56 protein-coding genes and 1 pseudogene (2 of these 57 cut by a window edge) are annotated in these 55,565 nt (G+C 64.9%); 30 read left to right on the top strand and 27 right to left on the bottom strand.

Features of this window, described 5'->3' with window-relative positions:
• Window positions 1-241, bottom strand: the 5' end (the start) of a protein-coding gene (locus AB7245_RS03215) for a J domain-containing protein (RefSeq protein ID WP_014490400.1). 392 nt of this gene lie to the left of the window's left edge; 241 of the gene's 633 nt are visible here — the first part of the coding sequence; it begins with the start codon at window positions 239-241; the stop codon falls past the left edge of the window.
• A 158-nt stretch (window positions 242-399) separates the two neighbouring features.
• On the opposite strand from AB7245_RS03215, the gene AB7245_RS03210 reads away from it, so the two are divergent.
• Window positions 400-669: a BolA family protein gene (locus tag AB7245_RS03210; protein ID WP_063986023.1), complete on the top strand. Its 270-nt coding sequence runs from the start codon at window positions 400-402 to the stop codon at window positions 667-669.
• 173 nt (window positions 670-842) lie between these two features.
• On the opposite strand, the gene AB7245_RS03205 is transcribed toward AB7245_RS03210, so the two are convergent.
• From AB7245_RS03205 to AB7245_RS03195, 3 genes are read right to left on the bottom strand one after another with little or no spacing between them, the layout of a single operon-like run.
• Window positions 843-2,147 carry an HlyC/CorC family transporter gene (locus tag AB7245_RS03205; protein WP_063980627.1) on the bottom strand — a complete coding sequence of 435 codons (1,305 nt, stop codon included), beginning with the start codon at window positions 2,145-2,147 and terminating at the stop codon, window positions 843-845.
• Between the two features lie 29 nt (window positions 2,148-2,176).
• Entirely contained in the window at window positions 2,177-3,325 is a 1,149-nt protein-coding gene (aroB, locus tag AB7245_RS03200) for a 3-dehydroquinate synthase (protein ID WP_063980626.1), read from the bottom strand.
• A complete protein-coding gene (locus AB7245_RS03195) occupies window positions 3,322-3,948 on the bottom strand; it encodes a shikimate kinase (protein WP_063980625.1) in 627 nt (208 codons plus the stop codon). The genes aroB and AB7245_RS03195 overlap by 4 nt, the downstream gene beginning before the upstream one ends.
• A gap of 170 nt (window positions 3,949-4,118) precedes the next feature.
• Between AB7245_RS03195 and AB7245_RS03190 the strand changes: the two genes are divergently transcribed.
• The 4 genes from AB7245_RS03190 (at window position 4,119) to AB7245_RS03175 (ending at window position 8,487) form a co-directional block, all read left to right on the top strand.
• The gene (locus AB7245_RS03190) at window positions 4,119-4,265 is read left to right on the top strand and encodes a hypothetical protein (RefSeq protein WP_035730492.1); all 147 of its coding nucleotides are present in this window, start codon (window positions 4,119-4,121) and stop codon (window positions 4,263-4,265) included.
• Window positions 4,266-4,282: 17 nt separating this feature from the next.
• On the top strand, window positions 4,283-5,239 hold the full coding sequence (gene xerD, locus AB7245_RS03185) for a site-specific tyrosine recombinase XerD (RefSeq protein WP_063980624.1): 957 nt from the start codon (window positions 4,283-4,285) through the stop codon (window positions 5,237-5,239).
• A 273-nt stretch (window positions 5,240-5,512) separates the two neighbouring features.
• Window positions 5,513-6,475 carry an acetyl-CoA carboxylase carboxyltransferase subunit alpha gene (locus AB7245_RS03180; protein WP_063986022.1) on the top strand — a complete coding sequence of 321 codons (963 nt, stop codon included), beginning with the start codon at window positions 5,513-5,515 and terminating at the stop codon, window positions 6,473-6,475.
• Between the two features lie 452 nt (window positions 6,476-6,927).
• On the top strand, window positions 6,928-8,487 hold the full coding sequence (locus tag AB7245_RS03175) for a L,D-transpeptidase family protein (protein WP_225048569.1): 1,560 nt from the start codon (window positions 6,928-6,930) through the stop codon (window positions 8,485-8,487).
• Window positions 8,488-8,596: 109 nt separating this feature from the next.
• Here the strand turns inward: AB7245_RS03175 and AB7245_RS03170 are convergent, their stop codons facing one another.
• From AB7245_RS03170 to AB7245_RS03140, 7 genes are all read right to left on the bottom strand, one after another.
• On the bottom strand, window positions 8,597-9,292 hold the full coding sequence (locus AB7245_RS03170; RefSeq protein WP_063980622.1) for a branched-chain amino acid ABC transporter ATP-binding protein: 696 nt from the start codon (window positions 9,290-9,292) through the stop codon (window positions 8,597-8,599).
• Entirely contained in the window at window positions 9,285-10,019 is a 735-nt protein-coding gene (locus tag AB7245_RS03165; RefSeq protein ID WP_063980621.1) for an ABC transporter ATP-binding protein, read from the bottom strand. The genes AB7245_RS03170 and AB7245_RS03165 overlap by 8 nt, the downstream gene beginning before the upstream one ends.
• A complete protein-coding gene (locus AB7245_RS03160) occupies window positions 10,006-11,139 on the bottom strand; it encodes a branched-chain amino acid ABC transporter permease (RefSeq protein WP_063980620.1) in 1,134 nt (377 codons plus the stop codon). The genes AB7245_RS03165 and AB7245_RS03160 overlap by 14 nt, the downstream gene beginning before the upstream one ends.
• A gap of 6 nt (window positions 11,140-11,145) precedes the next feature.
• Window positions 11,146-12,363 (bottom strand): substrate-binding protein, encoded by a 1,218-nt coding sequence (locus tag AB7245_RS03155; RefSeq protein WP_063980619.1) that lies wholly within the window; start codon window positions 12,361-12,363, stop codon window positions 11,146-11,148.
• Window positions 12,364-12,365: 2 nt separating this feature from the next.
• Window positions 12,366-13,223: a branched-chain amino acid ABC transporter permease gene (locus tag AB7245_RS03150; RefSeq protein WP_063980618.1), complete on the bottom strand. Its 858-nt coding sequence runs from the start codon at window positions 13,221-13,223 to the stop codon at window positions 12,366-12,368.
• A 96-nt stretch (window positions 13,224-13,319) separates the two neighbouring features.
• The gene (locus AB7245_RS03145; RefSeq protein ID WP_063980617.1) at window positions 13,320-14,834 is read right to left on the bottom strand and encodes an amidase; all 1,515 of its coding nucleotides are present in this window, start codon (window positions 14,832-14,834) and stop codon (window positions 13,320-13,322) included.
• A gap of 151 nt (window positions 14,835-14,985) precedes the next feature.
• Window positions 14,986-16,170, bottom strand: a complete 1,185-nt coding sequence (locus AB7245_RS03140; RefSeq protein ID WP_014490414.1) for a substrate-binding domain-containing protein — start codon at window positions 16,168-16,170, stop codon at window positions 14,986-14,988.
• A 179-nt stretch (window positions 16,171-16,349) separates the two neighbouring features.
• Between AB7245_RS03140 and AB7245_RS03135 the strand changes: the two genes are divergently transcribed.
• On the top strand, window positions 16,350-16,784 hold the full coding sequence (locus tag AB7245_RS03135) for a MarR family winged helix-turn-helix transcriptional regulator (RefSeq protein WP_014490415.1): 435 nt from the start codon (window positions 16,350-16,352) through the stop codon (window positions 16,782-16,784).
• 245 nt (window positions 16,785-17,029) lie between these two features.
• Here the strand turns inward: AB7245_RS03135 and secA are convergent, their stop codons facing one another.
• Window positions 17,030-19,870: a preprotein translocase subunit SecA gene (gene secA, locus AB7245_RS03130; RefSeq protein WP_231143790.1), complete on the bottom strand. Its 2,841-nt coding sequence runs from the start codon at window positions 19,868-19,870 to the stop codon at window positions 17,030-17,032.
• Window positions 19,871-20,224: 354 nt separating this feature from the next.
• On the opposite strand from secA, the gene AB7245_RS03125 reads away from it, so the two are divergent.
• From AB7245_RS03125 to AB7245_RS03115, 3 genes are all read left to right on the top strand, one after another.
• Window positions 20,225-21,145: a peptidylprolyl isomerase gene (locus AB7245_RS03125; protein WP_063980581.1), complete on the top strand. Its 921-nt coding sequence runs from the start codon at window positions 20,225-20,227 to the stop codon at window positions 21,143-21,145.
• Window positions 21,146-21,245: 100 nt separating this feature from the next.
• Complete coding sequence (gene argJ, locus AB7245_RS03120) at window positions 21,246-22,487, top strand: bifunctional glutamate N-acetyltransferase/amino-acid acetyltransferase ArgJ (protein ID WP_063980580.1); 1,242 nt, start codon at window positions 21,246-21,248, stop codon at window positions 22,485-22,487.
• 10 nt (window positions 22,488-22,497) lie between these two features.
• On the top strand, window positions 22,498-22,908 hold the full coding sequence (locus tag AB7245_RS03115; RefSeq protein ID WP_439033886.1) for a (deoxy)nucleoside triphosphate pyrophosphohydrolase: 411 nt from the start codon (window positions 22,498-22,500) through the stop codon (window positions 22,906-22,908).
• Window positions 22,909-23,047: 139 nt separating this feature from the next.
• Here AB7245_RS03115 and AB7245_RS03110 read toward each other — a convergent pair whose 3' ends face one another.
• Complete coding sequence (locus AB7245_RS03110) at window positions 23,048-23,914, bottom strand: methyltransferase domain-containing protein (RefSeq protein ID WP_063980579.1); 867 nt, start codon at window positions 23,912-23,914, stop codon at window positions 23,048-23,050.
• A gap of 137 nt (window positions 23,915-24,051) precedes the next feature.
• On the opposite strand from AB7245_RS03110, the gene AB7245_RS03105 reads away from it, so the two are divergent.
• From AB7245_RS03105 to AB7245_RS03090, 4 genes are read left to right on the top strand one after another with little or no spacing between them, the layout of a single operon-like run.
• On the top strand, window positions 24,052-24,861 hold the full coding sequence (locus tag AB7245_RS03105; protein WP_354131656.1) for a ComF family protein: 810 nt from the start codon (window positions 24,052-24,054) through the stop codon (window positions 24,859-24,861).
• A gap of 35 nt (window positions 24,862-24,896) precedes the next feature.
• A complete protein-coding gene (grxC, locus tag AB7245_RS03100) occupies window positions 24,897-25,172 on the top strand; it encodes a glutaredoxin 3 (protein ID WP_063980577.1) in 276 nt (91 codons plus the stop codon).
• Window positions 25,169-26,047, top strand: a complete 879-nt coding sequence (locus AB7245_RS03095; protein ID WP_354246735.1) for a carbon-nitrogen hydrolase family protein — start codon at window positions 25,169-25,171, stop codon at window positions 26,045-26,047. The genes grxC and AB7245_RS03095 overlap by 4 nt, the downstream gene beginning before the upstream one ends.
• A complete protein-coding gene (locus AB7245_RS03090; RefSeq protein WP_439033885.1) occupies window positions 26,044-26,526 on the top strand; it encodes a DUF1178 family protein in 483 nt (160 codons plus the stop codon). The genes AB7245_RS03095 and AB7245_RS03090 overlap by 4 nt, the downstream gene beginning before the upstream one ends.
• Window positions 26,527-26,570: 44 nt before the next feature.
• Here AB7245_RS03090 and AB7245_RS03085 read toward each other — a convergent pair whose 3' ends face one another.
• The 3 genes from AB7245_RS03085 to AB7245_RS03075 all read right to left on the bottom strand — a co-directional run bounded on the left by AB7245_RS03085 (window position 26,571) and on the right by AB7245_RS03075 (window position 28,832).
• Window positions 26,571-27,470 (bottom strand): EamA family transporter, encoded by a 900-nt coding sequence (locus AB7245_RS03085; protein ID WP_439033884.1) that lies wholly within the window; start codon window positions 27,468-27,470, stop codon window positions 26,571-26,573.
• Window positions 27,471-27,576: 106 nt separating this feature from the next.
• The gene (gene ubiG, locus AB7245_RS03080) at window positions 27,577-28,350 is read right to left on the bottom strand and encodes a bifunctional 2-polyprenyl-6-hydroxyphenol methylase/3-demethylubiquinol 3-O-methyltransferase UbiG (protein WP_354118577.1); all 774 of its coding nucleotides are present in this window, start codon (window positions 28,348-28,350) and stop codon (window positions 27,577-27,579) included.
• Between the two features lie 14 nt (window positions 28,351-28,364).
• Window positions 28,365-28,832 (bottom strand): PH domain-containing protein, encoded by a 468-nt coding sequence (locus tag AB7245_RS03075; protein WP_071908493.1) that lies wholly within the window; start codon window positions 28,830-28,832, stop codon window positions 28,365-28,367.
• Window positions 28,833-29,006: 174 nt separating this feature from the next.
• On the opposite strand from AB7245_RS03075, the gene AB7245_RS03070 reads away from it, so the two are divergent.
• The 3 genes from AB7245_RS03070 (at window position 29,007) to prfA (ending at window position 33,959) form a co-directional block, all read left to right on the top strand.
• Window positions 29,007-30,263, top strand: coding sequence for an aspartate kinase (locus AB7245_RS03070; RefSeq protein ID WP_063980571.1), 1,257 nt, complete (start codon window positions 29,007-29,009; stop codon window positions 30,261-30,263).
• A gap of 288 nt (window positions 30,264-30,551) precedes the next feature.
• Window positions 30,552-32,819, top strand: a complete 2,268-nt coding sequence (gene ptsP / locus AB7245_RS03065; protein WP_063980570.1) for a phosphoenolpyruvate--protein phosphotransferase — start codon at window positions 30,552-30,554, stop codon at window positions 32,817-32,819.
• Window positions 32,820-32,873: 54 nt separating this feature from the next.
• Window positions 32,874-33,959 carry a peptide chain release factor 1 gene (gene prfA, locus AB7245_RS03060; protein WP_063980569.1) on the top strand — a complete coding sequence of 362 codons (1,086 nt, stop codon included), beginning with the start codon at window positions 32,874-32,876 and terminating at the stop codon, window positions 33,957-33,959.
• 8 nt (window positions 33,960-33,967) lie between these two features.
• Here the strand turns inward: prfA and AB7245_RS03055 are convergent, their stop codons facing one another.
• The gene (locus tag AB7245_RS03055) at window positions 33,968-34,438 is read right to left on the bottom strand and encodes a MarR family winged helix-turn-helix transcriptional regulator (protein ID WP_063980568.1); all 471 of its coding nucleotides are present in this window, start codon (window positions 34,436-34,438) and stop codon (window positions 33,968-33,970) included.
• Window positions 34,439-34,550: 112 nt separating this feature from the next.
• A complete protein-coding gene (locus AB7245_RS03050; RefSeq protein ID WP_187387884.1) occupies window positions 34,551-35,180 on the bottom strand; it encodes a hypothetical protein in 630 nt (209 codons plus the stop codon).
• Between the two features lie 251 nt (window positions 35,181-35,431).
• Between AB7245_RS03050 and AB7245_RS03045 the strand changes: the two genes are divergently transcribed.
• The 5 genes from AB7245_RS03045 to AB7245_RS03025 all read left to right on the top strand — a co-directional run bounded on the left by AB7245_RS03045 (window position 35,432) and on the right by AB7245_RS03025 (window position 41,389).
• Entirely contained in the window at window positions 35,432-36,766 is a 1,335-nt protein-coding gene (locus AB7245_RS03045; RefSeq protein WP_063980567.1) for a substrate-binding protein, read from the top strand.
• A 99-nt stretch (window positions 36,767-36,865) separates the two neighbouring features.
• Window positions 36,866-37,741: a branched-chain amino acid ABC transporter permease gene (locus AB7245_RS03040; RefSeq protein WP_014490434.1), complete on the top strand. Its 876-nt coding sequence runs from the start codon at window positions 36,866-36,868 to the stop codon at window positions 37,739-37,741.
• Between the two features lie 11 nt (window positions 37,742-37,752).
• Window positions 37,753-39,597, top strand: a complete 1,845-nt coding sequence (locus AB7245_RS03035; RefSeq protein WP_063980566.1) for a branched-chain amino acid ABC transporter ATP-binding protein/permease — start codon at window positions 37,753-37,755, stop codon at window positions 39,595-39,597.
• The gene (locus AB7245_RS03030; RefSeq protein WP_063980565.1) at window positions 39,594-40,292 is read left to right on the top strand and encodes an ABC transporter ATP-binding protein; all 699 of its coding nucleotides are present in this window, start codon (window positions 39,594-39,596) and stop codon (window positions 40,290-40,292) included. The genes AB7245_RS03035 and AB7245_RS03030 overlap by 4 nt, the downstream gene beginning before the upstream one ends.
• Window positions 40,293-40,447: 155 nt before the next feature.
• Window positions 40,448-41,389: a DUF5996 family protein gene (locus AB7245_RS03025; RefSeq protein WP_063980564.1), complete on the top strand. Its 942-nt coding sequence runs from the start codon at window positions 40,448-40,450 to the stop codon at window positions 41,387-41,389.
• A gap of 135 nt (window positions 41,390-41,524) precedes the next feature.
• Here AB7245_RS03025 and AB7245_RS03020 read toward each other — a convergent pair.
• Window positions 41,525-41,949: pseudogene (locus tag AB7245_RS03020) on the bottom strand (HIT family protein).
• Between the two features lie 90 nt (window positions 41,950-42,039).
• On the opposite strand from AB7245_RS03020, the gene prmC reads away from it, so the two are divergent.
• Together prmC and AB7245_RS03010 are read left to right on the top strand one after the other, a co-directional pair.
• Entirely contained in the window at window positions 42,040-42,936 is an 897-nt protein-coding gene (gene prmC, locus AB7245_RS03015; RefSeq protein ID WP_187387883.1) for a peptide chain release factor N(5)-glutamine methyltransferase, read from the top strand.
• A gap of 464 nt (window positions 42,937-43,400) precedes the next feature.
• A complete protein-coding gene (locus tag AB7245_RS03010; RefSeq protein WP_063980561.1) occupies window positions 43,401-44,195 on the top strand; it encodes a DUF4167 domain-containing protein in 795 nt (264 codons plus the stop codon).
• 50 nt (window positions 44,196-44,245) lie between these two features.
• Here AB7245_RS03010 and AB7245_RS03005 read toward each other — a convergent pair whose 3' ends face one another.
• Window positions 44,246-44,986, bottom strand: coding sequence for a class I SAM-dependent methyltransferase (locus AB7245_RS03005; protein ID WP_014490441.1), 741 nt, complete (start codon window positions 44,984-44,986; stop codon window positions 44,246-44,248).
• 107 nt (window positions 44,987-45,093) lie between these two features.
• Between AB7245_RS03005 and gloB the strand changes: the two genes are divergently transcribed.
• Window positions 45,094-45,861, top strand: a complete 768-nt coding sequence (gene gloB / locus AB7245_RS03000) for a hydroxyacylglutathione hydrolase (RefSeq protein WP_063980560.1) — start codon at window positions 45,094-45,096, stop codon at window positions 45,859-45,861.
• A gap of 23 nt (window positions 45,862-45,884) precedes the next feature.
• Window positions 45,885-46,307, top strand: coding sequence for a cupin domain-containing protein (locus AB7245_RS02995; RefSeq protein WP_063980559.1), 423 nt, complete (start codon window positions 45,885-45,887; stop codon window positions 46,305-46,307).
• Between the two features lie 51 nt (window positions 46,308-46,358).
• Here AB7245_RS02995 and yddG read toward each other — a convergent pair whose 3' ends face one another.
• The 3 genes from yddG to AB7245_RS02980 form a co-directional block, all read right to left on the bottom strand.
• Entirely contained in the window at window positions 46,359-47,228 is an 870-nt protein-coding gene (gene yddG / locus AB7245_RS02990) for an aromatic amino acid exporter YddG (RefSeq protein WP_063986018.1), read from the bottom strand.
• Window positions 47,229-47,328: 100 nt separating this feature from the next.
• Complete coding sequence (gene phbB, locus AB7245_RS02985; RefSeq protein ID WP_028149509.1) at window positions 47,329-48,054, bottom strand: acetoacetyl-CoA reductase; 726 nt, start codon at window positions 48,052-48,054, stop codon at window positions 47,329-47,331.
• Between the two features lie 246 nt (window positions 48,055-48,300).
• The gene (locus tag AB7245_RS02980) at window positions 48,301-49,479 is read right to left on the bottom strand and encodes an acetyl-CoA C-acetyltransferase (RefSeq protein WP_063986017.1); all 1,179 of its coding nucleotides are present in this window, start codon (window positions 49,477-49,479) and stop codon (window positions 48,301-48,303) included.
• A 304-nt stretch (window positions 49,480-49,783) separates the two neighbouring features.
• Here AB7245_RS02980 and phaR point away from each other — a divergent pair, with 304 nt between their 5' ends.
• On the top strand, window positions 49,784-50,383 hold the full coding sequence (gene phaR, locus AB7245_RS02975; RefSeq protein WP_063980558.1) for a polyhydroxyalkanoate synthesis repressor PhaR: 600 nt from the start codon (window positions 49,784-49,786) through the stop codon (window positions 50,381-50,383).
• Window positions 50,384-50,486: 103 nt separating this feature from the next.
• Window positions 50,487-51,104: a class I SAM-dependent methyltransferase gene (locus tag AB7245_RS02970; protein WP_063980557.1), complete on the top strand. Its 618-nt coding sequence runs from the start codon at window positions 50,487-50,489 to the stop codon at window positions 51,102-51,104.
• A gap of 21 nt (window positions 51,105-51,125) precedes the next feature.
• Here the strand turns inward: AB7245_RS02970 and AB7245_RS02965 are convergent, their stop codons facing one another.
• Window positions 51,126-52,013 carry a branched-chain amino acid aminotransferase gene (locus AB7245_RS02965; protein WP_063980556.1) on the bottom strand — a complete coding sequence of 296 codons (888 nt, stop codon included), beginning with the start codon at window positions 52,011-52,013 and terminating at the stop codon, window positions 51,126-51,128.
• Between the two features lie 104 nt (window positions 52,014-52,117).
• On the opposite strand from AB7245_RS02965, the gene AB7245_RS02960 reads away from it, so the two are divergent.
• The gene (locus AB7245_RS02960) at window positions 52,118-53,053 is read left to right on the top strand and encodes an alpha/beta hydrolase (RefSeq protein ID WP_439033883.1); all 936 of its coding nucleotides are present in this window, start codon (window positions 52,118-52,120) and stop codon (window positions 53,051-53,053) included.
• 98 nt (window positions 53,054-53,151) lie between these two features.
• Here AB7245_RS02960 and AB7245_RS02955 read toward each other — a convergent pair whose 3' ends face one another.
• Window positions 53,152-53,400 carry a hypothetical protein gene (locus tag AB7245_RS02955; RefSeq protein ID WP_028149515.1) on the bottom strand — a complete coding sequence of 83 codons (249 nt, stop codon included), beginning with the start codon at window positions 53,398-53,400 and terminating at the stop codon, window positions 53,152-53,154.
• Window positions 53,401-53,581: 181 nt separating this feature from the next.
• Here AB7245_RS02955 and AB7245_RS02950 point away from each other — a divergent pair, with 181 nt between their 5' ends.
• Window positions 53,582-53,878: a hypothetical protein gene (locus AB7245_RS02950; RefSeq protein ID WP_247314694.1), complete on the top strand. Its 297-nt coding sequence runs from the start codon at window positions 53,582-53,584 to the stop codon at window positions 53,876-53,878.
• Complete coding sequence (locus tag AB7245_RS02945; protein WP_439033882.1) at window positions 53,875-54,078, top strand: diguanylate cyclase domain-containing protein; 204 nt, start codon at window positions 53,875-53,877, stop codon at window positions 54,076-54,078. The genes AB7245_RS02950 and AB7245_RS02945 overlap by 4 nt, the downstream gene beginning before the upstream one ends.
• Window positions 54,079-54,093: 15 nt before the next feature.
• Here the strand turns inward: AB7245_RS02945 and AB7245_RS02940 are convergent, their stop codons facing one another.
• The gene (locus AB7245_RS02940; protein WP_028149518.1) at window positions 54,094-54,654 is read right to left on the bottom strand and encodes a carboxymuconolactone decarboxylase family protein; all 561 of its coding nucleotides are present in this window, start codon (window positions 54,652-54,654) and stop codon (window positions 54,094-54,096) included.
• Between the two features lie 109 nt (window positions 54,655-54,763).
• Window positions 54,764-55,565 carry the 3' portion of a PLP-dependent cysteine synthase family protein gene (locus tag AB7245_RS02935; RefSeq protein ID WP_439033881.1) on the bottom strand. 362 nt of this gene lie beyond the right edge of the window, so the window shows 802 of its 1,164 coding nt (coding positions 363-1,164); its start codon lies off the right edge, out of view; it ends in the stop codon at window positions 54,764-54,766.

Genomic DNA, 55,565 nt, shown 5'->3' with positions numbered 1-55,565 from the left:
CGGCATCGGCATTCATGCCGGAGAAGAAATTGTAGTTCTGGTTGTACTCGCGCACGTGGTTCAAGCAGAAGTGCCAGTACTCGCGCTGGTTCTCGCGGCCCTTCGGCGCACGGTGCGCGCCCTTGTTCTGACACCCGGCCCATTCGCAATTGACCACGGCGTCGCGCGGCTTCACTTCCGGCTGCTTGCCTTTCGGCTTGACCCGGATGGAGTCGAAGAACTTTGATGAATCGATCGGCATGACTGACTTTGACTACGCAATGCAAAAACCTTCAAGTCTTGACATTGCAATTAGCTGGGAACCCGCAGCCGAAGTTTCACTCCGGCGTCTTCGAGGTACGGCCGCCGCAGGCGGCCTATGCAATTGACGGAGTGCGGCTGCGCGCTTTAATGGCACTCATGGTTATGAAAGACACTATCAGCAACAAGTTGAAGGAAGCTTTCACGCCGGAAAGCCTGCAGGTCGTCGACGAGTCACATTTGCATGAGGGCCACGCCGGCCATCGGCCGAGCGGCGAAACACATTTTCGCGTTTATATTGTGTCTCAGGCCTTCAAAGGGAAGAGCCGGGTCGATCGCCACCGCATGATAAATTCGGCGCTGGCCGCGGAACTTGCCGGCAGCGTGCACGCGCTCGCGATCCACGCGCAGGCACCGGGGGAAGGTTGATCTTCGCTTACCCTCCCCTGGAGGGGGAGGGTCGGCTCATATTGAGCGCAGCGAAATTTGAGACGGGGTGGGGTGATCTCTCCACACGCGACACTGCCCGAGTGGAGAGATCACCCCACCCCGCTCGCGCTGCGCGCGATCGACCCTCCCCCTCCAGGGGAGGGTAAGAGAAATCAAAACGACGTTCCCGCCCGCCTGGGCTTGGCCTCTTCCATCTCCGCGTCACGCGGCACCGGTGAAATACGGAGCGCGGTGATGCGGTTGCGTTCGCGGCGGAGGACGCGGAAACGGAAGCCGTGGAACGTGAAACTCTGGCCGCGGTCGGGGATCGAGCGCGCCTCGTGAATGACGAGACCGGCGACTGTCGTTGCCTCCTCATCGGGCAGGTGCCAGTCCATGGCGCGGTTGAGATCGCGGATCGGCACCGAGCCGTCGACCACGACCGAGCCGTCCGGCTGGGCGCGCACGCCGGCGACCACGACGTCGTGCTCGTCGGAGATGTCGCCGACGATTTCTTCCAAAATGTCTTCCAACGTCACGAGACCTTCAACCTCGCCGTACTCGTCGACGACGAGCGCGAAATGGGTTTTTCGGCGCCGGAACGCCTTGAGCTGCTCGGAGACCGGGCGCATTTCCGGCACGAACCAGGGCGGCAGCGCGATGGTGGAGACGTCGATGCGCGAGGTATCGCCGTCGGATGCGCGGATTGCGCGCAACAAATCCTTGGCGTGAAGCACGCCGATGATGTTTTCCGGCTTCTCGCGCCACAGCGGAATGCGGGTGTACTCGGTCGCCAGCACCTCGCGCACCAGTTCCTCCGGCGGCAGGTCGGCATTGATCATCATCATCTCGGTGCGATGGATCATGACGTCGGAGACCTGGAGCTCGCGCAGATCGAGCAGGCCGCCGAGCATGTCGCGGTCCTGCTTCTCGACCTTGCCCTCGTGGTGCAACAGGTCGACCGCGCCGCGCAGGCGCTCGGTCGGCGACAGGATCGCCTGGTGCTCGCCGGCCAGACCAAACAAGCGCATCAGCAGACGGACGATGACCTCGACGATCCGCAGCAACGGTCCCAGCACATACATCGTCAGCCGCATCGGGCGGGCGACCGCAAGGGCCATGCGGTCGGGCGCGTTGATCGCGATGGTCTTCGGCAGCACCTCCGCGAAGATCACGACCAGCGCCGTCATCACGCCGGTGGCATAGAGCACGCCGACATCGCCGAACCAGGCCGTGAAGATGCTGGTGGCGAGCGCGGACGCGCTGATATTGGCGATATTGTTGCCGAGCAGCAGCGCGCCGATCAGGCGCTCGCGCATGTCGAGCAGCTGCGAGACGACATCGGCGTCGTGGTTACCCTGCTTGGAGAGCCGCAGCATGCTGGCGCGCGAGGCGCCGGTCAGCGCGGTCTCGCTCGCGGCGAAGAAGCCCGAGACGAGCAGGCAGAGAATGACGATGGTGAATCCGAGCCAGTCCATGCACCACTCAAAAACCGGTTAGCCGCGCATCAAGCCTTTTGCGCGAGCTTCTCTTTGAGGAAATCGCGCACCGGCGCCGGCTCGACGTCCTTCGCGATCACGGCACGCCCGACCGCCTCCAGCAGGATGAAGGTGAGCTTGCCGCGCTTGACCTTCTTGTCCTGCGCCATCAACGCCATCAGCGCGTCGGCGTCGGCGAGCCCTTCCTGCGCGAAACCGGCGATGTCCTGCAGGCGCGTCGGCAGGCCAGCCTCGATGAGGTGACGCTCGACGCGCGCGGCATCGGCCTCGCCGATCATGCCAAGCTTCGCCGAGAACTGCGCCGCCAGCGTCATGCCGATCGAAACACCCTCGCCATGGAAGAGGCGATCGGAGAAACCGGTCGCGGCCTCCAGCGCGTGACCAAAGGTATGGCCGAGATTGAGCAGCGCGCGCTCGCCGGTCTCGCGCTCATCGCGCGAGACGACGCCGGCCTTGGCGCGGCAGGAGGTCGCGATCGCGTGCTCGCGCGCCGAGCCGCCTTTGAAGATATCGGAATGGTTCTTCTCCAGCCAGGTGAAGAAGGCTTCGTCGCCGAGCACGCCGTATTTGGCGACTTCGGCATAGCCGGCGCGGAATTGCCGCGGCGACAGCGTGTCGAGCACGGCGGTGTCGGCAATCACCAGCACGGGCTGGTGGAAGGCGCCGAGCAGATTCTTGCCCTGCGGCGAATTGATGCCGGTCTTGCCGCCGACGGAGGAATCGACCTGCGCCAGCAGCGAGGTCGGCACCTGCACGAAATCGACGCCGCGGCGCAGGATCGCGGCCGCAAAGCCGGCGAGATCGCCGACCACGCCGCCGCCGAGCGCGATGACGAGATCGTTGCGCTCGATCTTCGCGGCGATCAGGGCCTCGCTGACCTTTTCGAGGCCGGCATAGGTTTTGGAGATCTCGCCTTCCTCGACCACGATGCGCGAGGTCGGAATGCCGGCAGAAGCGAGCGACGCTTCGGTCGGCTCGAGCCAGTATTTTGCGACGGTGCGATCGGTGATGATTGCCGTACGCACGCCGGGCCGCAAGCGCGCGACACGTTCGCCGAGCGAGGCCAGCACGCCGCGGCCGATGACGATGTCATAGGCGCGATCGCCGAGCGCGACGTCGACGTTGACAGGATCTGAATGTTTCAACGGCGCAGTCATCGTACGGCACTCGCAACGTCGGCAGGTGATTGGGCGGCTTGTTCGCCGCGGAAATGGGCGCGCAGCGTCTCGATGCATTCCTCGACGATCTTGTCGTGCGGCACGTCGCGCGAGGCGATGGTGAGGTCGGCATGGCGATAGATCGGCTCGCGCTCGGTGAGGAGGCGCGTCACGGTTCCTTCGGGATCGGCGGTCTGGAGCAGCGGGCGGTCGGCGCGGCGGCGCACCCGGCGCATGATGACGTCAGGGTCGGCTTTGAGCCAGATCGAGACCGCCTTGGCCGCAATGCGGTTGCGCGTCTCCTCGCGCATGAAGGCACCGCCGCCGGTCGCCAGCACGATCGGTTCGCCGTCGAGCAGGCGCGCGATCACCCGCGCCTCGCCATCCCGGAAATACGGCTCGCCATGGCGCTCGAAAATCTCCGGTATGGTCATGCCGGCATGAGCGACCTCGATCTCGGTGTCGGCGTCAACGAAGGGCAGCTTGAGCCGGGCCGCCATGCGGCGGCCGATGGTGGATTTGCCCACCCCCATCATGCCGACGAGCACGATCGAGCGCGTCCCGAGCGCCGACAGGATGTCGGCCTCAGGGGCAGCTTGTATCGGCAACGCGGCGTCGGGCATAAATCTCGCTCTGGGTCTCGCTCGATCTGCCGCCGGAGGCGGCATGCTTTGGCCACCTATACGACCCCCTCGGGGCCCTCGCCAGAGGACTCTTGCCACGAAACGGCGAACATGTTGGATGATTCAATTGGTTAATTTGGACGCCTGAGACCCTCCCGAGACCTTGCCCGATGCCCAGCCTGTTCCGCTTCCTGACGGTCGTCGCCGTGCTCGCCGGCATCGTCTATGGCGTGGTCTTCGCGCTGGCGAACTTTGTGAGCCCGAAGTCGCGAGAAATGACGGTGACGATCCCGCCGGATAAGTTTCTCAAGAAATAGGAGCTAGCCTCCAGGGCATGCGCGTACAGCCCTCAGACAGCAAGCTCACCGGCCTGTTCCTCGACATGCTCGCGGCGGAACAGGGCGCCGGCCCCAATACGCTCGACGCCTACCGCCGCGACCTCACCGATTTCTCGGAATTTTTGGGCCGCGTCGGGCACAGCTTTGCCGACGCCGAGACGCAGATCCTGCGCGATTATCTCGCCGATCTCGACAGCCGCGGCTTCAAGTCCACCAGCGTCGCGCGGCGGCTGTCGGCGATGCGGCATCTCTACCGCTTTCTCCTGAACGAGCGCATCCGCACCGAGGATCCCGCGGCGATCCTGTCCGGCCCCAAGCGCGGCCGCGGCCTGCCGAAGGTGCTGTCGATCGCGCATGTCGACCGCATGCTCAGCCGCGCCAAGGAATTGAGCGAGGCGGAGGACGCTTCTCCCTCGAAACGGCTGCGCGCGTTGCGGCTCTATTGCCTGCTCGAGGTGCTCTACGCCACCGGCCTGCGCGTCTCCGAGCTGGTGGCGCTGCCGCGCTCCGCGGCAAAACGCGACGCCCGCATGATCGTGGTGCGCGGCAAGGGCAACAAGGAACGCCTGGTGCCGCTCAACGAGGCCTCGCGGCAGGCGATGGCCGACTATCTCGCGGCGACGGAAGCGGCAAAAGCCGACAAGAAGAACAGCGTGGCCGCCTCGAAATGGCTATTCCCATCGTTCGGCGAGAGCGGGCATCTGACGCGGCAGCATTTCGCCCGCGACCTGAAAGAGCTTGCTGTCGCCTCGGGGCTGCAGGCCCGGCTGGTCTCCCCGCACGTGTTGCGCCACGCCTTTGCCAGCCACCTCCTGCACAACGGCGCGGATTTGCGCATCGTGCAGACCCTGCTCGGCCACACCGATATCTCCACGACCCAGATCTACACCCATGTGGTCGAGGAGCGCCTGAAGAGCCTGGTGCGCGACCTGCACCCGCTGGCGGAGAAATAGTTCTCTTGTAGCCCGGATGGAGCGCAGCGAAATCCGGGGCCGCCCGCCTCGCGGAAAGACCCTCCCGGATTGCGCTTCGCTCCATCCGGGCTACAGGCAACCCATGAAACCGCCTTGACTTCGGCCACATCTCCGCAGAAAGAGCCGTGGCCTCACGCATGATTTGGCGGGCTGCTTTAGAGCGCACAAGCCAACTCATTGAAGAAGCTACATTTCTTTCCGCCGGTCCAAACCTGCTTCGACGCCCCGCCCCGTCCTCGCTATATTGAGTTGATGCCAGATCACATGCGCAGCTATCTCGACTTCGAAAAGCCGGTCGCCGAGCTCGACTCCAAGGTCGACGAGCTGCGGACGCTTGCGGCCTCGGGCACCGATATCTCCGAGGAGATCGGGAAGATCGAGGACAAGGCGGCGCAGGCGCTGGCCGACCTCTATCTGAACCTGACGCCGTGGCAGAAGACGCTGGTCGCGCGGCATCCGCAGCGGCCGCATTTCAACGACTTCATCAAGGGCCTGATCACCGAATTCACCCCGCTCGCGGGCGACCGCAAGTTCGGCGAGGACGAGGCGCTGGTTGCCGGCTTCGGCCGCTTCCGCGGTGAGGCCATCTGCGTGATGGGCCAGGAAAAGGGCGATTCCACCGAGAGTCGCATCCGGCACAATTTCGGCATGGCGCGGCCCGAGGGCTATCGCAAATGCGTGCGGCTGATGGAGATGGCCGAGCGGTTCGGCCTGCCCGTGCTGTCGCTCGCCGATTCCGCCGGCGCCTATCCCGGCATCGGCGCCGAGGAGCGCGGCCAGGCCGAGGCGATCGCGCGCTCGACCGATGCCTGCATGGCGCTGACCGTGCCCAACGTCGCCATCATCACCGGCGAGGGCATGTCGGGCGGCGCCATCGCCATCACCACCGCCAACAGGGTCCTGATGCTGGAGCACGCGATCTACAGCGTGATCTCGCCCGAGGCCGCCTCCTCGATCCTGTGGCGCGACGGCTCCAAGGCGCAGGAAGCCGCCAACAACATGAAGATCACCGCGCAGGACATGCTGCGCTTCGGGGTGATCGACAGCATCTTGAAGGAGCCGGTCGGCGGCGCCCACCGCGACCCCACCGCCATGATCGCCACCACGGGCGATGCCATCGCCAAGGCTTTTGACGAGCTCCGCGGCCTGGACGGCGACACCATCCGCAAGCAGCGGCGGCAGAAATTCCTCGATATCGGCCGGAAGCTGGGCTGATTCGGCCGTTTTCGGTGCCGTATAGTGGGCAAAGCGAAGCGTGCCCACCATTCCAAACAGTATGGGGAGCGAGATGGTGGGCACGGCGCTTTGCGCCTTTGCCCACCCTACAAGACCTTTCGGGCGGCCCCCGACGCCCCGGTAACTCCCCGTTAACCCTTTTTTTGCCCAAATCAGCGATCTCTGTGCGGATTGGGCCGGAAGGCCCAAGTACGGCCCAAAGTCGCGTCCATTTAGTCTTCGTTGACCATGCCACTGGGCCAACGGGCTCGTGATCCCAGCTCGGGTTGCGACCACATGACCCAGAGGTTAGAATTTTAATCAATGGCTTCAGGGCACAAGCGCTGGAGCGTGGTTCGAAAACGCCCGTCACGACGGGTCCGGATCTCCGGTCGGATCATGCTTCGAGATTGGGGTTCGCGCTCTCTGCCCGGCACGGTGTGGGGTCCATCTTGATTTCTCGTTCGCTTGCTCGCGCGCTTTTGGCTTCGGTTGCGCTGCTGACAGCCAGTGTTCTGCTGGCCGGCTGCGACACCGACCAGGTCTCGCTCGCGACCAACGCCAAGGCCAACCAGCCGGTGCCGCCAAAGCTTCTCGCCGCGATGGTCGAGAAGGACATGGACCTGCAATCGCCGATCCTGGTCCGCCTGTTCAAGCAGGAGGCCGAGCTCGAGGTCTGGAAGCAGGCCCGCAACGGCCAGTTCGCGCTGCTCAAGACCTATCCGATCTGCCGCTGGTCGGGCGATCTCGGTCCGAAGGTGCGCGAAGGCGACCGCCAGGCGCCGGAAGGATTCTACTCGATCAATCCGGGCCAGATGAATCCGCAGTCGGCCTACTATCTCTCGTTCAACACGGGCTATCCGAACGCGTTCGACAAGGCTCTGGGGCGCACCGGCTCGCAGCTGATGGTGCATGGCGATTGTTCGTCGCGCGGCTGCTACGCGATGACGGACGAGCAGATCGCGGAGATTTATTCGCTTGGCCGCGAGTCGTTCTTCGGCGGCCAGAAGGCGTTCCAGCTGCAGGCCTATCCGTTCAAGATGACGCCGGTGAACATGGCCAAGCACCGGAACAACCCGAACATGCCGTTCTGGAAGATGATCAAGGAAGGCTATGATCATTTCGAGGTGACGCGGCAGGAGCCGAAGGTCGATTTCTGCGAGCGCAAATACGTGTTCGACGCAACGAAGACGCCTGACGCGAAGCGCGATCCGGTGTTCGACGCGTCCGCGAAGTGCCCGGCCTATGTGATCCCCGAGAACATCGCCAGCGCGGTGCGCGACAAGGATGCGCGCGACCAGGTCGAATACAACAAGCTCGTCGCCAAGGGCACGCCGATCGCGCGCATGAACACCGGCATCGACGGCGGCATGAACAAGATTTTTGCCTCGAAGATTCCGGAGGGATCGACCGGACTCTCGGAGAACGCCGAAGGCTCGACCCTGGAGATGCTGGCGATGGCGAAGGCGCCGGGCACGATCCCCGGACACGTCAATCCGCCCAAGCCCAATCTCGATGCGGTCGCCGCCGCTCCCGTGAACCAGGAGCCGGTCGTCGCCGTCAGCGCGCCCGCCGCCACCACCCGCGTCGCCGCGGCCGCGCCGGCCAGCGAGAAATCCCAAGAGAAATCGTCAGGCGGCTTCTTCTCCAACCTCGGCCGCAAGATGGGCCTCGGCACCGCCGACACGACGGCGACCACGCCTCCCCCGCAAGCGACCGCGTCCGTGGCCCCTGCCGCTGCGCCCGCAACGCCACCCACCGCGACATCGAGGCTGAAGGCCGCAGTGACCCGGTTCGTGCCCGGCCGCGATACGTCCAAGGACGCGCCTAAGCCGGCCGTCGCCGCCGCCAAGCCGGCCGAACCGGTGAAGCCGGACACGCGCCTCGCCGCGACGCGGCCGGCGCTGAAGCCGTCGGTGTCGGATGGCGCGAGTGAAGCGACGCAGATCATGGGCGCCGCGCCGGTGGTGTCGTCGAACTCGTTCGACAGCCGCTTTGGGGCGGTGAAGTAAGGGCGGCGCTCCGCTTAATCTCTCCGATCCATCTCAGCCTGACGCCGTCATTCCCCTTGATGAGGTACAGTGAGAGCGCTGCGCCTCACTCAAAGACGGGCAGCGCGACCTACGGCGCCAGGTACCGCATCAGCTCCGGATTGACGCGCACATCGTTCGCCTGCCCTTGCAGCGCGACCCTGCCGCGGTCCAGTACATAGGCGTAATCGGCGACGCGCAGCGCGAGGTCGAGGTGCTGCTCGACGATGATGACGGCGATGCTCTTCGCGAGCTCGATCAGGCGCTCGGTGATCTCCTCAATCACTCCGATCCAGACGCCTTCGGTCGGCTCGTCCAGCAACAACAGCTTCGGATCGCCCAGCATCGCGCGGCCGATGGCGAGCATCTTGCGCTCACCGCCGGAGAGGGTGCCGGCGGGCTGGTCGAGGCGCTGGCCGAGTTTCGGGAAGATAGTCAGCACATGGTCGACCGCGTCGTCCTTCTTGCTGGCGAGCGAGCCGACCGCGAGATTGTCGCGCACCGACAGGCGCGCGAATACCGAATGCTCCTGCGGCACGTAGCCGATGCCGGCGCGCACGCGCTCCTGGGTCGCGCGGCGGCTGATGTCGCGCCCGTCGAAGGCGACCTCGCCCTTCCACGCCGGCAGCTCGCCGACGATGGTCTTCATCAGCGTGGTCTTGCCTGCGCCGTTGCGGCCGAGCACGGCGACGCCGCCGCGCCAGGGAATGCCGAGGGTGACGTCGAACAGGACCTGGCTGCGGCCATAGCCCGCGTCGAGATGCTTGATGTCCAAAAATTCAGGCACGGCGCAGATAGATCTCCTGAACGGATTTGTTGGCCTGGATCTCCGACACGGTGCCTGATGCCAGCACCTTGCCCTGGTCGAGCACGGTCAACCGATCGCAAATGTCGCGGATGAAATCGAGGTCGTGCTCGACGATGACGAGCGAGCAATGTTTTTTGATCGGCTGAAGCAATTCACCGGTGACGCGGCGCTCCTCCAGGCTCATGCCGCCGGTCGGCTCGTCCAGCAGCAGCAGCTTCGGCTTGCCCGCGAGCGCCATCGCGATCTCCAGCCATTGCTGCTGGCCGTGCGACAGTGCGGCCGCCGCGTCGAAGGCGCGATCGGCGAGGCGGAACTGCGTCAGCATGGTCATGACCTGGTCGTGCAGCGCGTCCCGCGTGCGCGAGAATACGAGATCGAACAGCGAGGACTGCGCCTGCAGCGCGAGCAGGATGTTGTCGTAGAGCGTCAGCGTCGGCAGCACGCTGGTGATCTGGAATTTCAGGCTCATGCCGGCCCGGGCCCGTTCGGTCGGCGTGAACGCGGTGATGTCGGTGTTGATGAAACTCACTTTGCCTTGGGTCGGCACTTCGGCCCCCGCAATGCACTTCATCAGCGTGCTCTTGCCGGAGCCGTTCGGTCCGATCAGGCCGTGAAACTCGTTCTCGCCGACGGTCAGCGCGGCGCCGTCGAGCGCGGTGAGCTTGCCAAAGATCTTCTTGATATCGGCAGCTTCAAGGAGCGGCATTGCGCTTCTCCTTCTCAGTCTGCTTCTCAGTCCGCTTCACGGTCTCCTTGGGCTTGGCACCAAAGCTGCCGACCCGTTCGCGCTCGCCGAGCACAAAGCTGATCAGGCCAAGTGGCCGGAACAGGATCACGAGCAGCAGCAGCAGACCGAGGATGATCGGCCAGATCTCGCGATAATTGTCAGAGAGCCAGAAGCTGACGCCCTCGACGATCACGGCGCCGATGACGGCGCCGATCAACGTGCCGGAGCCGCCGAACAGCACATAGAGCACGACCTGCGTCGAGACGACGACGCCGACCATGTTGGGCCAGACGAAACCTTCATGGAAGGCATAAAGGCTGCCGGCAAGACCTGCGATGGCGCCGCCGATCGCGAAGATGATCGCCTTCAGGTGCTGTACCTTGTAGCCGAAGAAGGCGATGCGCTGCTCGTTCTCGCGCAGGCCCGCAAGCGCCAGGCCGAATTGCGAGCGTACCAGGAAGCGGCAGAGCAGGTAGACCACGACGAGGATACCGAGCACGAGATAGTAGAAGGCCGGGCCCTCAGTAAATTCGTAGCCGCCGAGCGACATCGGCGCGATCGAGGGGATGCCGTTCTGGCCGCCGAGATAGTACCAGCCGCGCGCGAGGCGATCGGCGGCGTAGGAGCCGGTCAGCGTGCCCAGCGACACGAAGATGACGCTGGAGGGGTGCCGTCCAAGCAGCAGGAAGCCGCCGAGCAGCAGCGCGAAGGTGAGGCCGATCAGCGTTCCCGCCGGCAGCACCACGAAGATGTTGGTGATGTCGAGGTCGCGCGCGAGCAGCGCGACGCCATAGCCGGCCGAGCCGAAGAACAGGGCCTGGCCGAAGCTCATGATGCCGGCATAACCCCAGACCAGATCGAACGACAACGCGAACAGCGCGAGGATGATCACGCGGGTCGCGAACACGGTGAGGTAGTCCTGCAGCACCAGCGGCGCGAGCAGCGCCGCGACGAGCACGACGCCCTCCACGATCGGCAGGACCTTTCGTCCTGCCTTGACCTGTTCCTTGGCCTGTCCCGCGGCCACGCGTTCAGCCATCGCACCGTCCGCTTCGTCGCCGGCGATGGCTTCTCTTACCACAGTCATCGACTTCGGCATTCCGCCTCAGCATTCCTTGGGATCGACGAGCCCGTCGCTGCGTCCGACGATCTCGTAGTTCCCACCCTTGGCGACCGCGGTGTACATCTTCATCTTGCAGTGCCGCTTGCCCGGCACCATCTCGGCCGGGCCGCCCGGGCCTTCGGCGATCTTGGCGTGATCGAGAGTGGCGGCAACCGAGTCGCGATCGACCTTGCCGGCTTCCTTCACGGCCGCTTCCCACAGCTTGAGGCCGCGATAGGTACCGGTCGCGGCACTGCCGGCCGCGAACAGGAAGTTGCCGGGAAAGTCCTTCTCGTACGCCGCCTGGATTTTTGCGTCGAACGGGTTCTCCTTGGTCAGCACCTTGAAATAGTCGAGGCAGCTTGCGAGCCCTTCGATCTCGGCGGCCTGGTTGATGTTGAGCGTGTTCTCGTCATAGTAGACGCAGGCTAGGCGCCCGCCGTTCTTGAGGAAGCCCGCTTCATAGAGCTGCTTGAAGAACGGGCCGACGCCCGGCGGAATGACAGTGTTGAAGACGACGTCGACCTTGTTGGAGATGATCCGGTTGACGGTCGATGAGAAGTCGATCTGGTCGAGCGGGTAATATTCCTCGAACACGACCTCGCCGCCGTTCGCCTCAATGACCTTGCGGGCGTAGACGTTGAGCGTGTGCGGCCAGACATAGTTGGCGCTCGGCAGCGCGAACTTCTTGCCGCCGTTCTTGATCAGCCAGGGGATGAACTCGTCACACTGCTGCGCCGGCGTCGGCCCGGTGCAGAACAGATAGGGTGTGCACTCCTTGCCTTCGTAGAGCTGCGGATAGATGTAGAGCGTCTTGCCGCGCGCCACGATCGGGTCCTTGATCGCGTTGCGCATCGACGAGGTGATGCCGCCCAGCACCATGTCGACCTTGTCGCGCTGGATCAGTTTTCGGACGTTGCCGACGGCGACGGATTCGTTCGACGCAGTGTCCTCGATATAGAGCTCGAGCGGACGGCCGAGCAGGCCACCGGCCGTATTGATCTCCTTGATCACCATCTTGGCGACATTGGCGTCGGCATTGCCGGCATAAGCGATCGGGCCGGTGAGATCGGTCGCGATACCGACCTTGATCGGGCCTTCCGCCGCGTTCGCCCACGGCGCCGGGATCACCCAGCTTCCGACGCCGGTCGCGACCGCGCCGGTGGTAAAGGCAAGATTGGAGAGGAAGCGGCGACGCGAAAGCTGAGTACGATCGAACATGACTAAACCCCTTTTCCAGCGATGAGGCCCTGTGGCCGAAATTTAATGAAGACAATGGCGAGCACGAAGACGAGGACGTCGGCGACGACGGGCGCCATCACCCATGGCAGCGCGGCACTGAGGGTGCCGATCACGCCGGCGCCCGCCACCGGTCCGATGAAGGAGCCGACGCCGCCGACCATCACCGCGACAAAACCCTGGATCAGGAAACGCAGGCCGAGATCGGCGTACAGGCTGAACACCGGCACGATCAGCGCACCGGCAAGGCCGGCGAGCGCGGAGCCAAACGCAAACGTGGCGCCGTACATCAGGGGCGTGGAGATGCCTGAGGCCCGCGCCAGCGAGGGATTTTCCAGGGTGGCGCGCATGCGCAGGCCAAAACTCGTGCGCGACAGCAGGAGGTAACAGCCCGCCATCACCAGGAGCGTGATGACGATGATGGTGAAGCGCCAGGCCGAGATATGCATGGCGCCGATATCGATCGAGCCGCCGATCGGCTCGGGCACGGTCAGATAGAAGCCACCGATCAGGCCGCGCACGGATTCGCGGATGATCAGGCCGAGCGCATAGGTGCCGAGCATCGCCACGATCGGCGCGGCGTAGAAGCGGCGGATGATCAGCGCCTCCAGCACGAAGCCGAGCGCACCGACCACGAAGGGCGCCGCGACCATGCCGGCCCAGATCGGCAGGCCCTTGGCGTAGGCGAGATAGGTGATGTAGGCCCCGAGCAGGACGAACTCTCCTTGCGCGAAGTTGAAGATGCCCATCATGCTGGCGATGATTCCGAGCCCCAGCACGATCAGGACGATGATCGCGCCGAAGCTCAGGATTTCGAACGCCGCGACGAACGCGTTAGCCATGCGCTGGATTCTTATTTTTACGCGTTTTCTTGACGCGAACCGGTATCCACTTCGCTTGAAAACGCTCTGGTCCGTCCGTCTGCATCGATGCCTCGCTCACATCTTCTTCCAGTCGCCGATCTGCTCGAAGGCATGCGCGGCGCGGTAGATCGTGGATTCCTCGAACATGCGGCCGACCAGCATCAGTCCGACGGGCAGGCCGTCGACCATGCCGCAGGGCAGCGACATCGCGGGATGATGGGTGATGTCGAACGGCGCTGTGTTGGAGATCATCTCGAGCGCGCGGGCGACGTAGTCTTCGCGGCTCGCGGTGGGCTCCGGCAGCTTCGTCGCCTTCATTGGCGTCGTCGGCAGCAGCAGCAGGTCGTATTCGCCGAACGCCTTGTCATAGGCCGCGGTCAGGCGACGCGAGATGTTGAGTGCCTTGCCGTAATAGCGGGGACCGAAGCTGTTGTTGATGTAGGTCCCGAGCATCAGGAACAGTTTTGTCGTCTCCGATAGCGAATCCGCCTGCCGGCGCCAGCCGCGATGGAAGTCCATCAGCGAGGTCGAGTAGAGGTCGGAGCGGCTGAGGCCATAGCCATCGCCATACATCATGGTCTGGGTCATGCCCTCCGTGCCGATCGGCGTCCAGATCGCGGGACCGACAAGATGCATCGGGATCGAGACGATCTCGACCGTGGCGCCAAGGTCCTTGAAGCGCTTGGCGGCCTCGCGGACGCTTTCGTTGACGGCGGCCTCCGCGTTCGCCTGCTCGAAGCCTTCCTTGAGGATGCCGATCTTCATGCCCTTGACGCCCTGGCCGAGCGCCTTGGTGTACTCCTCGACCTTCGGCGCCTTGATGCGGGGATCGTAGCCGTCGTCGCCGGCGAGCACTTCGAGCAGCAGCGCATTGTCGGCGACGGTCGCGGTCATCGGACCGGTGTGGTCGACGAAGACCTCGATCGGCATGATGCCGGTGTAGGGGACGAGGCCCCAGGTCGGCTTCATGCCGTAGGTGCCGCAGAACGAGGACGGCATGCGGATCGAGCCGCCTTGGTCGCCGCCGATCGCCATGTCGACCTCGCCGAGCGCGACCACGACGCCGGAACCGGAGGACGAGCCGCCGGCCGAATAGCCCATCTTGTGCGGATTGTGCACGGCACCGACCGCACCGGTGTGGCTGCCGCCGGACATGCAGAAGGATTCGCAATGCACCTTGCCGGCGATCTCGGCGCCGGCATCGAGCATGCGCGTGACGATGGTGGCGTCGAAATCGGGAACATAGCCTTCCAGCGTCGCCGAGCCGTTCATCATGGGCACGCCGGCGAGCATGATGTTGTCCTTCAGCGCGACGGTCTTGCCCTTGAGCTTGCCGCTCGCCGCACCCTTCACGGTCGACTTGCGATACCAGGCGTTGCGCGGGTTCTCCTCGGGTGAGGGCCGGTAGCCCGGCGTGCGCGGATATTTGACCTCCGGCACTTCGTCCGGCATCGCGCCGACGAGATTATAGGCCTCGATCGAGCCCTGCATCAGGCCGCGGAACGAGGCGACATCGGCATCGGTCAGCGAAAGGCCGCACTGCTTGGCGACGTCAAGAAGTTGGGCAGGCGTGGGAAGGACAACTGTCACGGCGCTCTCCTGAAGTTTCTTGGTACGGTCCCTGCGCGCGGCCGCGATTGGCGCGACGCGCGCAGCGGCCCTGCTGAAACATTCAAAGCGGAAATATTTTCCTTTTCAAGTATTATTTTAAGATGGGGCTGTCCGGATTGCCGCAGCAGGCTCAGACCGGCTTGATCAGCTTGAAGTCGAGGCCGTCGGCCTCCGCGAGATACATCTGCATGCGGGCGTGGCCGTTGCGAACGACGACCGGGCCGCGCGCGCCGCCGTAAACGATGTTGCGGCCCGCCGCGAGCATGGGCGCCATCGACAGCGAACCTGCCTTTTTCGCCACGGCTTCGAGGAAACGCAGGCCTTCATAGCTGGACTGGCCAAGCGAGCCGATCGGCGGGGCGTTCGGCCCGAACATCGCGCGATAGCGGATCTGGAAGTCGTCATTGGCTCGCGAGCCGATACCGGAGAAATAGCCGGATGCGCAGAACATGTTCTCGCTGTTGTCGGCGCCGATACCGAGCAGCACCGTCTCGTCCATGGCCCCCGCCAGCCGCAGCGTCGTGGCACCGAGGCCGCATTCGCCGAACGCACGATTGAAGGTGACGCTGTCGGTGCCTATCAGCGAGATCAGCACGACATCGGGCCGCGCGGCACGGATGCGCGCCAGATGCGGCTCGTGATTGTCCTCGCCGAGGGGGACGAACTCCTCGCCGACGACGTGGCCCCCGGTTTCCCTGATGTAGTTCTTCACGGCGCGGTGCGATTGCCAGGGCCAAACGTAATCGCTGCCGATCAGGTACCAGCGCGACGCCTTCTTGACGTCGGCAAGCCAGTGGATCGACGGCCGGCTCTGCCAGCGCGGCGTCTCGCCGATCGCCATCACGCCGGGCGTGCGCTCGCCGCCTTCGTAGACCGGCGTATAGATGTAGGGGATGCGGTGACGCGTGGTGACGTCGCGCAAGCCGACGCGGACCGCGCTGGTGTGCAGCCCGACGATGAGATCGACCTCGTCGAACGCGATCGCCTGTTCGGCGCGGTTCAGCACCTCGTCGAGCGGCCCGCCGGCGTCGTAGATCGACAGCTCGATCTCGCGGCCGAGGATGCCGCCGCGCTTGTTGATCTCGGCAACGGCGAGTTGCGCGCTGTTGGTCGCGCAGGGGCCCCACACACCCGGCGATCCCGTGCAGCAGATGAAACCGCCGATGCGCAGCTTGTTCGCGCCACGCCGCCTGAGGAAAGCATGATCGCCCGGCGACAGCGAGCTATCGGCGCCCGACGACGACAGATTCCTCAGCAGCAAGGACGGCGGCATCGCCGGACTGCCGTGAGCCGGGAAGTTTACCGTCGCGTGCACGCCAACTCCTGTCTGGCACCAGACCTGAAAGCACAATGAGCAGGCGGCCGCGGCATCCGCCCTTTTGTTAGGCAATCATCCTATTTTGAAAATATTGAATATTCAACAATTGAAGTGCATATAGAAGCAGCATTGATTGCAAGACATTCACTCATTTGGGTCAAGACGAAGTCTTAGCCGTGGCAAAACCGAACTCCCCGATCACCGAACACCTCGCCTACCTGCTCGCGCAAGCCAACCGGGAGATCAACCGGCAGCTGGAACTGCGGCTGAGCAAGGAAGGCGTTCCCGTCGAGCAGTGGCGCATCCTTAAGGTGTTGTCGGACGGCGATGGCCACTCGATGGGCGAACTCGCGGACGCGGTGCTGCTCAATCATCCGACGCTGACCAAGATGATCGACCGCATGGTCTCCGACACGCTGGTCTATCGCGTGCAGGACCCGAATGATCGCCGCAAGGTTTTGATGTTCATCTCCGACCGCGGCAAGGTGCTGTGCAAGAAGCTCAACTCGCTCGCGGTCGACCAGGAGGAGCACATCCTGGAGAGCTACGGCGACAAATCGACGAGCGAACTGAAGCGGCTGCTGGAGAGCTTGATCGACAGCTCGAATTGAGCGGCGTCGATTTCAATCTCATCGTCGTCCTGGACAAGCGAAGCGGAGCGCCAGGACGACGATGTGGTGCGAGTTGCGCGCCACACACTCGGCTGTCATCGCCCGATTTAATCGGGCGATCCAGTATTCCAGAGACAGTTTTGATTGAACCGAGAAGCCGCGGCGTACTGGGTCGCCCGGTCAAGCCGGGCGACGACAGTGGAGAGTGAGGCGCCGACGTCGCGCCTCACAGCGGAGCTTAGCGGCTAGCCGTACCGCCCGTGGCAGTGCTTGTACTTCTTGCCTGAGCCGCACGGGCAATCCTCGTTGCGGCCGACCTTGCCCCAGCTTGCGGGGTTCTTCGGATCGCGAAGAGCTGCGTCGGAAGCCTGCGCACCGAGCGTGACGCTGGCGAGCGCCATTTCGTCCTCGCCGGTGTTCGGGTCGAACTTGTGCGCTTCCATCGGCGGCAGCACGGGGGCTTCCTGCTCCGGCGGGACGATCTCGACCCGCATCAGCTGCGCCGTGACGGCCTCGCGCAGATGCGCGCTCATCTCCTGGAAGAGATTGAAGGCCTCGGTCTTGTACTCCTGCAACGGATCGCGCTGGCCGTAGCCACGCAGGCCGATGACCTGGCGCAGATGGTCGAGCATGATCAGATGCTCGCGCCAGAGATGGTCGAGCGTCTGGAGCAGAATGGTCTTCTCGACGTAACGCATCACGTCGGGACCCCATTGCCCGACCTTGGCCGCCATGTGCTCGTCGGCTTTGGTCTCGATGCGGGTGAGCAGCTCCTCGTCGGCGATGCCCTCTTCCTTGGCCCATTCGTCGACCGGCAGGTCGAGATCGAGCACGCGCTTCAGCTCTTCCTTCAGGCCGGCCACATCCCACTGCTCGGCATAGGCATGCTCGGGCACGTGCTTGGCGACGAGGTCGTCGATGAAGGCGTGGCGCATGTCGGTAACGGTCTCGGCGACGCTGTCGTCCTTCATCAGGTCGACGCGCTGATCGAAGATCACCTTGCGCTGGTCGTTCTGGACGTTGTCGAACTTGAGCAGGTTCTTGCGGATGTCGAAGTTGCGCGCCTCGACCTTCTGCTGCGCCTTCTCGAGCGCCTTGTTGATCCAGGGATGGATGATCGCCTCGCCTTCCTTGAGGCCGAGACGCTGCAGCATGCTGTCGAGGCGATCCGAGCCGAAGATGCGCATCAGATCGTCTTCCAGCGACAGGAAGAACTTCGAGCGGCCGGGGTCGCCCTGACGGCCGGAACGGCCGCGCAGCTGGTTGTCGATGCGGCGGGATTCGTGACGCTCGGATCCCATGATGTAGAGGCCGCCGGGCTTCTTCACGGTCTTGGCGGGCTTCGAACCCTTCGCCGGCTCGATCTCGACCTCTTCCTCGGCCTTCAGCACGATCTCGCGGAAGTGCTCGATGTCGGCCTTGATCTGCTCGATCTTCTTCGCCTTCTCCGCCTCGTCCTCGATGCCGGCAGTCTCCTGCTGGATCCGCATCTCGAGCGAGCCGCCGAGCTTGATGTCGGTACCGCGGCCGGCCATGTTGGTGGCGATCGTGATCGCGCCAGGCACGCCGGCTTCCGCGACGATATAGGCTTCCTGCTCGTGGAAGCGCGCGTTCAGCACCGCAAACAGTTTTGCCGGCTTGCCGGCGCGGGCCGCGGCGTACAGCTTCTGCATCGAATTCTCGTTGCCGAAATCGATCTGCCGGTAGCCGTGCTTCTTGAGGTATTCGGCGATCACTTCCGATTTTTCGATCGAGGCGGTGCCGACCAGCACCGGCTGCAGCCGCGCATTGGCACGCTCGATCTCGGCCAGGATCGCGGCGTATTTCTCGTTCTGGGTACGATAGACCTCGTCGTCCTCGTCGAGGCGGCCGACCGGCACGTTGGTCGGGATCTCCACGACTTCGAGCTTGTAGATGTCGAAGAGTTCGTCGGCTTCGGTCAGCGCCGTGCCGGTCATGCCGGCGAGCTTTTCGTACATCCGGAAATAGTTCTGGAAGGTGATCGAGGCCAGCGTCTGGTTTTCCGGCTGAACCTGGACATGCTCCTTGGCTTCAAGCGCCTGATGCAGGCCTTCCGAATAACGTCGGCCGGCCATCATGCGTCCCGTGAACTCGTCGATGATGACGACCTCGTCGTCGCGGACGATGTAGTCCTTGTCGCGCGTGAAAAGCGTGTGGGCGCGCAGCGCCTGGTTGATGTGGTGCACGACGGAAACGTTCTCGACGTCGTAGAGCGACTCGCCCTTGAGCTGGCCGGCGTCGCGCAGCAACGTCTCGATCTTCTCCATGCCACCTTCGGTCAGCGTCACCGTACGCTGCTTCTCGTCGACCTCGTAATCGGTCTTGTCGAGCTTGGGCAGGAAGCCGTCGATGGTGTTGTAGAAATCGGAACGGTCGTCGAGCGGGCCGGAGATGATCAGCGGCGTGCGCGCTTCGTCGATCAGGATCGAGTCGACTTCGTCGACGATGGCGTAGAAGTGCGGGCGCTGGACCATGTCCTCGAGCCGGTACTTCATGTTGTCGCGCAGATAGTCGAAGCCGTATTCGTTGTTGGTGCCGTAGGTGATGTCGCAGGCATAGGCCGCCTTGCGTTCGGCATCGTCCAGGCCGTGCACGATCACGCCAGTGGTCAGGCCGAGGAAGCCGTAGATCTGGCCCATCCAGCCGGAGTCGCGGCGGGCGAGGTAGTCGTTGACGGTGACGACGTGAATGCCCTTGCCGGCGAGCGCGTTGAGATAGACCGCGAGCGTTGCGACCAGCGTCTTGCCTTCGCCGGTCTTCATCTCGGCGATGTCGCCCTCGTGCAGCACGATGCCGCCGATCAGCTGCACGTCGAAATGACGCTGGCCGAGCGTGCGCTTGGCGGCTTCGCGCACGGTGGCGAAGGCCGGCACCAGCAGATCGTCGAGCGTTTTGCCCTCGGCGAGCTGTTTCTTGAACTCGACGGTGCGGGCCTTCAGTGCCTCGTCGGAGAGTTTCGAAACCTCCGGCTCCAGCGCGTTGATCGCGTTGACGCGGGACTGGTATCCCTTCACCCGCCGGTCGTTGGCGGAGCCGAAAAACTTGCGGGCGAGCGCGCCGATCATGCCTAGTTCCTGTGTTCGCGATTCAACCGCGTTGCAGCCAAGAAGTTGTCACCCCCCTGCCTATCAACTCACCGTGACGCCTGATGGCGACAGAGCCCGGACTGCGGGGGGTCATCCGCCATATGGGTGGGAATTGGGCAAGTCTGGGTTCAACGGCCAAAAACGCAGCAAAATAAACGCCATCGCCATGGTCGCGACCGGGCAGAGATATGGCCCGGTCAGGGCCTTGTCAACGGCGGGCGCATTGCGGCTAATTCATCATTTTGACAGACTTTTCGCGTTGCCAAGCCCCCCTGAATTGGGCGAGTGTCCGCCCCGCTAGAGCAGCCCCCTGCTTCAACAAAAGGATTTTCCATGACCACCTCGTTCCCGGTAACCAAAACCGGCCTGCGCTTCGGCCTCGCCACCGCCCTCGTGGGCTGCCTTGCGTTGGCGCTGATCGCGGGTCCCGGCCGGGCTGCCGACGATCCGGTGCTGGCGAAGGTCAATGGCGCGGAAATCAAGAAGAGCGACGTTGCCATGGCCGAGGAGGAACTCGGGGCGAGCCTCGCCCAGATGGACCCGGCGACCAAGGACGAGAACGTGCTGTCCTTCCTGATCGACATGAAGATCGTCAGCAAGGCTGCCGAGGACAAGAAGGTCGCCGACGGCGACGAGTTCAAGAAGCGCCTGGCGTTCGCCCGGAACCGCCTGCTGATGGACAGCCTGCTCGCCAACGAGGGCAAGGCCGCCACCACCCCCGACGCCATGAAGAAGGTCTATGAGGAGGCCTCCAAGCAGATCACCGGCGAGCAGGAGGTCCGCGCCCGCCACATCCTGGTCGAGACCGAGGACGAGGCCAAGGCGGTGAAGGCCGAGCTCGACAAGGGCGCCGATTTCGCCGAACTCGCCAAGAAGAAGTCCAAGGATCCGGGCTCCGCCGATGGCGGCGACCTCGGCTTCTTCACCAAGGAGCAGATGGTGCCGGAGTTCTCGGCCGTGGCCTTCACGCTGGAGCCGGGCAAGATCTCCGATCCCGTGAAGTCGCAGTTCGGCTGGCACATCATCAAGGTCGAGGAAAAGCGCAACCGCAAGGCGCCGGACTTCGAGCAGGTCAAGGCCCAGATCGAGCAGTACGTCACCCGCAAGGCCCAGGCCGACTACGTCGCCAAACTCCGCGCGGAAGCCAAGGTCGAGCGGACGGACCAGCCGGCAGCGGATGCCAAACCGGATGCCAAGCCGGCCGACCCTGCCAAGCCGTCCGACAGCAAGATGGCGCCCCCCGCGAAGAAGTAAGAATTCGCTGTCACTTCGCGGACGCCAATAGTATCTAACGTCGCAATGGCCGGGCAAATGCCCGGCCATCTGCATATCCAGACCTCACCAAGGCGCCCCGATGTCCTCCTCCGTCTCCCCGCTCGCCCCCAAAACTGTCCCCGACATGCCCGTGATCGCGGGCGTCCGCCTTGCGACGGCCGAAGCCGGCATCCGCTACAAGAACCGCACCGACGTGCTGCTGGCGGTAATGGACAAGGGCACCGCGGTCGCGGGCGTCTTCACCAAGTCGAAATGCCCCTCCGCGCCGGTGGAATGGTGCCGCGCCAAGCTGAAGGGCGGCAAGGCGCGCGCGCTGGTGGTGAATTCCGGCAACGCCAATGCCTTCACCGGCAAGACCGGACGCAGCTCCACCGCGCTGACCGCGAAGATCGCGGCCAAGGCGGTCGGATGCAGCGAGGGTGAGATCTTCCTGGCCTCGACCGGCGTGATCGGCGAGCCGCTGGACGCGACCAAGTTCGACGGTGTGCTCGGCCGGCTGGCCGAGACTGCCGAGCCCGGCGACTATCTCGCCGCGGCCAAGGCGATCATGACCACCGATACCTTCCCCAAGGTCGCGACCGCGACCGTCAAGCTCGGCAAGGCCAAGGTCACCATCAATGGCATGGCCAAGGGCGCCGGCATGATCGCCCCCGACATGGCGACGATGCTGTCCTTCATCTTCACCGACGCGCCGATCGCGCCGGCCGCCCTGCAAGCCCTGCTCAAGAGCGGCGTCGAGGACACCTTCAACGCGGTGACGATCGACGGCGACACCTCGACCTCGGACACGCTGCTGGCCTTCGCCACCGGCGCCGCCGCAGAGCACGGCGCACCAAAAATCAGCCGGGCCAGCGATCCCCGCCTGAAGGCCTTCGTGAAAGCCTTCAACCAGGTGCTCGCCAATCTCTCCGAGCAGGTCGCCCGCGACGGCGAAGGCGCGCGCAAGCTGGTCGAGATCACCGTGGAAGGCGCCAAGACCAAGGCGTCGGCGCGCAAGATCGCGATGTCGATTGCGAACTCGCCGCTGGTCAAGACCGCAATCGCCGGCGAGGACGCCAATTGGGGCCGCGTGGTGATGGCGGTCGGCAAGGCCGGCGAGCCGGCCGATCGCGACAAGCTCTCGATCTCCTTCAACGGCATCCGCGTCGCCAAGAGCGGCGCGCGCGATCCGTCCTATGACGAGGCGCAGGTGTCGGAAGCGATGAAGGCCCCGGAAATCGCGATCAAGGTCTCGCTCGGCCTCGGCAAGGGTCGCGACCGCGTGCTGACCTGCGACCTGACGAAGGAGTATGTCGCGATCAACGGGGATTACAGGTCTTAAGCGAACGCCGATGGCCGATCTCAAACTGACATTGGTGGTGGCCTGCGCGCTCGTCGACGCCGACAAGCGCGTCCTGATCGCGCAGCGCCCGGAGGGCAAGACGCTTGCGGGCCTCTGGGAATTCCCCGGCGGCAAGTGTGAGCCCGGCGAGCGGCCGGAGCAGAGCCTGATCCGCGAGCTGCACGAAGAGCTCGGCATCACCGTCGCCGAACCGTGCCTGGCGCCGCTGACCTTTGCGAGCTACGGCTTCGAGACCTTTCACCTGCTGATGCCGCTTTACATCTGCCGGCGCTGGGAGGGGCTGGTCACCCCGCGCGAAGGCCAGACCCTGGCCTGGGTCCGCGCCAACAAGCTGCGCGACTACCCGATGCCGCCCGCCGACATCCCGCTGATCCCGCATCTGATCGACTTGCTGATGTGAGTACGGACCTCATCCCGAGGAGCGCGGCACGCGCGTCTCGAAGGATGGCCACACGGCAAGAGCGGGGCCTGCATGGTTCTCGCGGCGATGCGAAGCATCGTCCGCTAAGCGCGCCTTACGCGCCTCCTCACCATGAGGATCACTCCTTCCCCGCCTTCTTCACCGCCTCCGCCAGGCTCGCCTTGGCCGACCCCGGCTTCAGCGGCTGCTGCTGGCTCGCATGCGGGGCCCAGCCGGAGAGCCAGATGATGTCGAATGTCGCACGGATGCGGCCGTCGGCATCCGCAAAGCGTTCGGCGTAGATTTCGGCCATCCGCAGCAGCGTCGCGCGGGGCGTCGGCGTGCGCCGCCGCTCGATCAGCACATTGGCCGCGCCCATGCGGCGGAGATCCTGCATCAGCGCAAACGCATTGGCGTAGCGCACCACCACGCGGTCAACATCGGTGACCGGAAGTGCAAAGCCCGCCCGCTGCAACAGCGCGCCGATGTCGCGCAAATCCGCGAACGGGGCCACGCGCGGCGACACGCCGCCGTCGCATTCGGCCTCCGCCGCGGCAAATGCCTGCCGCAGCTCCGTTAAACTGTCGCCGCCGATCATCGCTGCGAGCAGCAATCCGTCCGGCTTCAGCGCACGCCGCACCTGCGCAAGCACCCCCGGCAGGTCGTTGACGAATTGCAGCGCCAGCGCCGAGACGACGAGGTCGAGACTTTCCGGGGCAAAGGGCAGTTTTTCCGCGCCCGCTTCGTCGAGCGCGATCCGCCGAAGTGATGGCGGCCCCGTGAGCCCCTCTCCGGGCGTCCAGAGATCGGCCGCAGCGTGAAACTCCCGCATCACGGCGGCCAGCCGGTCGGTCATGTCCTCTGCAACACGATCGAGCAGGAATGTCACCTCGCCCTGCGCATGTGCGCGCCGCTGCCGCGCATGCAGCAATGCGCGATCGAACAGAGCGGGCGGGGTTTGCGGGTTCTGGGCCATGCCGCTGGTTACGCCGATCACGACCGCCATGGCAATCTCCTCTCTCGTGTCCCGGCTCTACAGCGCACCGCACCGGACGATGCTTCGCATAGCCGGGAGCGCTGCGCTGCGTCCGGGGCGCGAGAGTGTGGCTTGAGCCCCCGTAAACAGAACGCTAGCCTCTCCCCATGGAAGCCGACGCCGCCCCCACCCGCTCCATCGCCGCGCCGTTGCGTGCCGCATGGACGGCCGGCCGCCACGTGCTGTCGCGCGCCGCACGGCTCGCGCTCGACATCGCGCTGCCGACACTGTGCGTGTCCTGCCGCGAGCCCGTCGATGGCGAGGGCGTCTGCGCGGCCTGCTGGGCGCGGCTGTCGTTCATCGAACGGCCCTATTGCCCGCGGCTCGGCATTCCCTTCGTCTATGATCCCGGCCCCGAGATGCTGTCGATGGAGGCGATCGCGAGCCCGCCGGCCTACCAGCGCGCACGCGCGGCGGTGCGCTATGACGACGTCGCGCGCACGCTGGTGCATGCGCTGAAATACCAGGACCGCACCGATCTGGCGCCGGCCATGGGCCGCTGGATGGCGCGCGCGGGCGCCGAACTGCTCACCGGAGCCGACATGCTGGTGCCGGTGCCCCTGCATTGGCGCCGGGCGTGGCGGCGCCGCTACAACCAGTCCGGGGCGCTGGCGCGCATCATCGCGCGGCAGAGCGGTGTCAGGGTGCGCGGTGAAGTACTGCGCCGGGTGCGCGCCACCGAGCAGCAGATTGGCCTGTCGCGGACCCAGCGCGCCACCAATGTGCAGGGCGCATTCCAGGTATCCCCCGACCGCCAGGCGGAAATCCAGGGCCGCCGCATCGTCCTGATCGACGATGTTCTGACCTCGGGGGCGACGCTGGACGCCTGTGCGCGGGCCCTGCTCCGCGCCAAGGCGGCCCAGGTGGACGTGCTGGTGTTCGCCCGGGTTGTCGAGAGCGGCCCCCGTCCCATATAATTCAATGACTTCATGACATGAGAGCGCCACACGACATGACCGACGCTGTCGAAATCTACACCAGGCCGGGCTGTGGCTATTGTTCCGCCGCCAAATCGCTGCTGACCCGCAAGAAGGCAACCTTCACGGAGTTCGACATCGCCAGGAACCCGTCCTGGCGCGAAGAGATGTACGACCGCGCCGGCGGGGGCTCGACTTTCCCGCAGATCTGGATCGGCGGAACCCATGTCGGCGGTTGCGACGAGCTCTATGCGCTCGACCGCGAGGGCAAGCTCGACGGCCTGCTCGAAAGCGTAAAGGCGGTGTCATGAGCGAGGATCGCACCTTCACCGCCGCGATGATCCAGATGCGCACCGGCCTGATGCCCGAGCCGAGCCTCGCGCAGGCCACCAGACTGATCCGGCAGGCTGCGGCCGATGGCGCCGATTACGTGCAGACGCCCGAAGTCAGCAACATGATGCAGCTCAACCGCAAGGCGCTGTTCGAGCACCTCCAGAGCGAAGAGGACGACACCTCGCTAAGGGCCTATTGCGCGCTCGCGGCCGAACTGAAGATCCACATCCATGTCGGATCGCTGGCGCTGCGCTTCTCGCCGGAGAAGGCGGTCAATCGGTCCTTCCTGATTGGCCCCGAGGGCAATGTGCTCGCGAGCTACGACAAGATCCACATGTTCGACATCGAGTTGCCGGACGGCGAGAGCTATCGCGAATCCGCCAACTACCAGCCGGGCGAGACCGCCGTGATCTCCGACCTGCCCTGGGGTCGCGTCGGGCTGACGATCTGCTACGACGTGCGCTTCCCCGCGCTCTACCGCGCGCTGGCCGAGAGCGGCGCGTATTTTATCACGGTGCCGTCGGCCTTCACCCGCAAGACCGGCGAGGCGCATTGGCACATCCTGCTGCGCTCGCGCGCGATCGAGACCGGCTGCTTCATCTTCGCAGCGGCACAGGCCGGCCTGCACGAGAACAAGCGCGAGACCTATGGCCACTCGCTGATCATCGATCCCTGGGGCGAGATCCTCGCCGAGGGCGATGTCGAGCCCGGTATCATCATGGCCAAGATCGACCCGGCCAAGGTCGAGACTGCCCGCCGCGCGATCCCCTCGCTCCAGCACGGCCGCCGCTTCGGCGTCGCCGATCCCAAGGCCGGGCCGGACCATCTCCACCTAGTGCGGGGATCGGCATGATCCGCTACGCGCTCCACTGCGACCGAAGCCACGCATTCGAAAGCTGGTTCCAGAGCTCGTCGGCTTATGATTCGCAGGTGAGGCGCAAGCTCGTGACTTGCCCGATCTGCGGCTCGGCCAAGGTCGAGAAGGCGATCATGGCCCCGCGGATCATCGGCAAGAAGGGCCGCGGACGGGCGACGCCGCCGCCGGAGCCGGCCTCAACGCCTGCGCCCGAGGCTGCGCCGTCGGGACCGACCTCGCTGATGATGGCGCAGGAGCGCGAGTTGCGCGCCAAGCTCAAGGAGCTGCGCGATCACATCGTCAAGCACGCCGACAATGTCGGCGAGCGCTTTGCGAACGAAGCCCGCGCGATGCATTACGGCGACAAGGAGCACCGTCCGATCTATGGCGAGGCTTCGCCCGACGAGGCCAAGTCGCTGATCGACGAAGGCATCGAGGTGTCGCCGCTGCCGACGCTCCCGGAAGATAGGAACTGACAGTTCGCGCTTTCCGTCATGGCCGGGCATGACGGTGGGTGCGGCTAAACTCCCACCAGCAACGCGACTCCAACCACGATCAGCGCGATACCAAAAATCTCGCGCGGCGCGATCGGCTGCTTGAACGAGTAATACGCCACGCCTTGCGCGAACAGCACCTCGATCAAAGCGAGCGTGCGGACGTTGGCGGCGGCCGTCAGCGCGAAGGCCAGGAACCAGAATTGCGAGGCGAACGCGCCCATGAAGCCTGCGAGCAGCGACGGCTTCCACAATCCCAGGATCGACTGGAGCACCTTTGGCGCGCGCCAGAGCAGATAGATCGTCAGCACCAGCGTCTGCACGAACAGACCGAGCACCAGCGTGAACGACGCCGCCGTCACGAAGGAGACATCAGGCACGTTGATGATCGCGCCGCGAAAACCGACCGCTGACAACGCGAACGCCGCAGCCGCGACGAGACCGGTGATGGTCGGCTTCAGCTCGGCAAAGCTCTTCTCGCCGCCGGGCCGCAGGGCCGTGATGACGACGCCGACAGTCGCGATCACGATCGCCAGCACCTTGAGCCAGGTGAGATGATCGCCGAGGAAGACGAAGCCGAAAATCGCGGTCTGGATCGCCTCGGTCTTGAGGTAGGCCGTCGTCACCACGAAGGAGCGATCGTTCATCGCGAGCAGCATCAGCCCGGTCGCAACGATCTGGCTGAGCGCCCCGAGCAACAGCCAGGGCCAGAACACGGTCGGCGGCATGCCGAGGTGATCACCGGTCGCGACCAGCACCACGCCCAAAAACAGCAGCGAGAACGGGAAGCCGAACAGGAAGCGGATATTGGTCGCGCCCCAGGTCCCCAGCGGCTTCGTCAGCGACCGCTGCATCGCATTGCGCGCGACCTGGCCTAGCGCAGCAATGACGGTGAAGGGAATCCAGAGGCTGGCGATGGTGAGCATGCGGGTGGAGCGGTAGGAGGGGAAGCCGTGGCCAACCTGCCGCTAGCGGCGAAGCAGGTCAATCACGCCCACGTCATGGGTGCGATGCTCGCGCCTCGCGTACCCCTCACACCATCCCTTCCGCCACGACCATGTAGTTCACGTCCATATCCGACGAGAGGGCCCATTTGTCGGCGAAGGGTGAGTAGACGACGCCGGTCTGCTCGGTGATGACGAGACGGTTGTCCAAAAGATACTTCGTCAGCTCGTCGGGGGTGACGAACTTGTTCCATTCATGGGTGCCGCGCGGCAGCCAGCGCAGGACGTATTCGGCGCCGACGATGGCGAGCGCAAAGCTCTTCCAGTTCCGGTTCAGCGTCGAGACCACCATCAGCCCGTTCGGCTTCAGCAGCGCCGCGCAGCGCTTGAGGAAAACGCCGACATCGACGACGTGCTCGACCACTTCCATCGCCAGCACGATGTCGAAGCGCTCGCGCGGGTCGATCTCCTCGACCGTGGTGCAGCGGTAATCGATCGACAGATGGCTCTTGTCGGCGTGCAGCTTCGCGGCGGCGATGTTGCTCACCGAGGGATCAACGCCGATGACCTGGGCGCCGAGGCGCGACAGCGGCTCGCACAACAGGCCGGCGCCGCAGCCGATGTCGAGCACGCGCAGGCCGCCAAGACAGTTGAGGCTGCGCACGTTGCGCTCGAACTTGCGGCAGGCGGCGTCGCGGATGTAGCCGAGCCGCAGCGGGTTGATCCGGTGCAGCGGCGCCATCTTGCCGTTGGGATCCCACCACTCGGCCGAAAGTTTCGAGAATTTCGCGATCTCGGCGGCGTCGACGGTCGAGCCCGGCTGCGGGCTTGCGGTTGCGGAAGTATTTTGCTGCATGCTCATGGTTAGGCGCGGTCCTACCGCGTGGTGATCGAACTACGGAAGGCGAGCGGCGTGTCGACGGTCGTGATCTTTTCGATCCCCTCGCCAACGCCGCGAATCGTCACGTCGCCGTAGTTGAGAATACGTCCAAGAATCGACTGGTCGACGTCGACACTCTCGACCTTGTCCAGCGCCATTTCAAAGGTCCGGCGCTTGATGAACCCCGTCTTGTGCACAACCCGCAAGTTGGTGACGTCGGTCTCGGTCGTGAAGCGATGGAACCAGCCCTTGATGGTCCAGTAAAGGGCGGCCAGAGCTACGACGCCGGCGGCTATGAGGCACAGCACCCTGAGGCCATCGGCCGTGGCCTGCGGCATCAGGACGAGAAAGGCGAGAGCCACGATCCAGGCCACGATGGCCGGAAAATAGAAGATCCAGTGCGCATTGGTCGAATACAGCACCCGCTCGCCCGGTTGCAGGATCTCGTCGATATAACGCGCCATGATCTCGGTTAACCCATACCCCCAAGCCAGACCTTAGGTCGGACCTTACCCTGCCCCCGCAGGAACCCGCTTGCCCCCGGCCCCGCCGCTATGTATACGCGCGGTCGGTGTCCGCCGGCACCCGTCCGGTGCGGGTCACCATACTGATCCTTATGAGGGAATGCACGCGTCGTCATGAGCCGCCTCGTGATGAAATTCGGCGGCACGTCCGTCGCCAATATCGAACGTATCCGCAACGTCGCACGCCATGTGAAGCGTGAGGTCGACGCCGGCCATGAAGTGGCCGTGGTCGTCTCGGCGATGTCCGGTAAAACCAACGAGCTGGTGGCTTGGTGCACCGAGGCCTCGCCGATGCACGACGCGCGCGAATACGACGCCGTTGTCGCCTCCGGCGAACAGGTGACGTCGGGCCTGCTCGCCATCGTGCTTCAGGGCATGGGCATCCAGGCCCGCTCCTGGCAGGGCTGGCAGATCCCGATCAAGACCAGCGACGCCCATGCCTCGGCCCGGATCGAGGACATCGACGGCAGCGAGATCATCAAGCGCTTCCGGGAGCGCAAGGAGGTCGCGGTCATCGCCGGCTTCCAGGGCATCAATCCCGAGACCAATCGCATCACCACGCTCGGCCGCGGCGGCTCCGATACCTCGGCCGTGGCGATCGCCGCCGCCGTCAAGGCCGACCGCTGCGACATCTACACCGACGTCGACGGCGTCTACACCACCGACCCGCGAATCGTGCCGAAGGCCCGCCGCCTCGACAAGATCGCGTTCGAAGACATGCTGGAACTGGCCTCCCAGGGCGCAAAAGTGCTCCAGGTCCGCTCGGTGGAACTCGGCATGGTCCACAACATGCCGATCTTCGTCCGCTCGAGCTTCGACAAGCCCGAGGATATCGACCCGCATGCCAACCAGCCGCCCGGCACGCTGATCTGCAGCGAGGAGGAGATCATGGAAAGCCACGTCGTCACCGGCATTGCCTTTTCGAAGGACGAGGCCCAGATCTCGGTACGCCAGATCGAGGACAAGCCCGGCGTGGCAGCGTCGATCTTCGGCCCGCTGGCGGATGCCAACATCAACGTCGACATGATCGTGCAGAACGTCTCCGAGGACGGCAAGACCACCGATCTCACCTTCACGGTGCCGGCGGCCGACTACACCCGTGCCAAGGACACGATCACGGCCGCCAAAGGCAAGATCGGCTATGCCCGGCTCGATACCGCCACCGACGTCGCCAAGATATCGGTAATCGGCAGCGGCATGCGCAGCCATGCCGGCGTCGCCGCCCAGGCGTTTTCGGCCCTCGCCGGACGGAATATCAACATCCGGGCCATCACAACCTCCGAGATCAAATTCTCGGTTTTGATCGACACCGCCTATACCGAGCTCGCAGTACGCACCCTGCACACGCTCTACGGTCTCGATCAGGCCTAGACGAATTTTCTCTTAGCGGTCGCAGCAAACGCGAAGGTGTACACACCTTCGCGTTTGGCAGGCGTTTTGCTTGGCAAAACAAGCCTCAATTCGCTATACGGCGAACAGGGTGGGCTGCCGCAGACTGTGTCCCAGTTCAGGCGGCGCTGATTCGGTGCAAGCGCTAAATCTTGAGTAGATTTGTGTTTGTGCCTGCGCCGGACGAACAATTTGGTTGTTTTTCTGGAATTTTGGGCCAGCCGCCGGCCGATACCGCCGGGCCAGGCAGACGGAGGAGATTGACGGTTCATGCGGAGCGCGTCGGGAGGTCCCCGCGTCTTGTTGAGACGGCTCCGCGAAACCATGGCGGAGCAGGTCTCGGCCCAGGAGCGGCTGGACAAGATCGTGGTGCTGATCGCCGCCAATATGGTGGCCGAGGTGTGCTCGGTCTATGTGCTGCGCATTGACAACACGCTCGAGCTCTACGCCACCGAAGGCCTCAACCGCGAGGCGGTGCACCACACCGTGCTGAGCGCCCATGAGGGCCTGGTCGGCCTCGTCGCCAGCGAGGCGACCCCGCTCAATCTCAGCGACGCGCAAAGCCACCCGGCCTTCTCGTTCCGCCCGGAGACCGGCGAAGAAATCTATCACTCCTTCCTCGGCGTGCCGATCCTGCGCGCCGGCAACACGCTCGGCGTGCTGGTGGTGCAGAACCGCGCCAAGCGCAATTATGTCGAGGAGGAGCTCGAGGCGCTCCAGACCACCGCGATGGTGCTGGCGGAGCTGATCGCCTCCGGCGAATTGTCTGCGCTGGCCCAGCCGGGCCAGGAGCCGGCCGCGCGCCATTCGGCGCAGAAGGTCGGCGCCATCCTCTCGGAAGGCATCGCGCTCGGCCATGTCGTGCTGCACGAGCCGCGCGTCGTCATCAAGGACTACATCGCCGAGGATCTGCCGAAGGAGATCAAGCGGCTCGACACCGCGCTCGCCAAGCTGCGCGCCGATCTCGACCGCATGCTGGAGCGTGGCGACGTTGCCGAGGGCGGCGAGCACCGCGAGGTGCTGGAAGCCTACCGCATGTTCGCCAACGACCAGGGCTGGTCGCACAAGCTGCATGAGGCGGTCGCCACCGGCCTCACGGCGGAAGCCGCCGTCGAGCGCGTGCAGTCCGACACCCGCGCGCGGATGCTGCGCTCCACCGATCCCTATTTGCGTGACCGGCTGCACGATCTCGAGGATCTCGGCTACCGCCTGATGCGGCAGCTGGTCGGCCAGGACCACGCGCCCTCACGCGAGCAACTGCCCGACAATGCCATTGTCATCGCGCGCGCAATGGGCCCGGCGGCGCTGCTCGACTACGACCGCAAGCGCCTGCGCGGCATCGTGCTGGAGGAAGGCACCGCCAACTCCCACGTCTCGATCGTGGCCCGCGCGCTCGGCATCCCCGCGGTCGGCGAAGTCCCGAACGCGCCGGGCATCGCCGATCCCGGCGACGCCATCATCGTCGACGGCACCTCGGGCTCGATCTATGTGCGCCCGTCGCAGGAGGTCGAAGCCGCCTTCGCCGAACGCGTGCGCTTCCGCGCCCGCCGCCAGGCGCAATACCTCGCGCTGCGCGACCGTCCCTGCGTCACCAAGGACGGGCAGAAGGTCGAGCTGATGATCAACGCAGGTCTTGCGATCGACCTGCCGCATATCGAGGACACCGGCAGCGCCGGCATCGGCCTGTTCCGCACCGAGCTGCAATTCATGGTGGGGCAGAGCCTGCCGCGCACCAGCGACCAGCTCGCGCTCTATCGCACGGTGCTGGATGCCGCGGGCACCAAGCCCGTCACCTTCCGCACCCTCGACATCGGTGGCGACAAGGCACTGCCTTACATGGAAGCGGTGATCGAGGAGAATCCCGCACTCGGCTGGCGCGCGATCCGGCTCGGCCTCGATCGCCCCGGCCTGCTGCGCGGCCAGATCCGCGCGCTGCTGCGCGCCGGCGGCGGCCGCGCGCTGCGCATCATGTTCCCGATGATCTCGGAGGTCGCCGAATTCGATTCGGCGAAGGCGCTGGTCGAGCGCGAGCTGACTTATCTGCGCCAGCACGGCCACACCCTGCCGGAGCGGATCGACATCGGCACCATGGTCGAGGTGCCCGCCCTGCTCTACCAGCTCGACGAGCTCCTGAAGAAGGTCGACTTCATCTCGGTCGGCTCCAACGATCTGTTCCAGTTCCTGTTCGCGGTCGATCGCGGCAATGCGAAAGTCTCCGAGCGCTTCGACACGATGTCGGCGCCGATCCTGCGCGTGCTGCGCGAGATCGCGCGGAAGTCGAACGATGCAAAGAAGTCGTTATCGCTCTGCGGCGAGATGGCCTCCAAGCCGATCGGCGCACTGGCGCTGATCGCGATGGGCTATCGTTCGCTGTCGCTCTCGGCGACCGCGCTCGGTCCGGTCAAGGCGATGGTCATCGATCTCGACGCGAAGAAGGCCGAAGCGATGCTCGGCCCGCTGCTGGACGCGCCCTCCGGCAGCGTCTCGATCCGGCAGAAGCTGACGGAATTTGCCGAGGCCGAAGGCCTGGCGTTGTAGCGGGCCTGTCGCCCCCCCCCGCCTCGCCCTCTTCCGCCATTTGAGACTGAACCGATGTCGTCACTCCCCGAAGCCAAACTGGACGTCCTGCTCGCGCATCACGCCTCGCTCGAGGCCGAATCGCTCGGCCAGCTCGCCTCCGAACGCTACGTGCAGATCACCCGCGAGCTCGCCGAGCTCACCCCGCTGATCGAGGCGGTGAAGGCGTATCGTTCTGCGGTCAAAGAACTCGCCGACACCGAGGCGCTGATCGCCGATCCCGCGACGGATTCCGAGATGCGCGGCATGGCTGAAGCCGAGCGCGACGAGCTGACGCCTAAAATCGAAGAGCTGGTCCAGAAGATTCGCGTCGCGCTGCTGCCCAAGGACGCCATGGACGACCGCAACGTGGTGCTGGAAATCCGCGCCGGCACCGGCGGCGACGAGGCCTCGCTGTTCGCCGGCGATCTGTTCCGGATGTACGAGCGCTTCGCGGCCTTGCAGGGCTGGAAGGTCGAGGTGATCTCGGCCAGCGAAGGCACCGTCGGCGGCTACAAGGAAATCATCGCGGAGGTGCAGGGCCGCGGCGCGTTCTCGAAGCTGAAATTCGAATCCGGTGTGCACCGGGTGCAGCGCGTGCCGGACACCGAAACGCAGGGACGCATCCACACCTCCGCCGCTACCGTCGCCGTGATGCCGGAGGTCGAGGAGGTCGACGTCGACATCAAGAACGACGATCTGCGGATCGAGACCATGCGGGCGCAGGGCGCCGGCGGCCAGCACGTCAACAAGACCGAATCGGCGATCCGCATCACCCACATCCCGACCGGCATCGTGGTGATGATGCAGGACAGCCGCTCACAGCATAAGAACCGCGCCTCCGCCATGAACATTCTGCGCTCGCGCATCTACGATGCCGAACAGCAGCGCCTCGACGCCGCACGCTCGGCCGAACGCAAGGAGAAGGTCGGCTCCGGCGACCGCAGCGAGCGCATCCGCACCTACAATTTCCCGCAAGGACGCGTCACCGATCATCGCATCAACCTGACGCTCTACAAGCTGCCGCAGGTGATCGCCGGCGAAGCGCTCGGCGAATTGACCGACGCGCTGACCACCGAGCATCAGGCCGCACAGCTCGCCGCGCAAGGCGCAGCCGCCTGAACCGCGCCTCAGCGCGCTTTGGCCCGGAACGATCGCAGGATCCTGGCCAGGGCGGGCGCGGCGGCACCCAGCTCGTCCAGGTGAATGCGCGAGAGCGATCGCAGCTTCTGCTCGCCCTTGGCCGTCAGCCTGACCAGGACGCGTCTTGCGTCCTGCGGATCGGCTTCCCGGCCGATCAGCTTCAGCTTCGCCATGCGATCCACCAGCTCCACCGCGGTATGGTGCCGGATCAGGAGGAAGCGCGCGATGTCGCCGACGCTTGCGCCGTCAGGGGCGGCCAGCCCCTTGATCGCCAGCAGCGCCTGATGCTGCTGCGGCGTCAAGCCGGCACTCTGGGCCGCGGCTTCGCTGAACGCCAGGAAGGTCCGGAGCTGATAGCGGAACTGTGCGAGCGCCGCATAGTCGGCCTCGCGCATCGCGCCGCCCTTTGAGGGCGCCGCGGACGCGGGACGCGTCGTCTTCCGCTTCGATTGAGTCATTCCTGCCTGCGACGTCGAGCCCACCGATGAAGCGGGCGGGCGCTGCCGAGACTAGCAAGGAAGGACCGGCGGAACCAACCGAGCGGCGCCGCGGATGCACAAATATCGGGGGCTATTCGAAACTGGAGAGCAGGATCTTCACCAGGATGACCTGAAACGCGATCGGGATGCGAACGCTCTTTCGCCTGATCGAGCGCTGGAGCGCGCTGGCGATCTCGGCGCTGGTCAAGGCCCCGGCCGACGCATTGGCAATCAACTCCGCCCACATCTGCGACAGCGAGCCGCCGGGCGGTATCACCGGCTTGATGGTCACGCCGCAGCCCTGGGCCCAATCCACGATCTCCCGCATCGTGTGAGGACCGCAGTTGCGCGTGGTCGCAAGGCGCTCGGCCGTCAGCGCGAGCAGCAACTCGCGCGACGGCAGCCAATTCCCCTTCGGCGGCTGTTCGCCGGTGAGCTCCACCGCAAGCTCCTTCAGAACATTCTGCGCGCGCACGCTCAGCTTCTGCATCGGGCCGGGCGCGCGCTTGGCCTGGACCTTGGCCTGGACGGAGCCGACGACGGGTCCGCGCCGGCCGGCTGACCGGCTGCACGGCTCGGACACGCGGGAGGCATCGCCCGACTGCGGCGCCGCGCGCTGGTCGCTGCCCTCCCCCGCGGGCCACGCGGCCTCCGGCCGCTCCGCCTCCTGCGGCCAGGATCGTCGCTTCCGGGCACTCGCCACTGTCGTCTGCCGCGCCATTTCTCTCGCCGAACCCGCCAGCCTCGTACTCACAAAGACTAATATATATCGTGATCCGATATGTTTTCACGTGATAATTTTCGTCGTTCGACCAAAGACGAAATTGACAGAAGGACTTCACGAGCAATGCTTAGGGCCAAGAGCTACACGCGGATGTGACGTGCCCGGCGCAGCAGGCCAGCGAGGCCGGCTGGCGCCGGACAGGTCGTGCTTGCGCCTGCAAACAAGAACGATGTTCGGAGGAAACGACCATGACTGACGATCTCATCCGCCGCGGCCTCTCGCGCCGTGGCCTGCTCCAGACCACAGCTAGCCTCATCGGCGGCTCGATGCTGCCCGCGACGCCGGCCTTTGCCGAGGACAAGCCGGCGATCGGCTCGTATCCCGCCGGCGTTTCGGGTTCCACCGCGTTCATCGGAATCTCGGTCCCGCGCACCGGCACCTATGCCGTGCAGGGCGAGGACGAGCTCAAGGGCTACCAGCTCGCGATCGAGCACATCAACAGCGGCCACGACCTGATCAAGAAGATTTCGCCGAAGACCAGCAAGGGCGTGCTCGGCAAGGAGCTGAAGTTCGGCGTCGCGGATTCCGCGGCCAAGCCGAACGAGGCGGTGCAGGCGCAGCAGCGCTTCATCAGCGAGAACAAGGCGATCATGATCACCGGCGGCACGTCGAGCGCCGTCGCGGTCGCGCTCAACAAGCTCGCGCAGCGCGAACACGTGCTGTTCGTGTGCGGCATTTCCGGCTCGAACGACACCACCGGCAAGGACTGCGTTCGCTACGGCTTCCGCCAGAATTTCTTCGGCCAGACCGCCGCCGCGGCGATCGGCCCGGTGATGGTGAGGGAGTTCGGCAAGAACAAGAAGGCCGCCTACCTGACGCCCGATTACACCTACGGCCACACCGTCACCAAGTCGATGCAGGACTTCCTCGCGACCGCGGGCTGGACGACGGTGACCAACCAGGTCGCACCGCTCGGCGCGCCCGACTACTCCTCATATCTGCTGAACGTCGCGAATTCCGGCGCCGACGTGCTCATCAACGTCAACTGGGGCCACGACGCGGTACTGTCGACCCAGCAGGCCAAGCAGTTCGGCGTGCTCGACAAGATGAAGCTGGTCGTCCCCTACCAGGTGCCCTTCATCGCACGCGAGACCGGCGGCCTGATGCAGGGCGTGTACGCCGCCACCGACTATTGGTGGACGATCGAGGACAAGTTCCCGCTCGCCAAGATGTTCAACGAGGCCTTCGAGAAGAAGTACGGCTACAAGCCCGAATGGGGCGCCGAGAACGCCTATGTCAGCTTCGCGCACTGGGCCCACATGTGCGAGCAGGCCGGCAGCTTCAATCCGCCCGACGTGATCAAGGCCTACGAGAAGGGCGAGACGATCCCCTCCCTGGTCGGCGACGTGCATTACCGCCCCGAGGATCACCAATGCGTCCGCCCGGTGATCATCGTGAAGGGCAAGCAGCAGAAGGACATGAAGAGCAAGGAAGACTGGTACGACGTCGTCGAGATCGTCCCCGGTGAAGGCCTGATGCAGAAGCCGGACGCGTTCGGCTGCCATCCCGGCGATTACAGCTGAGCCCGCGCTAACCCCTGTGACGCCGCGGGCTGCACTCTGGTCCTGCGGCGTCACCTTTTTCTGACGCGCACCATCGCGCGTCACAACGGCGATTGTCGCATGATCAGTTGGCCCAACCTCGTTTCGCAGCTTTTCAACGGGCTCGCGCTCGGCGCCCTGCTCGCGCTGATCAGCTCCGGCCTGACCATCATCTACGGCACGCTCGGCGTGCTCAACCTCGCGCATGGCGCGATGTTCATGATCGGCGGCTATGCCGGCTTCGTCGCCTACCAGTACACGGAGTCCTTCATCATCGCCGTCATCGCGGGCTCGCTGTTCGTGATGCTGCTCGGCGTCGCGATGGAACGCGTCATCATCCGCCATTTCTATCATCGCCCGCACGAGGATCAGCTGCTCGTGACCTTCGGGCTCGGCATCTGTTTCGTCGAGCTCGTGCGCCTGATCTTCTCGAGCCAGTCGCAGCTGGTGCCGCCGCCGGCCCTGTTCCAGGGCATCACCAATCTCGGCTTCATGTTCTATCCGACCTACCGCCTCGCCGTCGTCGGCATCGTCGCGGTCGCCCTCGGCGCACTGTTCATCGTCCTGTACCGGACCCGGCTCGGCATGATCGTGCGCGCCGGCATCGAGGATTCGGTGATGGTCGATTCGCTCGGCATCAACGTCTACCGCGTCTTCATGGTCGTGTTCGGCATCGGCGCGATGGCCGCCGGATTTGCCGGCATCGTCAATGCGCCGGTGGTGTCGCTGACACCGGGCATCGGTGACGACATCCTGGTCCAGACCTTCGTGGTGGTGGTGATCGGCGGCGTCGGCTCGTTTCCGGGCGCGATCCTCGGCGGCCTGATCGCCGGCGAGATCATCAGCGTCACCTCCATGTTCAACCCCGGCTACGCCTATGTGATGCTGTTTGCGGCGATGACGCTCGTGCTCGTGGTGCGACCGCATGGCCTGCTCGGCGTCCAGGGCCGCGAGTAAGCGATTTCCTGATGCTCAAGCAACGCCCGTTCCTGATCGAGACCCTGACCGCGATCGGTTTGATCGCAGCCCCTTTCGTGCTGCCTCATCTCGGCTTCGCCCCGAACACCGTGAACCGGATTCTGGTCTGGGGCCTGTTCGGTCTCGGCTTCGACATCCTGTTCGGATTCACCGGCCTGCTGTCGTTCGGCCAGTCCGCCTTCTACGGCACCGGCGGCTTTGTCGCGGCCTACCTCCTGACCCGCGCGGGCTTCGGCAACGTGCTGGGCGCGCTGATCATCGGCATGATCGCGGCGGCGGCGACCGGCTACCTGATCGGCCTGATCGCGCTGCGCCGCACCGGCATCTATTTCGCCATGATCACGGTGGCGATCGCGGAGGTGTTCTTCTTCGTCGAGTTCAATCCGCTCTCGGATTTCACCGGCGGCGAGAACGGCCTGCCGGGCGTGCCGACACCGAGCTTCAATCTCGGTTTCACCACCATCCACTTCACCAATGGCTGGTCGCTCTATCAGTTCATCGCGCTGTGCTACTTCATCGGCGTCATCATCGCGCTCAGGATCGTCCGCTCGCCGGTCGGCGCCATCTTCAGCGCGATCCGGGACAATCCGCTGCGCGCCACCGCCGTCGGCCACAACATCCACGGCTACAAGTTGACCGCCTTCGTGATCGCTGCGGCCTATGCGGGCTTCGCCGGCGGCCTGCTCGGCGTATTGCAGGCCTTCATGCCGCCTGACGCCTTCACTTTCGACACCTCGGGCCAGCTCGTGATGCAGACCGCCATTGGCGGCCGCGGCACGCTGTTCGGACCGCTGGTCGGCGCAACAGTTTGGCTCTTCCTTCAGGATTTCCTCCAGTCCGCGCTGGGCCTCGGGGCGGCCTGGAAGCTCGTGCTGGGCGTCGTGTTCGTGGTGCTGGTCTGCTTCCTGCGCGGCGGCATTGTGGGCGGCCTCGTCGATCTCTACGGCCTCGTGTCCGGCAAGCGAGCGCGGAAGGCTGCGGAGACGGAGGTGGAGGCCGAGATCGAGACGCCACAGCAAGCTCCGCCTGCACCGATGCAGGCCAGGGAGGTCGCGCATCCCGCCTATTCCGGGCCGATCCTGAAAGCCACCGGCCTGACCAAGCGCTATGGCGGTCTCGTCGCCAACAGCGACATCGATTTCAGCGTCAATCAGGGCGAGCTGCGCGGCATCATCGGGCCCAACGGCGCCGGCAAATCGACCTTCTTCAAGATGCTGACCTGCGAGATCGCGCCGACCTCCGGCCGGATCGTGTTCGAGGGCCGCGACATCACGGGATTGAAGGTCACCGAGGTTTGCCAGCTCGGACTCACCAAGAGCTACCAAGTCAACCAGCTCTTCACGGGCCTCACGGTGCGGCAGAACCTGACGATCGCAGCACTCGCCGAGCTGCGCGGCAAATTTCGGCTCGACCTGTTCCGCAAGCTCTCGGGCGTGAAGGGCCTGACGGAGCAGGTCGAGCACACGCTTGCCCTGGTCAATTTGACCCGCCGCGCCGATACGCCGGTATCCGAGCTCGCCTATGGCGAGAAGCGCCGGCTGGAGATCGGGCTTGCGCTCGCCACCTCGCCGCGCCTGCTGCTGCTCGACGAGCCGCTCGCGGGCATGAGCCCGCGCGAACGGGTCGAGACCGTCAAGCTGCTCAAATCGATCGCGCGCGGGCGCACCATGATCATCATCGACCACGACATGGATTCGCTGTTCGAGCTGGTCGAGCGCGTGACGGTGCTCCAGGAGGGCAAGGTGCTGCTGGACGGCACACCGGAGGAAATCAGGACCAACGCCGCGGTGCAGGAAGCCTATCTCGGCGGCGTTCACGGAGAGATCGCCGCATGAGCCTGATCGAGGTCAACGGCCTGAACAGCTACTACGGGGACTCCCACATCCTGTTCGACGTCGCCATGCGCGTCGAGCGGCACGAGGTGGTGGCGCTGCTCGGGAGGAACGGCGCCGGCAAGAGCACGACGCTCAAGAGCCTGATGGGCGTCGTGACGCCCCGCAGCGGCAGCGTGAAGTTCGACGGCATCGATATCGCCGGACGCAAGAGCCACAGAATCGCGCAGGCCGGCATGCAGCTCGTGCACGAGGAGCGCCGGATCTTCGGCAGCTTGTCGGTGGAGGAGAACATCGTCCTCGCCGGGATCACCGCACCGAAGCGCTGGCCGCTCGAGCGCGTCTACGAGATGTTTCCGCGGCTGAAGGAGCGGCGCAACAACCGCGGCACCGAGCTCTCCGGCGGCGAACAGCAGATGCTCGCGATCGCCCGGGCGCTGGTGCGCGATCCCAAGATCGTGCTGCTGGACGAGCCGTTCGAGGGGCTCGCGCCCGTCATCGTCCACGATCTGGTCAAGGCCTGCCGCGAGCTCGCGGCCGCCGGCCAGACCATCGTGCTGGTCGAGCAGAATCTGGCAGCGACGCTGGCGCTGGCGACGCGGATCTACATCATCAACAACGGCCACATCGTGCACGAGGGACCGGCGCAGGAGCTCAAGGTCCAGCCGGAGCTGCTGCAGCGATACCTTGGCGTCTAGGTCGAGTCCCCCTAAACTCCGGGATATCTGCTTTCGAGGGCGCAGCATGCGGCCTCGCCCCCGGAATGTCGCCTTGGGCCCAAAGCGGACACAGGGTCGCCTTTAGCCGAGGTGAGGTCTTGCCAAGCCGAACCGAACCTGAGGGAGGAGACGCTATGAGCGCGATCTGGCCGGAGATTCCCTTCGAGGCATGGCGCGAAACCTGTTCCGCGCTTCATCTGTATTGCCAGATTGTCGGCAAGTATCGGCTCGCGAGAACGCCGTGGGTCAACCATTCCTGGCACGCGACCTTCTACGTGAATGCACGCGGGCTCACGACTTCGCTGATTCCAGACGCATCAGGTATCGAGATCGTCTTCGATCTCTCCCGTCACGTCCTGATCGGAGAAGCAGCTGATGGGCGCAGGGCGGAAATGCCGCTCGGGCGAATGTCCGTCGCCGAATTTCACGCCCGGTTCTGTGATTTGGTAGAACATCTCGGCGGAACACCAGAATTTGACGGTCGGCCCAGTGAGGTCCCGGATCCGATCCCGTTCACGGAGGACCGCCAGATCAGGCCCTATGACGCAGACGCCGTGACGCGGTTCTTCCGCGCCCTCGTCGCGATCAGCGGAGTGTTCTATCGGTTTCGGACGGGATTCATCGGGAAAGTCAGTCCGGTCCATCTCTTCTGGGGCAGCTTCGATCTCGCGGTGACGCGCTTCTCTGGGCGTTCCGCTCCGCTTCACCCGGGTGGCGTCCCGGGTTTGCCGGACGTCGTGACACGCGAGGCCTATAGCGATGAGGTCTCGTCCGCCGGCTTTTGGCCGGGCGGAGGTGGCACAGACTTTGCGGCTTTCTACTCCTATGCCTACCCCACCCCGAATGGCTTTGCTGACGGACAGGTCATGCCGGCGGGCGCATACTTCGATCGGAAGCTCGGCGAATATCTCCTGCCCTACGACCTTGTGCGAAAATCCAGCGAGCCAGAGGCCACGCTCATGGCGTTTCTGCAAACCACCTATCAGGCAGCAGCTGATGTCGGGCGCTGGGATCGTGCCGCGCTCGAATGTCCGATTGGCTCTCCCCTTCGACCCCGCCCGCTGAACAGGAACTGATGAAGGTTCGATGAAAGATCGCTGGCTCGCAGTTTCGGTGGAGCGAAGCTGCGCCAGTCGATTTCGAGTTTGTCTCGATGATGGGTTTCGCAACAGCTCTACCCGTCCTACGGTCTTGCTGCAGCGCTATCTCGATCAACTGCCAAGCGCCGCAATCATCCGCTTGGCGTGAGCCGCGAGCACGGCCATGTCTTCCTTGCGCGTCTGCGCCGGCAGCAGCTCGATTCCGGCCCTGACCGGCATGACGTGCATGTGCAGGTGGAAGACCACCTGCCCGCTCGCCGGTTCACTGAACTGCTGCAGGATGATACCCTCGGCGTCAACGCCTTCATCGCTGCAATCGCGATCCGTTTGCCGGTTCGGGCGACCGCGGCGAGATCGTCATCCGCGATGTCGAGGATGCCACGCGCCGGCGCCCGGGGGATGACCAGCGTGTGTCCGGGCGAGCGCGGCATGATGTCGAGGAAGGCGAGGCTGCGGTCGTCGCTGAAAACCTCGAAGCAGGGAATCTCGCCGCGCAGGATCTTTGCGAAGACGTTCTGATCGTCGTAAGCCGCCATGGATCCCTCGCTGGCTGCGAGATGCGATCAGACGCGCTCCTTTCCGTTGACGCAAGCAATGCCGCCGATCTATCCACGATACCAGGCAGGATGGCTCCATTGGCGACAGGTTTCGATTCCGGACACAGCATCGAGAGTGCGCGGCGCGCGCTTGCGGCGCGGCTGCAATCGGCCGGCATCGAAGAGCCCGCCCTCGACGCGCGCCTGCTCGTCGGAGCCGCGCTGAGGCTTGATTTGACCGGCATCGTCACGCAGGCGGCGCGCCAGCTCACGCCCGAAGAGGCCGCGCGGCTCGAAGCCTATGCGCAGCGCCGGCTCGCGCATGAGCCGGTCGCCCGCATTCTCGGCGCGCGCGAATTCTGGGGCCTGCCGTTCCAACTGTCCGAAGCGACGCTGGTGCCGCGGCCGGACACCGAGACCGTGGTCGAACTGGCACTGGAAATCTTTCGGGAGGCCGCGATATCGGGGCAGCGCCCGCGAATCGCGGATATCGGCACTGGATCCGGCGCGATCCTGCTCGCGCTGCTGCACGAAATTCCCGATGCCTTCGGTGTCGGAACCGATCTCAGCCTCTCCGCGCTCGACACCGCGCGGAGCAATGCCGCAGCACTGGGCCTCGCCGATCGTTCCGGCTTCGTCGCCTGCTCCTATGCGGCGGCGCTGCGCGGCCCGTTCGATCTCATCGTGTCGAATCCGCCCTATATTCCCTCAGGGGAAATTCCGAAACTGAGCCTCGATGTGCGCGAGCACGATCCGCATCTGGCGCTCGACGGCGGCAATGACGGCTATGACGCCTACCGCGCCCTGATCCCGCAGGCGGCCGAGCGGCTCGCCCCCGGCGGGGCGTTGATCGTCGAGGCGGGGCAAGGGCAGGCCCGCGATATTGAAACCTTGATGACGGCCGCCGCGTTGTCTGTGGACAGGCCGCCCAAGGCCGATTTGGCGGGCATCCCGCGGGCGGTTTCGGCCCGAAAAATGCCCCCATAAAAGCCGGATTGGGTTGCAAAAAACCTCTTGGAATATCCCTTGGGAACGACTACGTTCCGGTCAACACATCGGTGCCGGCCCCGTAGACCTACGGGCAAAAGCCGGGCTCTCGGGCGAGAGCTTTACTGATTTAAAGGTTCCAAGCCGCAGGTCCTGTTGAGCGCGATGGCCATTGGAGCTGCGCTGCTCTCCGACCGCAAAGTGAACGAAAGCCTGATATTGCGCTTGAAGACTTACGCAACAAAGCTGGGCTTGTTTCGGCAGGCGATATGAATGGGTTCGCTGGCAATGGATGCTGGCGGGTGGGGAACGCGTCTTTGTTGAACGCGACGGTCGACGGACATCGGCAGGGTTCAAGCCGCTCTTGCGCGCGGTGCGCATGAGAGATGTGAACCGCTGTCATCAGGTCACTCCGAGCAATCAGTAATGCGTGCAACCTTTAGGGCTGGAATTAAAGGCAGGACATGAGAAACGGTCAGAACAAGCAGCGGATGCGCAACCGCAATAACAATAATAATAACAACAACAACAACCGGCGCGGCCAGAACCCGATGACCCGGGTTTACGAATCGAACGGACCCGACATCAAGATCCGCGGCACGGCTTCGCACATCGCCGAAAAATATCTTCAGCTCGCGCGCGATGCGCGCTCTTCCGGCGACCCGGTCGCCGCCGAGAACTACTACCAGCACGCCGAGCATTATTTCCGCCTGATCGCGGCAGCCCAGGAACAGTTCCGCCAGAACCAGCAGCCGCGCGGCGACGAGCCCGTCAGCAACAGCGGCGACGACAGCGAGGACGACGGCGAGAATTTCTCGAATTTCGGCCAGGAGCCGGGCTTCGTCCCGCAGCCGCCGCAGCAGCAACAGCCCTTCATGCGCGACCGCGACGGCCAGCGCGATCACCAGCGTGATCATCAGCCGCGTGACGGCCAGCAGCCCTATCAGCGCGACAACCAGCAGCCCCGCGAACATCGCGAACGCGACCATCGTGCGCAGCCGCAATATCAGCCGCAGCCGCTGCCGCTGAACCAGCCGCAGCCCGTCGTTGCCGACGCCGGCAGCGTCGATCGCCTGCCCTCCTTCATCACCGGCGCACAGCCGCAAGTGAATAGTGCCGCGAATGGCGGTCAGGGCGGCCTGGAAGGCGGCGGTGGCGGCGAACGCTTTCCGCGGCGGCGCCGCCGGCCGCACGGCCCGCGCCCCGAGCGCGAGGCGGCTCCGGCCGGCTCCAGCGACGAAGTCGCCTCCGGCGAGTAAGCTTCTTCTGATCTGCAATCGTCCCGGCCTCGCGCCGGGACGATTTGTTTTCAAGTGCGCGTCACCGTCGAGGACGGCACCAGCACCGGCTTCAACGAGGGAATCAGCCGCGCGCGCTCGCGCTTGGCGGGGATCGCGCGATAGACCTGCTTGGTCGCCTCGACAATGTGCACGCCGGCAAAGGGCAGCGACAGCGCCGCGCCCGCACGCTCCCACACCTGCGCCGATTTCAGCACCCAGCCGCCGGCATAGGGCGGCATGAACAGCGCCTCGCCCCAGGCGGTCGGCGTGAACCAGGTCTGGCGCAACAGGTCGGTGATCTGCGAGCGCGAATAGGGCCGGCCGTGACCGAACGGCGTGCTGTCGGTGCGGGTCCATACCCCGCGCCGGTTCGGGATCACCGCGATCACGCGGCCGGAGGGCGACAGCACCCGCCACACCTCGCGCAAGAGCGCGGCCGGATCGTCCGACATCTCCAGCGCATGAATTAGCAGGATCCGGTCGACCGCGGCGTCAGGAAGCGGCAGCGAGAATTCATCGACCAGCGAGGCCAGCGCCGGCCGGCCCGTCGGCCATTTCAAGACGCCCTGCGCCGACGGCATGAAGGCGATGCAGCGCTCCGCGTCCTCGCGGAACAGGCCGAGATAAGGGGTGGGATAGCCGATGCCGAGCACACGCTGGCCCGCGGCGGTCGGCCAGCGCTCCCTGATGCCGCGATTGATCATTTGCCGCGCCACAATCCCGAGGCGACGGGAGTAGAACTCGCGGAGGTCGACGACATCAATGGTCATGACGGCAATGTAACATGCACGAGGCGGCTCCCGCGCCCGGAATATTGCATTGCCTGCGCAACGTTAACGCCATATTTGTCTGCGGGGCTGAGCGCGATGGAGATGACATGGCCGCCGAAATTCGTACTTTCACCTGTTTAAACGACAATTTCGGTTATCTGATCCACGATGTGGAAACCAAGGCGACGGCGTCGATCGACGCGCCGGAGGCCGGCCCCATCCTGAAGGCGCTTGAGCGCGAGGGCTGGCAGCTCACCGACATCCTGATCACCCATCATCATGGCGATCATGTCGGCGGGGTCGCCGAACTCAAGCAGAAATACAATTGCCGCGTCGTCGCGCCGCATGACAAGACGACTGAGATCGCCAACGTCGACCTGCGCGTCGCCAATGCCGACATCGTCAAGGTCGGCAGCTTGCTGGGGCGCGTTCTGGAGACGCCCGGCCACACGCTCGACCACATCTCCTACGTGTTCGACAATGAGAAGACGCTGTTCGCGGCCGACACGTTGTTCTCGATCGGCTGCGGCCGCGTGTTCGAAGGCGACTACCCGATGATGTGGGACTCGCTTCTGAAGCTGCGGGCGCTGCCTGACGACTTCAAGCTCTATTGCGGGCACGAATACACCGCGTCCAACGTCAAGTTCGCGCTCACCATCGACCCCGACAATGTGGCGCTCCAGGCACGCGCAGCGGAAGTGGCGAAGCTGCGGGCCGAGAATAGGCCAACCATTCCATCACTGCTTGGTGACGAGAAGCGAGCAAACGTGTTCCTGCGTGCTGATGAACCATCGGTCGCAACCAGGCTACACATGAAGGGCGCGGACGCTGCCGCGGTGTTTGGCGAACTGCGCGAGCGCAAGAACAAATCCTGAAGAAGAAATCCTGACGGGGATCGATGCCGACCGCAGCCGAGATCATCGCACGCCTCGAACTCCGCCCGCATCCCGAAGGCGGCCACTACCGCGAGACGTTTCGCGACCAGACCACGGACCCTAACGGCCGGTCGCGCTCGACCCTCATTTATTTCCTGCTCGCGCGCGGCGAACGCTCGCATTGGCATCGCATCGACGCCGTGGAGACCTGGCACTACTACGCCGGCAGCCCGCTGACGCTGCGCATCGCGCATGAAGGCTGCTCGCAACACGAGGTGCGGCTCGGCACGGACCTTGTGAGCGGCGAACGGCCGCAGGGAATCGTGCCGGCGAATGCCTGGCAGACGGCGGAGAGCATGGGAGAGTGGACGCTGGTCGGTTGCACCGTGGCGCCCGCATTCGAGTTCGCAAAATTCGAGCTCGCGCCGAAGGACTGGGAGCCGTAAGGCGCACTGTCATTCCCTGGCGCCGCATGGCAGCGAGCCCGACAACAACTGTCACCGCTTCCGCAGCACCATATCCTTCGCCGCGATCAGGCCGCCGCCGGCGATCAGGATCGCGGCGATGGCGATGTTCGCGCTGGCTTTTGCAAAACCGGCGGCGATGAGGAATCCGGTCGAGAGCAGCGGCGTCGCATAGGATGCGGCGCCGAGCACGCGGATGTCGCCGCGCTTCATACCGATGTCCCAGGCGTAGAACGCGGCGCCGACGGGGCCGATGCCGAGAGCGGCCACGGAGAGCCATTGCAGCGTCGTCTCCGGCCACACCGTGGTTTCAAGCAGACCATGCATCAGCGCGGCAAGCGCGGCGGTGGCAAGGCAGAAGCCCGCGACCGCATCGGTCGGCACCGCCTTCAATCGCCGCGACAACACCGAATAGGCCGCCCAGACGAACGCCGCGATGAACGCCGCAATCAATCCCGGCAGCTGGCCCGGCGCGAAGCCGGAGGTGCTCCCGGCGAACAGCAGCACGGTGCCGACGAGGCCGAGCACGGCACCAATGATGTGATGCACCGCAAGCCGCTCGCCCGGCAGGAACGACGAGAACAGCACGATCAGGAGCGGCCACATGTAATTCAAAAGACCGGCTTCGGCCGGCGGCGCAAAGCGCAGCGCCAGGAAATACAGTGCGTGATAGCCGAACAGGCCACCGACGCCGACGACCCACACGACCAGCGGCTGACGCAAGCTCCTCGCCGCATCGCCACGGCCGACCCAGGTGAGGAGGCCGACGAGACCGCCGATCGCGAACGTCATGGCGGCGAGCTGGAACGCCGGAATCTTTCCGGTCGCCACCGTCATCACGGATAGCAGCGACCACATCAGGATCGCGGTCAATCCGATCAGTGTGGCTGTGCGCGGGGTCATCAATCGAAAGGCCCTGAGGACGATGATGCCCGGCACGAGGCCGGGCATTTCGTCTTCACTATCGCCTTGTCGCGCCTGAATCTACAGGCTTGACGCCATATCAGGCGTGATACTGGCCGCCATTGATGGTCAGCGTCGAGCCGGTGATGAAGCCGGCCTCGTCGGCGGCGAGGAACACCACCGCGCGGGCGATCTCCTCCGGTTCGCCAAGACGATTGACCGGGATCTGCGGAATGACATTCTTCTCCAGCACGTCCTTCGGCACCGCCTGCACCATCTCGGTGTTGATGTAGCCCGGTGCGATCGCGTTGACGGTAATGCCGCCCTTGGCGTTCTCGATCGCGAGCGCCTTGGTGAAGCCGATGTCGCCGGCCTTTGCTGCAGAATAGTTGACCTGGCCGAACTGCCCCTTCTGGCCGTTGATCGACGAGATCGAGATGACGCGGCCGAACTTGCGCGCGCGCATGCCCTCGATGACCTGGCGCGTCATGTTGAACAGCGAGCCGAGATTGGTGTTGATGACGGCGTTCCACTGCTCGAGCGTCATCTTGTGGAAGGCGGTGTCGCGGGTGATGCCGGCGTTGTTGACGAGCACGTCGACGGGGCCGAGCTCGGCCTCGACCTTCTTCACGCCTTCGGCGCAGGCATCGAAATTGCTGACGTCCCATTTGTAGACGGCGATGCCGGTCTCGGCCTTGAACTTCTCCGCCGCCGCATCATTGCCGGCATAGCTCGCCGCGACCTTGTAGCCGGCCGCTTTCAGCGCCTTGCTGATCGCAGCTCCGATGCCCCGCGTACCACCCGTCACCAGTGCAACACGTGCCATATCGTATTCCTTCCCTTGGACTCTGCGGACGTTTCTGAGTGATCGTTTTAGATGCGGATTATGCGGTTGGTTTGACGGACATCAAGAACAAAACGCCCGGCGTCGAGCCGGGCGTTTGTATTTAGTCGAGGCTGGCGCTGTTGCGAAGAATATTTGATTTGCAACCGCCGCCTTTTTAGTCGCGTGCGATGCACTCATCTATGTGTGCAGCGCACGCGCAAGTGACACGTAAGTTAGATGTCAGCTTCAGTCGCGCGCCAGGCACATCGCGATACCCATGCCGCCGCCGATGCACAGCGTGGCGAGGCCCTTCTTCGAATCGCGCTTCTGCATCTCGTGCAGCAGCGTCACCAGCACGCGTGCGCCGGAAGCGCCGACCGGATGGCCGATCGCGATCGCACCGCCGTTGACGTTGACCTTCGAGGTGTCCCAGCCGAGATCCTTGTTGACGGCGCAGGCCTGCGCCGCGAAGGCCTCGTTGGCCTCGATCAGGTCGAGATCGCCGACGCTCCAGCCAGCCTTCTTCAGCGCGGCGCGCGAGGCCGGGATCGGGCCCGAGCCCATGATCTTCGGATCGACGCCGGCCTGCGCCCAGGACACGATGCGCGCGATCGGCTTCTTGCCTTCCTTGGCGGCCTGCTTCGCCGTCATCAGCACAACAGCAGCGGCGCCGTCGTTGATGCCGGAGGCCGAACCCGCGGTGACCGTGCCTTCCTTCTCGAAGGCGGGCTTGAGCTTCGCCATCCCGTCGAGCGTTGCGCCATGACGCGGATATTCGTCGGCGCTGACGACGATGTCGCCCTTGCGGGTCTTGATGGTGACGGGAACGATCTCGTCGTTGAACTTGCCGGCCTTCTGCGCCGCCTCGGCCTTCTGCTGCGAGTGGACCGCGAATTCGTCCTGCTGGGCGCGGGTAATCTGCCACTGGCGCGCGACGTTCTCGGCCGTATTCCCCATGTGATAGCCGTTGAAGGCATCCCACAGGCCGTCCTTGATCATGGTGTCGACGAACTCGACCGGGCCCATCTTGACGCCGCCGCGCAGATACTGGGCGTGCGGAGCCATGCTCATGGATTCCTGGCCGCCGGCGACCACGATCTCGGAATCGCCGTTGAGCAGCGCCTGGTAGCCGAGCGCGACGGTGCGCAGGCCCGAGCCGCAAAGCTGGTTGACGCCCCAAGCCGGGCTCTCCACCGGAATGCCGGCGGCAATCGAGGCCTGGCGGGCCGGGTTCTGACCCTGAGCCGCGGTCAGGATCTGACCCATGATGACTTCGGAGACCCGGCCAGGCTCGATGCCACCACGCTCCAGCGCGGCCTTGATGGCGATGGCGCCGAGGTCATGGGCGGGAAGGGTCGCGAACGCTCCGTTGAAGCTTCCGACCGGGGTGCGGGCGGCGCTGACGATGACGACATCGTCTGACATGGGCATCTCCTGGTGTTGAAAGGGGGCAGGCGGGGCTGGGGAAACGGCTCGCCAGTCTCGAATGGCATCCTGTTAACGTCGTTGAGGCATGTCAATCGGCCGGCGACCGAATTCATGCCGCAACGCATTCAAAATAGCGTTCTTGGCGCTTTCGCAAGCACGTTTTTGCTGCCCGATTAACCGTGGCGCACAAAACGGTAGCGTGACCCCTTTGAAAATGCTTATTTTGTTGCGTTGCGTACTCTTCCCGCCCTGCGGCATTATCCGCCGGGTTCCCGTTCTCCGCGCTTGCAAGTGAGAGCCCATGGCGAAATCAGACCAACCCACCACCATCAAGAAATACGCGAACCGCCGGCTCTATAACACCGGAACGAGCACCTACGTGACGCTCGAAGACCTCGCCGCCATGGTCAAGGACGGAGAGGATTTCCTGGTCTACGACGCCAAGACCGGCGACGACATCACCCGCTCCGTGCTCGCCCAGATCATCTTCGAGCAGGAGAACAAGGCCGGCCAGAACCTGCTGCCGACCACCTTCCTGCGCCAGCTCATCCGCTTCTACGGCGACAGCATGCAGATGGTGGTGCCGAAATATCTGGAGCAGTCGATCGCGACGCTGACCCAGGAGCAGGAGAAGTTCCGCAAGCAGATCGCCAACTCGCTCTCCGGCACTCCTTTTGCTCCGTTGGAAGAACAGGTCCGCCGCAACATGGAGCTGTTCCAGCAGACCTTCTCGATGTTCAAGCCGTTTGCCCCCAACGCGGGCCGTCCGGCGACCAGCCCCGAACCGGAGGCCGACGCAAGCGCTGCGGCGCCGACGGACAGCAGCAACATCGACGACCTGCGTCAGCAGATGAAGGACATGCAGGAACGCCTCGAGCGGATGTCGAAGAAGGACGAGTAGGGATTTCGTTCGTGCCGGCGCGTCCACCTGCGGCGGGCGCGCGGGCCGCCGGTTCGTAACGGCGCGACGTGCGCGCTGTCGTCCCGGCCAGGCCGGAGCCGCCATGTCCGACCGCAGCACCCACTGGGACAACGTCTACGCCACCAAGGGCGAGGCCGAGGTAAGCTGGTTTCAGGACAGCCCAGCGATCTCCCTCGAGATGATCCGTTCGGCCCGTCCTGACCATGGCGCCGCCATCATCGACATCGGCGGCGGTGCTTCGCGGCTGGTGGACGCTCTCCTGCGGGACGGATACCGCGACCTCGCCGTGCTCGATCTCTCCGCCAACGCGCTTGAAGCGGCGAAGAAACGAATCGGCCGGGCGGCCTCAGCAGTCGACTGGATCGTTGCCGACGCCACGACATGGCGGCCGGGGCGCAGCTACAACGTCTGGCACGATCGCGCGGCATTTCACTTCCTGACCGATCCGCGCGACAGGGCCGCTTACGTCGAGCGCCTGCGGTCGGCGATTACGCCCGGCGGCCACGCCATCATCGCGACATTTGCGCTTGATGGCCCGGAGAAATGCAGCGGCCTTCCGGTGCAGCGGCACGATAGCGCGAGCCTTGCTGCGGAGCTTGGGCCGGAGTTCGAGCTGATCGAGACGCGGAGCGAGACGCACCACACGCCGTGGAAGTCGACCCAGGCGTTTCAGTTCAGCCGGTTTAAGCGACGCGGCTAGGACGAAGGAAAGTGCGGCGCCCTACGCCGCCAGCTTCACCGCATGCGCAAAGTCCCAATAGAGCTTGCGCGCTTTGGTGTAGAGCGGGCCCGGCTTCAGTTCGCGATCGTCGATGCGGATGACGGGGGCGACCTTGGCGAAATTGCCGGTCGAGAAGATCTCGTCGGCAGCGAGGAAGTCGGCATAGCGCAGCGTCTTCTCGACCACGGTAACGCCGTCGCCGCGCAGCAGGCTGATGACGCGCTGGCGCGTGATGCCGTTCAGGAACGTGCCGTTCGGGACCGGCGTGTAGACCACGCCGTCCTTGGCCATGAACACGTTGGAATTGCCGAACTCCGCGACATTGCCGAGCATGTCGAGCATCAGCGCGTTCTGGAAGCCGCGTCCGGCGGCTTCCGCGAGCGCGCGCGAATTGTTCGGATAGAGACAGGCGGCCTTGGCCTCGACCGGCGCGCATTCGGCGGTGGGCCTGCGGAACGGCGATAGCGTGATGGCGTTGCCGACGGGTTTCGGCATCGGCGCCTCGTAGATGCACAGGCACCAATTGGTCGTCTCGGGGTCGAACAGCACGCCGCCGCCCGAACCGTTCTGCGCCCAGTACATCGGACGGACGTACAGCTCGGCATTCGCGGTGAAGCGCGCGATGCCTTCGTGTGCGAGCAACAGCCAGGTGCCGGTGTCGACCACCGGCTTCAGACCAAAATTGATCGCGGATTGATTGGCGCGGGCGACGTGACGGTCGAGGTCGGGCGCGACGCCCTCGAACGCGCGCGCACCGTCGAACACGACCGAGCCGAGCCAGGCCGCATGCGTGCGCGGGCCCATGATCGGCACGTTGCCGTCGTGCCATTTGCCCTCGAAGAAGGTCCAGCTCGGCGAATATTCGATCGGTTTCTTGATCTCGGCCATGACCGGCCTCCCTTGGAAATATCCGGGCACTATTGTCCCAATGTCTAAATGATTCCCTGCTGGGATATGGTGCGTTACCCTCTCCGACGAGGGGAGAAGGATCCATGCCGCTCGATCCGCTTGCAAGGCGTTTGTTGACCATGATGGCTGCGGCCGCCCCGCAGGGGCGGAGCCGGCCGAGCGTCGAGGCACGGCGGCAGTCGCTGGCCAAGCTGATGCAGTTTGCACGCACTGATGCGCCGGATGTGACCACCGCCGACGGCACGTTTCCGGGTCCCGGCGGAGAGCTGCCCTATCGCCTTTATTCGCCCGCATCAGCCGGCGACCACGCGCCGGGCTTTGTGTTCTTTCATGGCGGCGGGCTCGTGGCCGGCAGCATTGCGACCCATGACCGCATCGCGGCGGCGCTGGCGCATGTAACCGGCTGTCGCCTCGTCTCGGTCGATTACCGGCTCGCGCCTGAGCACAAATTTCCTGCTGCCGTCATTGATGCGATCGCGGCCACGGAGTGGGTCGCGCGGCAAGCTTCGTCGCTGGGCATCGACGCCGAACGGCTGGTGGTCGGCGGCGATTCCGCCGGCGCCACGCTCGCTGCGATCGTGTGCCAGGAAGCGATGCAGACCGCCGGCCTCTCGATCGTCGCGCAATGCCTGATCTGCCCGGTGCTGGATTTCGAGGAGACCTCGCCTTCGCGCGAGGCATTCGCCGAAGGCCATCTGATCGATCGCGCCACCATCGAAGCCGATCTCGCCGATTATCTGCCTGATGGCATCGACACCGCCGATCCCCGCATCTCGCCCTTGCGCGCGACGCGGCTTGCAGGCCTGCCGACCGCGATCATCCACACCGCCGAATTCGATCCGATGCGCGACGAGGGCAATGCCTATGCGCGCAAGCTGCTCGCCGCGGGCGTCGCGGTCGAGCACGTCTGCCATGACGGCATGGTCCACAATTTCCATGCCATGGGCGCGATCCTGCCGCAGGCGCAGCTCGTGCTGTCGCAGATCGGCGAACAGGTTCGGCGGGCGGTGGAGAAATGAGGCGCTTTCTTACCCTCTCCCCCTGTGGGAGAGGGTGGATCGCCGCGTAGCGGCGCTTCGCGCCACCTTCTCCCACTGGGGGAGAAGGGAAGAAAGCATCACGCGCGCGCGCCGAGCACGGCCCGCGCCGCCACGACATATTCCAGCCAATGCGCATCCGCATAGCGTTCGGCCTGCCGTGCGCAGGTGACGTCAGGGGCATGGGCGGCGGCAATCGTGCGCGCGAATCGCTCTTCAGCGACCGTCACGTCACCAGGCTCGGCCGACGGTACGCTAGCCGCCACCGCGGTCGGAGCGACAGCGAGGCCCGCCAGACCAGTGAGCAGGATGCGGCGTGACGTGTTCATGGCTGTGTCCTTCCAATGTCCGGCCCGCACTCCGGCCGGCGCGTGTGTCAGTGCGATCACGGCAGGGTAGCCGCGCACATCCGTGCCGTCCATCGCTTACGGATACCGCTTGACCACCCGAGCGATCACGTTCCATCCAACAACGGTTCCGTCATCAAATCGCCACGCGTCGGATTGTCACGTGTCCCATCACAACCCATCGCATCGCCAGGCTTCGCGCGCTGTCGCGATGGGACTGCTTTGTCTGACGATCTCGGCAGGCACTGCCTTCGCTGCCGACGATGAGGACGACGCGCCGGCAAAGCCCGATGTCCCCAACATCTACCTCGATCTTCGCACGATCTATGCGACCATCCCCGCCGTCACGCTCGGGCTCGGCTTCGGCAACACATCATTGTCGGCCGCATTCGAAGCGCTGGCGGTACGCAGAGGCACGACGCTGCCGAGCGGTTTGCCGGCGGCGTCCGCAAGCGCGTGACGAGCGCGCAGGTCTTTGCCGACAAGGTTCAGTTCGGCCTCACCATGAGCATCGGCATGGCGGCAGCCACCGTCAGCATTTCCGGCATCGACGCGCCGATGGGCGCGGCCGATCATGCGCTCTACCAGGCCAAGGCCGAAGGCCGCAATCGCTGCATCGCCTGGGCGCCCCCGCCGCCTGTAAGCAAGGCGGCGGAGTGATCGTCGAAGCAGCGTCTACTCCGGCACCGGCACGTCAAACGTGTTGAGCGTGACCGAGACCATGCAGTAGACGCCGACGAGATAGGACAGCTCGGCCGCGCCGTGCTCGCCGAACTCCTTCACCGCGGCGCGCCAGGTCAATTCCGGCAGCACGCCGCCGCTGACCAACGCGGACGCAACGTCGTAGGCGACGGCCTCCTGCTTGGTGAGATCGACCGGCCGCTGGCCCGCGACGATGGTCGCGAGCTTCTCGTCGGAGAGGCCGCGCTGCTCGGCAACGAGCACATGAGCATAGAGCTCGTAGCCGGAGCGGAAATGCGAGCCGGTGACGAGGATCGCGACCTCGCGCACCGGCGCCGGCAGCAGCGGGTTCGACGCGATTGCCTTGACCAGCTCCCACACCGGCTTGCCGAAGCGCGGCTCGCGGATCCAGGGATTCCACGGCCCCAGCAGCGCGCCGTCGTCGCGCATGTTCACGAAGCCCTTGAAGTGGTCCTTGATGCCGGCTCGCATGTCGTCATAGAGCGGCTTCTGTTCGTCGGTCAGATCTTTCGGATCGAGAATGGGAAGGCGCACGGCATGATCTCCTCGTTGAGAAGAGGCGAAGCTCACCCGCGTGTGCGTGCAAGGCAAGTGAAGTTGCCGTGACGATCGTGCCATTTTGGAAGTGGCAGGAAAACGTCGGCTAGGATGCCTCGGGGCTTGGTACGATCTGCGGATTTGCGACGTCGTCGACATCGAGCGTCAGTGGCTCACCCGTCGTGAGGAACGACGACAGGGCCGCCTCGAACGGCCCAGGATCGAGGCCGCGCCCCTTCAGCCATTCGGGCTCGTAATAGGTCTGCCGGTAGCGCTCGCCGGAATCGCAGATCAGCGTCACCAGCGACCCTGATACGTTCGCCTGTCGCATCTCCGAGGCGAGGCGGCACAGTGCCAGGAAGTTAGTGCCGGTGGAGCCGCCGACCGCGCGGCGCAGCCGGCGCGACAGCACGTTCATCGCCGCGATCGTTGCCGCATCTGGGATCTTCATCATGCGGTCGACCACGCCGGGGACGAAGGAGGGTTCGCAGCGCGGCCGGCCGACGCCCTCGATCAGCGATGGGCGTTCGCAAACGTGAGAGCGGTCCTGCGTGCGGAAGCAATCGAAGAAGGCGGAATGCTCCACGTCGGCGACGCACAGCCGTGTCGGATACTGGCGATAACGCAAGTACCGTCCGATGGTGGCCGAGGTGCCGCCGGTGCCGGCACCCATGACGATCCAGTCGGGAATCGGACGCGGCTCGCCCTGCAATTGCGTGAAGATCGATTCGGCGATGTTGTTGTTGCCGCGCCAATCGGTGGCGCGCTCGGCAAAGGTGAACTGGTCCATGTAGTGGCCGTTCAGCCGGGTAGCGAGCGCGGCGGCTTCCGCGTAGAGCGCGCGGCCGTCGTCGATCAGATGGCAGTTGCCGCCATAATGCTCGATCGCGGCGATCTTCTCCGCCGAG

The sequence above is a fragment of the Bradyrhizobium sp. 604_D8_N2_3 genome, from assembly GCF_051810765.1.
GTDB classification, from domain to species: Bacteria; Pseudomonadota; Alphaproteobacteria; order Rhizobiales; family Xanthobacteraceae; genus Bradyrhizobium; species Bradyrhizobium barranii.
Note: the sequence above shows the minus strand (reverse complement) of the source record. Positions and strands in the feature narration are given on the sequence as shown.

Coding starts and splice junctions, on each gene's coding strand:
- phbB (WP_028149509.1), bottom strand. CDS start 48,054: ATGGCACGTGTTGCACTGGTGACGGGTGGTACGCGGGGCATCGGAGCT.
- ptsP (WP_063980570.1), top strand. CDS start 30,552: ATGCGGAGCGCGTCGGGAGGTCCCCGCGTCTTGTTGAGACGGCTCCGC.
- AB7245_RS03075 (WP_071908493.1), bottom strand. CDS start 28,832: ATGGCGCGTTATATCGACGAGATCCTGCAACCGGGCGAGCGGGTGCTG.
- xerD (WP_063980624.1), top strand. CDS start 4,283: ATGCGCGTACAGCCCTCAGACAGCAAGCTCACCGGCCTGTTCCTCGAC.
- AB7245_RS03205 (WP_063980627.1), bottom strand. CDS start 2,147: ATGGACTGGCTCGGATTCACCATCGTCATTCTCTGCCTGCTCGTCTCG.
- AB7245_RS03160 (WP_063980620.1), bottom strand. CDS start 11,139: ATGCCGAAGTCGATGACTGTGGTAAGAGAAGCCATCGCCGGCGACGAA.
- AB7245_RS03155 (WP_063980619.1), bottom strand. CDS start 12,363: ATGTTCGATCGTACTCAGCTTTCGCGTCGCCGCTTCCTCTCCAATCTT.
- AB7245_RS02955 (WP_028149515.1), bottom strand. CDS start 53,400: ATGAACACGTCACGCCGCATCCTGCTCACTGGTCTGGCGGGCCTCGCT.
- AB7245_RS03010 (WP_063980561.1), top strand. CDS start 43,401: ATGAGAAACGGTCAGAACAAGCAGCGGATGCGCAACCGCAATAACAAT.
- AB7245_RS03195 (WP_063980625.1), bottom strand. CDS start 3,948: ATGCCCGACGCCGCGTTGCCGATACAAGCTGCCCCTGAGGCCGACATC.
- AB7245_RS03025 (WP_063980564.1), top strand. CDS start 40,448: ATGAGCGCGATCTGGCCGGAGATTCCCTTCGAGGCATGGCGCGAAACC.
- aroB (WP_063980626.1), bottom strand. CDS start 3,325: ATGACTGCGCCGTTGAAACATTCAGATCCTGTCAACGTCGACGTCGCG.
- AB7245_RS02980 (WP_063986017.1), bottom strand. CDS start 49,479: ATGTCAGACGATGTCGTCATCGTCAGCGCCGCCCGCACCCCGGTCGGA.
- AB7245_RS03040 (WP_014490434.1), top strand. CDS start 36,866: ATGATCAGTTGGCCCAACCTCGTTTCGCAGCTTTTCAACGGGCTCGCG.
- AB7245_RS03180 (WP_063986022.1), top strand. CDS start 5,513: ATGCCAGATCACATGCGCAGCTATCTCGACTTCGAAAAGCCGGTCGCC.
- AB7245_RS03085 (WP_439033884.1), bottom strand. CDS start 27,470: ATGCTCACCATCGCCAGCCTCTGGATTCCCTTCACCGTCATTGCTGCG.
- AB7245_RS03055 (WP_063980568.1), bottom strand. CDS start 34,438: ATGACTCAATCGAAGCGGAAGACGACGCGTCCCGCGTCCGCGGCGCCC.
- AB7245_RS03070 (WP_063980571.1), top strand. CDS start 29,007: ATGAGCCGCCTCGTGATGAAATTCGGCGGCACGTCCGTCGCCAATATC.
- grxC (WP_063980577.1), top strand. CDS start 24,897: ATGACCGACGCTGTCGAAATCTACACCAGGCCGGGCTGTGGCTATTGT.
- AB7245_RS02970 (WP_063980557.1), top strand. CDS start 50,487: ATGTCCGACCGCAGCACCCACTGGGACAACGTCTACGCCACCAAGGGC.
- prmC (WP_187387883.1), top strand. CDS start 42,040: ATGGCTCCATTGGCGACAGGTTTCGATTCCGGACACAGCATCGAGAGT.
- AB7245_RS03190 (WP_035730492.1), top strand. CDS start 4,119: ATGCCCAGCCTGTTCCGCTTCCTGACGGTCGTCGCCGTGCTCGCCGGC.
- secA (WP_231143790.1), bottom strand. CDS start 19,870: ATGATCGGCGCGCTCGCCCGCAAGTTTTTCGGCTCCGCCAACGACCGG.
- argJ (WP_063980580.1), top strand. CDS start 21,246: ATGTCCTCCTCCGTCTCCCCGCTCGCCCCCAAAACTGTCCCCGACATG.
- AB7245_RS02965 (WP_063980556.1), bottom strand. CDS start 52,013: ATGGCCGAGATCAAGAAACCGATCGAATATTCGCCGAGCTGGACCTTC.
- AB7245_RS03005 (WP_014490441.1), bottom strand. CDS start 44,986: ATGACCATTGATGTCGTCGACCTCCGCGAGTTCTACTCCCGTCGCCTC.
- AB7245_RS03035 (WP_063980566.1), top strand. CDS start 37,753: ATGCTCAAGCAACGCCCGTTCCTGATCGAGACCCTGACCGCGATCGGT.
- AB7245_RS03050 (WP_187387884.1), bottom strand. CDS start 35,180: ATGGCGCGGCAGACGACAGTGGCGAGTGCCCGGAAGCGACGATCCTGG.
- AB7245_RS03210 (WP_063986023.1), top strand. CDS start 400: ATGGTTATGAAAGACACTATCAGCAACAAGTTGAAGGAAGCTTTCACG.
- phaR (WP_063980558.1), top strand. CDS start 49,784: ATGGCGAAATCAGACCAACCCACCACCATCAAGAAATACGCGAACCGC.
- AB7245_RS02960 (WP_439033883.1), top strand. CDS start 52,118: ATGCCGCTCGATCCGCTTGCAAGGCGTTTGTTGACCATGATGGCTGCG.
- AB7245_RS03105 (WP_354131656.1), top strand. CDS start 24,052: ATGGAAGCCGACGCCGCCCCCACCCGCTCCATCGCCGCGCCGTTGCGT.
- AB7245_RS03165 (WP_063980621.1), bottom strand. CDS start 10,019: ATGCCGCTCCTTGAAGCTGCCGATATCAAGAAGATCTTTGGCAAGCTC.
- prfA (WP_063980569.1), top strand. CDS start 32,874: ATGTCGTCACTCCCCGAAGCCAAACTGGACGTCCTGCTCGCGCATCAC.
- AB7245_RS03115 (WP_439033886.1), top strand. CDS start 22,498: ATGGCCGATCTCAAACTGACATTGGTGGTGGCCTGCGCGCTCGTCGAC.
- AB7245_RS03090 (WP_439033885.1), top strand. CDS start 26,044: ATGATCCGCTACGCGCTCCACTGCGACCGAAGCCACGCATTCGAAAGC.
- ubiG (WP_354118577.1), bottom strand. CDS start 28,350: ATGAGCATGCAGCAAAATACTTCCGCAACCGCAAGCCCGCAGCCGGGC.
- AB7245_RS03110 (WP_063980579.1), bottom strand. CDS start 23,914: ATGGCGGTCGTGATCGGCGTAACCAGCGGCATGGCCCAGAACCCGCAA.
- yddG (WP_063986018.1), bottom strand. CDS start 47,228: ATGACCCCGCGCACAGCCACACTGATCGGATTGACCGCGATCCTGATG.
- AB7245_RS03030 (WP_063980565.1), top strand. CDS start 39,594: ATGAGCCTGATCGAGGTCAACGGCCTGAACAGCTACTACGGGGACTCC.
- gloB (WP_063980560.1), top strand. CDS start 45,094: ATGGCCGCCGAAATTCGTACTTTCACCTGTTTAAACGACAATTTCGGT.
- AB7245_RS02995 (WP_063980559.1), top strand. CDS start 45,885: ATGCCGACCGCAGCCGAGATCATCGCACGCCTCGAACTCCGCCCGCAT.
- AB7245_RS03045 (WP_063980567.1), top strand. CDS start 35,432: ATGACTGACGATCTCATCCGCCGCGGCCTCTCGCGCCGTGGCCTGCTC.
- AB7245_RS03095 (WP_354246735.1), top strand. CDS start 25,169: ATGAGCGAGGATCGCACCTTCACCGCCGCGATGATCCAGATGCGCACC.
- AB7245_RS03150 (WP_063980618.1), bottom strand. CDS start 13,223: ATGGCTAACGCGTTCGTCGCGGCGTTCGAAATCCTGAGCTTCGGCGCG.
- AB7245_RS03125 (WP_063980581.1), top strand. CDS start 20,225: ATGACCACCTCGTTCCCGGTAACCAAAACCGGCCTGCGCTTCGGCCTC.